At 71.1% G+C, this 56,636-nt stretch carries 51 protein-coding genes (1 of these 51 cut by a window edge); 22 read left to right on the top strand and 29 right to left on the bottom strand.

The window, feature by feature from the left end; translation table 11 throughout:
- Both ACIBAG_RS02085 and ACIBAG_RS02080 read left to right on the top strand, forming a co-directional pair.
- A protein-coding gene (locus ACIBAG_RS02085) for a SpoIIE family protein phosphatase (RefSeq protein ID WP_399099908.1) crosses the window boundary here: on the top strand, positions 1-814 show its final stretch. 1,268 nt of this gene lie to the left of the window's left edge; the window shows 814 of its 2,082 coding nt (coding positions 1,269-2,082); its start codon lies beyond the left edge, outside the window; its stop codon occupies positions 812-814.
- A gap of 45 nt (positions 815-859) precedes the next feature.
- A complete protein-coding gene (locus tag ACIBAG_RS02080) occupies positions 860-1,723 on the top strand; it encodes an Fpg/Nei family DNA glycosylase (protein WP_399099906.1) in 864 nt (287 codons plus the stop codon).
- A 27-nt stretch (positions 1,724-1,750) separates the two neighbouring features.
- On the opposite strand, the gene ACIBAG_RS02075 is transcribed toward ACIBAG_RS02080, so the two are convergent.
- From ACIBAG_RS02075 to ACIBAG_RS02065, 3 genes are all read right to left on the bottom strand, one after another.
- The gene (locus ACIBAG_RS02075) at positions 1,751-2,404 is read right to left on the bottom strand and encodes a zf-HC2 domain-containing protein (RefSeq protein WP_399099904.1); all 654 of its coding nucleotides are present in this window, start codon (positions 2,402-2,404) and stop codon (positions 1,751-1,753) included.
- A gap of 151 nt (positions 2,405-2,555) precedes the next feature.
- Positions 2,556-3,071, bottom strand: a complete 516-nt coding sequence (locus tag ACIBAG_RS02070) for a hypothetical protein (protein WP_399099902.1) — start codon at positions 3,069-3,071, stop codon at positions 2,556-2,558.
- Positions 3,072-3,219: 148 nt separating this feature from the next.
- Entirely contained in the window at positions 3,220-3,768 is a 549-nt protein-coding gene (locus tag ACIBAG_RS02065; RefSeq protein ID WP_399099900.1) for a sigma-70 family RNA polymerase sigma factor, read from the bottom strand.
- Between the two features lie 211 nt (positions 3,769-3,979).
- Between ACIBAG_RS02065 and ACIBAG_RS02060 the strand changes: the two genes are divergently transcribed.
- Positions 3,980-5,122 (top strand): CapA family protein, encoded by a 1,143-nt coding sequence (locus tag ACIBAG_RS02060; protein ID WP_399099898.1) that lies wholly within the window; start codon positions 3,980-3,982, stop codon positions 5,120-5,122.
- Between the two features lies 1 nt (position 5,123).
- Here ACIBAG_RS02060 and ACIBAG_RS02055 read toward each other — a convergent pair whose 3' ends face one another.
- Positions 5,124-5,603, bottom strand: a complete 480-nt coding sequence (locus tag ACIBAG_RS02055) for a MarR family winged helix-turn-helix transcriptional regulator (RefSeq protein WP_399099896.1) — start codon at positions 5,601-5,603, stop codon at positions 5,124-5,126.
- Between the two features lie 57 nt (positions 5,604-5,660).
- Between ACIBAG_RS02055 and ACIBAG_RS02050 the strand changes: the two genes are divergently transcribed.
- Positions 5,661-6,476, top strand: a complete 816-nt coding sequence (locus tag ACIBAG_RS02050; RefSeq protein WP_399099894.1) for an alpha/beta fold hydrolase — start codon at positions 5,661-5,663, stop codon at positions 6,474-6,476.
- Positions 6,477-6,488: 12 nt separating this feature from the next.
- On the opposite strand, the gene ACIBAG_RS02045 is transcribed toward ACIBAG_RS02050, so the two are convergent.
- Positions 6,489-6,920, bottom strand: coding sequence for a pyridoxamine 5'-phosphate oxidase family protein (locus ACIBAG_RS02045; RefSeq protein WP_399099891.1), 432 nt, complete (start codon positions 6,918-6,920; stop codon positions 6,489-6,491).
- A gap of 68 nt (positions 6,921-6,988) precedes the next feature.
- Positions 6,989-7,450 (bottom strand): universal stress protein, encoded by a 462-nt coding sequence (locus tag ACIBAG_RS02040; protein ID WP_399099889.1) that lies wholly within the window; start codon positions 7,448-7,450, stop codon positions 6,989-6,991.
- Positions 7,451-7,538: 88 nt separating this feature from the next.
- On the opposite strand from ACIBAG_RS02040, the gene lysX reads away from it, so the two are divergent.
- A complete protein-coding gene (lysX, locus tag ACIBAG_RS02035) occupies positions 7,539-10,817 on the top strand; it encodes a bifunctional lysylphosphatidylglycerol synthetase/lysine--tRNA ligase LysX (protein WP_399099886.1) in 3,279 nt (1,092 codons plus the stop codon).
- A gap of 102 nt (positions 10,818-10,919) precedes the next feature.
- Complete coding sequence (locus ACIBAG_RS02030; protein WP_399099884.1) at positions 10,920-11,756, top strand: polysaccharide deacetylase family protein; 837 nt, start codon at positions 10,920-10,922, stop codon at positions 11,754-11,756.
- A gap of 57 nt (positions 11,757-11,813) precedes the next feature.
- On the opposite strand, the gene ACIBAG_RS02025 is transcribed toward ACIBAG_RS02030, so the two are convergent.
- Positions 11,814-12,476 (bottom strand): class F sortase, encoded by a 663-nt coding sequence (locus tag ACIBAG_RS02025; protein WP_399099881.1) that lies wholly within the window; start codon positions 12,474-12,476, stop codon positions 11,814-11,816.
- 332 nt (positions 12,477-12,808) lie between these two features.
- On the opposite strand from ACIBAG_RS02025, the gene ACIBAG_RS02020 reads away from it, so the two are divergent.
- Positions 12,809-13,306 carry a hypothetical protein gene (locus ACIBAG_RS02020; protein ID WP_399099879.1) on the top strand — a complete coding sequence of 166 codons (498 nt, stop codon included), beginning with the start codon at positions 12,809-12,811 and terminating at the stop codon, positions 13,304-13,306.
- 140 nt (positions 13,307-13,446) lie between these two features.
- On the opposite strand, the gene ACIBAG_RS02015 is transcribed toward ACIBAG_RS02020, so the two are convergent.
- The 3 genes from ACIBAG_RS02015 to ACIBAG_RS02005 all read right to left on the bottom strand — a co-directional run bounded on the left by ACIBAG_RS02015 (position 13,447) and on the right by ACIBAG_RS02005 (position 15,111).
- Positions 13,447-13,950 (bottom strand): hypothetical protein, encoded by a 504-nt coding sequence (locus tag ACIBAG_RS02015; protein WP_399099876.1) that lies wholly within the window; start codon positions 13,948-13,950, stop codon positions 13,447-13,449.
- A gap of 252 nt (positions 13,951-14,202) precedes the next feature.
- Positions 14,203-14,967, bottom strand: coding sequence for a hypothetical protein (locus tag ACIBAG_RS02010; protein ID WP_399099874.1), 765 nt, complete (start codon positions 14,965-14,967; stop codon positions 14,203-14,205).
- Between the two features lie 15 nt (positions 14,968-14,982).
- Positions 14,983-15,111: a hypothetical protein gene (locus ACIBAG_RS02005; protein ID WP_399099872.1), complete on the bottom strand. Its 129-nt coding sequence runs from the start codon at positions 15,109-15,111 to the stop codon at positions 14,983-14,985.
- Between the two features lie 4 nt (positions 15,112-15,115).
- Between ACIBAG_RS02005 and ACIBAG_RS02000 the strand changes: the two genes are divergently transcribed.
- From ACIBAG_RS02000 to ACIBAG_RS01975, 6 genes are all read left to right on the top strand, one after another.
- Positions 15,116-15,466 carry a hypothetical protein gene (locus tag ACIBAG_RS02000; RefSeq protein ID WP_399099870.1) on the top strand — a complete coding sequence of 117 codons (351 nt, stop codon included), beginning with the start codon at positions 15,116-15,118 and terminating at the stop codon, positions 15,464-15,466.
- 436 nt (positions 15,467-15,902) lie between these two features.
- Entirely contained in the window at positions 15,903-16,889 is a 987-nt protein-coding gene (locus ACIBAG_RS01995; protein WP_399099868.1) for an SCO0930 family lipoprotein, read from the top strand.
- A 374-nt stretch (positions 16,890-17,263) separates the two neighbouring features.
- Positions 17,264-18,076: an SAM-dependent methyltransferase gene (locus ACIBAG_RS01990; protein WP_399099866.1), complete on the top strand. Its 813-nt coding sequence runs from the start codon at positions 17,264-17,266 to the stop codon at positions 18,074-18,076.
- Positions 18,073-20,208 carry a putative bifunctional diguanylate cyclase/phosphodiesterase gene (locus ACIBAG_RS01985; RefSeq protein ID WP_399099864.1) on the top strand — a complete coding sequence of 712 codons (2,136 nt, stop codon included), beginning with the start codon at positions 18,073-18,075 and terminating at the stop codon, positions 20,206-20,208. Before ACIBAG_RS01990 ends, ACIBAG_RS01985 begins: the two co-directional genes overlap by 4 nt.
- A 361-nt stretch (positions 20,209-20,569) precedes the next feature.
- A complete protein-coding gene (locus ACIBAG_RS01980) occupies positions 20,570-20,956 on the top strand; it encodes a hypothetical protein (RefSeq protein WP_399099862.1) in 387 nt (128 codons plus the stop codon).
- Between the two features lie 88 nt (positions 20,957-21,044).
- The gene (locus tag ACIBAG_RS01975; protein WP_399100549.1) at positions 21,045-25,205 is read left to right on the top strand and encodes a PQQ-binding-like beta-propeller repeat protein; all 4,161 of its coding nucleotides are present in this window, start codon (positions 21,045-21,047) and stop codon (positions 25,203-25,205) included.
- 65 nt (positions 25,206-25,270) lie between these two features.
- Here ACIBAG_RS01975 and ACIBAG_RS01970 read toward each other — a convergent pair whose 3' ends face one another.
- The gene (locus ACIBAG_RS01970; protein ID WP_399099860.1) at positions 25,271-26,155 is read right to left on the bottom strand and encodes a LysR family transcriptional regulator; all 885 of its coding nucleotides are present in this window, start codon (positions 26,153-26,155) and stop codon (positions 25,271-25,273) included.
- Between the two features lie 131 nt (positions 26,156-26,286).
- Here ACIBAG_RS01970 and ACIBAG_RS01965 point away from each other — a divergent pair, with 131 nt between their 5' ends.
- From ACIBAG_RS01965 to ACIBAG_RS01945, 5 genes are all read left to right on the top strand, one after another.
- Positions 26,287-26,958: a succinate dehydrogenase gene (locus ACIBAG_RS01965; RefSeq protein WP_399100547.1), complete on the top strand. Its 672-nt coding sequence runs from the start codon at positions 26,287-26,289 to the stop codon at positions 26,956-26,958.
- 1 nt (position 26,959) lies between these two features.
- Positions 26,960-28,912, top strand: coding sequence for a fumarate reductase/succinate dehydrogenase flavoprotein subunit (locus ACIBAG_RS01960; RefSeq protein ID WP_399099857.1), 1,953 nt, complete (start codon positions 26,960-26,962; stop codon positions 28,910-28,912).
- The gene (locus ACIBAG_RS01955) at positions 28,909-29,655 is read left to right on the top strand and encodes a succinate dehydrogenase/fumarate reductase iron-sulfur subunit (protein ID WP_399099855.1); all 747 of its coding nucleotides are present in this window, start codon (positions 28,909-28,911) and stop codon (positions 29,653-29,655) included. The genes ACIBAG_RS01960 and ACIBAG_RS01955 overlap by 4 nt, the downstream gene beginning before the upstream one ends.
- 303 nt (positions 29,656-29,958) lie before the next feature.
- The gene (locus ACIBAG_RS01950) at positions 29,959-30,729 is read left to right on the top strand and encodes a GNAT family N-acetyltransferase (protein ID WP_399099853.1); all 771 of its coding nucleotides are present in this window, start codon (positions 29,959-29,961) and stop codon (positions 30,727-30,729) included.
- Positions 30,730-30,743: 14 nt separating this feature from the next.
- The gene (locus tag ACIBAG_RS01945) at positions 30,744-31,739 is read left to right on the top strand and encodes a lysophospholipid acyltransferase family protein (protein ID WP_399099851.1); all 996 of its coding nucleotides are present in this window, start codon (positions 30,744-30,746) and stop codon (positions 31,737-31,739) included.
- A 311-nt stretch (positions 31,740-32,050) separates the two neighbouring features.
- Here ACIBAG_RS01945 and ACIBAG_RS01940 read toward each other — a convergent pair whose 3' ends face one another.
- Positions 32,051-34,405 (bottom strand): ATP-binding cassette domain-containing protein, encoded by a 2,355-nt coding sequence (locus ACIBAG_RS01940; protein WP_399099848.1) that lies wholly within the window; start codon positions 34,403-34,405, stop codon positions 32,051-32,053.
- A gap of 171 nt (positions 34,406-34,576) precedes the next feature.
- Between ACIBAG_RS01940 and ACIBAG_RS01935 the strand changes: the two genes are divergently transcribed.
- Entirely contained in the window at positions 34,577-35,893 is a 1,317-nt protein-coding gene (locus tag ACIBAG_RS01935; protein ID WP_399099846.1) for a phytase, read from the top strand.
- A 25-nt stretch (positions 35,894-35,918) separates the two neighbouring features.
- On the opposite strand, the gene ACIBAG_RS01930 is transcribed toward ACIBAG_RS01935, so the two are convergent.
- From ACIBAG_RS01930 to ACIBAG_RS01885, 10 genes are all read right to left on the bottom strand, one after another.
- Complete coding sequence (locus ACIBAG_RS01930; protein WP_399099844.1) at positions 35,919-36,917, bottom strand: LLM class flavin-dependent oxidoreductase; 999 nt, start codon at positions 36,915-36,917, stop codon at positions 35,919-35,921.
- Between the two features lie 34 nt (positions 36,918-36,951).
- The gene (locus ACIBAG_RS01925; protein WP_399099842.1) at positions 36,952-38,337 is read right to left on the bottom strand and encodes an FAD-binding oxidoreductase; all 1,386 of its coding nucleotides are present in this window, start codon (positions 38,335-38,337) and stop codon (positions 36,952-36,954) included.
- Between the two features lie 132 nt (positions 38,338-38,469).
- Positions 38,470-40,143: a LuxR C-terminal-related transcriptional regulator gene (locus tag ACIBAG_RS01920; protein WP_399099840.1), complete on the bottom strand. Its 1,674-nt coding sequence runs from the start codon at positions 40,141-40,143 to the stop codon at positions 38,470-38,472.
- Positions 40,144-40,215: 72 nt separating this feature from the next.
- On the bottom strand, positions 40,216-41,397 hold the full coding sequence (locus tag ACIBAG_RS01915; protein WP_399099838.1) for a GTP-binding protein: 1,182 nt from the start codon (positions 41,395-41,397) through the stop codon (positions 40,216-40,218).
- A 5-nt stretch (positions 41,398-41,402) separates the two neighbouring features.
- Positions 41,403-41,573 carry a 50S ribosomal protein L32 gene (gene rpmF, locus ACIBAG_RS01910; protein ID WP_003996023.1) on the bottom strand — a complete coding sequence of 57 codons (171 nt, stop codon included), beginning with the start codon at positions 41,571-41,573 and terminating at the stop codon, positions 41,403-41,405.
- A 93-nt stretch (positions 41,574-41,666) separates the two neighbouring features.
- On the bottom strand, positions 41,667-42,074 hold the full coding sequence (locus ACIBAG_RS01905; RefSeq protein ID WP_399099834.1) for a (2Fe-2S) ferredoxin domain-containing protein: 408 nt from the start codon (positions 42,072-42,074) through the stop codon (positions 41,667-41,669).
- A gap of 14 nt (positions 42,075-42,088) precedes the next feature.
- Complete coding sequence (locus tag ACIBAG_RS01900; RefSeq protein ID WP_399099832.1) at positions 42,089-43,684, bottom strand: cation acetate symporter; 1,596 nt, start codon at positions 43,682-43,684, stop codon at positions 42,089-42,091.
- Between the two features lie 2 nt (positions 43,685-43,686).
- Positions 43,687-43,974 (bottom strand): DUF485 domain-containing protein, encoded by a 288-nt coding sequence (locus ACIBAG_RS01895; protein WP_399099830.1) that lies wholly within the window; start codon positions 43,972-43,974, stop codon positions 43,687-43,689.
- 360 nt (positions 43,975-44,334) lie between these two features.
- Entirely contained in the window at positions 44,335-45,369 is a 1,035-nt protein-coding gene (locus ACIBAG_RS01890; RefSeq protein WP_399099828.1) for a right-handed parallel beta-helix repeat-containing protein, read from the bottom strand.
- A 446-nt stretch (positions 45,370-45,815) separates the two neighbouring features.
- Positions 45,816-46,316 (bottom strand): hypothetical protein, encoded by a 501-nt coding sequence (locus tag ACIBAG_RS01885; RefSeq protein ID WP_399099826.1) that lies wholly within the window; start codon positions 46,314-46,316, stop codon positions 45,816-45,818.
- Between the two features lie 17 nt (positions 46,317-46,333).
- Here ACIBAG_RS01885 and ACIBAG_RS01880 point away from each other — a divergent pair, with 17 nt between their 5' ends.
- Positions 46,334-46,825, top strand: a complete 492-nt coding sequence (locus tag ACIBAG_RS01880; protein ID WP_399099824.1) for a hypothetical protein — start codon at positions 46,334-46,336, stop codon at positions 46,823-46,825.
- A 24-nt stretch (positions 46,826-46,849) separates the two neighbouring features.
- On the opposite strand, the gene ACIBAG_RS01875 is transcribed toward ACIBAG_RS01880, so the two are convergent.
- From ACIBAG_RS01875 to egtA, 5 genes are all read right to left on the bottom strand, one after another.
- Entirely contained in the window at positions 46,850-47,065 is a 216-nt protein-coding gene (locus ACIBAG_RS01875; protein WP_399099822.1) for a dodecin, read from the bottom strand.
- A gap of 90 nt (positions 47,066-47,155) precedes the next feature.
- Positions 47,156-48,118: an L-histidine N(alpha)-methyltransferase gene (egtD, locus tag ACIBAG_RS01870; protein ID WP_399099820.1), complete on the bottom strand. Its 963-nt coding sequence runs from the start codon at positions 48,116-48,118 to the stop codon at positions 47,156-47,158.
- Complete coding sequence (gene egtC, locus ACIBAG_RS01865) at positions 48,115-48,915, bottom strand: ergothioneine biosynthesis protein EgtC (RefSeq protein ID WP_399099818.1); 801 nt, start codon at positions 48,913-48,915, stop codon at positions 48,115-48,117. The genes egtD and egtC overlap by 4 nt, the downstream gene beginning before the upstream one ends.
- Positions 48,915-50,234 (bottom strand): ergothioneine biosynthesis protein EgtB, encoded by a 1,320-nt coding sequence (gene egtB / locus ACIBAG_RS01860; RefSeq protein WP_399099816.1) that lies wholly within the window; start codon positions 50,232-50,234, stop codon positions 48,915-48,917. Before egtB ends, egtC begins: the two co-directional genes overlap by 1 nt.
- Positions 50,231-51,571 (bottom strand): ergothioneine biosynthesis glutamate--cysteine ligase EgtA, encoded by a 1,341-nt coding sequence (gene egtA / locus ACIBAG_RS01855; protein ID WP_399099814.1) that lies wholly within the window; start codon positions 51,569-51,571, stop codon positions 50,231-50,233. The genes egtB and egtA overlap by 4 nt, the downstream gene beginning before the upstream one ends.
- A gap of 300 nt (positions 51,572-51,871) precedes the next feature.
- Between egtA and ACIBAG_RS01850 the strand changes: the two genes are divergently transcribed.
- The gene (locus ACIBAG_RS01850) at positions 51,872-52,696 is read left to right on the top strand and encodes a TIGR02452 family protein (RefSeq protein WP_399099812.1); all 825 of its coding nucleotides are present in this window, start codon (positions 51,872-51,874) and stop codon (positions 52,694-52,696) included.
- On the opposite strand, the gene ACIBAG_RS01845 is transcribed toward ACIBAG_RS01850, so the two are convergent.
- Positions 52,681-53,151 (bottom strand): type II toxin-antitoxin system PemK/MazF family toxin, encoded by a 471-nt coding sequence (locus tag ACIBAG_RS01845; protein ID WP_399099810.1) that lies wholly within the window; start codon positions 53,149-53,151, stop codon positions 52,681-52,683. The genes ACIBAG_RS01850 and ACIBAG_RS01845 overlap by 16 nt on opposite strands.
- Positions 53,152-53,386: 235 nt before the next feature.
- Complete coding sequence (locus ACIBAG_RS01840) at positions 53,387-54,811, bottom strand: amidase (RefSeq protein ID WP_399099808.1); 1,425 nt, start codon at positions 54,809-54,811, stop codon at positions 53,387-53,389.
- Between the two features lie 248 nt (positions 54,812-55,059).
- Between ACIBAG_RS01840 and ACIBAG_RS01835 the strand changes: the two genes are divergently transcribed.
- Complete coding sequence (locus ACIBAG_RS01835) at positions 55,060-56,448, top strand: glycoside hydrolase family 43 protein (protein WP_399099806.1); 1,389 nt, start codon at positions 55,060-55,062, stop codon at positions 56,446-56,448.
- Positions 56,449-56,636: the final 188 nt, after the last annotated feature.

Here is a 56,636-nt window from a genome sequence, read left to right as displayed (position 1 = left end):
CTTCGCGACCTGCCTGTACGCGGAGGCCGACCTGTCCACCGGGGTCGTCCAGGTGGTCCGCGCCGGCCACATCGACCCGCTGATCCGGGAACCCGGCGGCGCCTGCCGACGCGTCCCGGTCGAGGGCGGGCTGCCGCTCGGCCTGTCCGCGGAGTTCGGGCGGCTCGAATACCCGGTCGGCACCATCGAGCTGGACTCCGACCACACCCTGCTGCTGTGCACCGACGGCCTGGTCGAACAGCCCGGCGCCGATCTGGACGACGGCATGCACACCCTGACCGCGCTCATCGCCACCGGTCCGAACGACGTCCGGGATCTCGCGGACCGCCTCATCGACGTGGCCGAGGAACGCGGCGGCGACGACGACGTGGCCCTGCTCCTGCTCCGCCGCCGCGTCCTCGACGCCCCGCAGTCCGGCGGCCGCCTCCAGCAGCACGTCGCCCCCGGCGACCCCGAGGCCCTCACCGCGGCCCGGCACATGATCCGCGCCGCCGTGCGCGCCTGGGGCGCCGGCGACCGGGCCGACGAGATCGAACTGGTCGCCGACGAGCTGATCACCAACGCCCTGATGCACACCGAGGGCTCCGCCATCGTGACCCTGCGGGTCCTCACCGGCTCCGAGCGCCGGCTGCGCGTCGAGGTCGAGGACTCCTCCAGCGCCCTGCCGCGCCGCCGGGAGGCAGGGGAGTCCGGTGTCTCCGGCCGCGGCCTGCTCCTCGTCGACCTGCTCACGGACGTGTGGGGCGTGGAGGCGCGGGGCGGCGGCAAGGCGGTGTGGTGCGAGTTCCTGGCGCCGGAGCGGCCCGGCGGGTGAGCGGATCCACCGGGCACTGTCGGTGCCGGGTGGCACTCTGGAGCTATGCCGGAACTCCCCGAGGTCGAAGCGCTCAAGGACTTCCTGACCGAGAACCTGGTCGGCCACGAGATCGTCCGCGTGCTGCCCGTCGCGATCAGCGTCCTCAAGACGTACGACCCACCGGTCACCGCCGTCGAGGGCCATGCAGTCACCGCCGTGCACCGCTACGGCAAATTCCTCGACCTCGTCACCGCGGACGGCCCGCACCTGGTGACCCATCTGGCCCGGGCGGGCTGGCTCCACTGGAAGGACCAGTTGCCGAGCGGCATGCCCCGCCCCGGCAAGGGCCCGCTCGCCCTGCGCGTGGCCCTGGAGACCGGCGCGGGCTTCGACCTGACGGAGGCCGGCACCCAAAAGCGCCTCGCGGTCTATCTCGTCCAGGACCCCCAGCAGGTCCCCGGCGTGGCCCGGCTGGGCCCGGACCCGCTCGCCGCCGACTTCGACGAGGCGCGTTTCGCGGCCCTGCTGAAGGACGAGCGCCGCCAGATCAAGGGTGCCCTGCGCGACCAGAGCCTCATCGCCGGGGTCGGCAACGCCTACAGCGACGAGATCCTGCACGCGGCGAGGATGTCCCCGTTCAAGCTGGCGTCGTCCCTCACCCCTGAGGAGACGGCGAGACTGTACGAGGCCCTGCGGACGACCCTCACCGAGGCGGTCGAGCGCTCGCGCGGGGTCGCGGCCGGGCGCCTGAAGGCTGAGAAGAAGAGCGGCCTGCGCGTCCACGGCCGCACCGGCGAACCCTGCCCGGTGTGCGGCGACACCGTCCGCGAGGTCTCCTTCAGCGACTCCTCGCTCCAGTACTGCCCGACCTGTCAGACGGGCGGGAAGCCGCTGGCGGACCGGAGGATGTCGAGGCTGCTGAAATAGGCCGGAACCGGACAGCCGAGCAGGGGGCTACCGGGGCTCGAGCGTCACCAGGTGCTCGCCCTCCGCCGTCCGTACCTCGTAGCGGACGATCTCGTCCGTGTGCATCGCCGAGGCTCCCGTCATCGTGTTCTCACGGGCGTCATGGTCGGCGGCGTGCCAACTGGTCACGGTCTCCTCCGAGCCGTCCCGGCCGATGGCGATCAGATGGCAGGAGCGCGACCCCGCGCCGTCCTTCACCTTCAGCTCCACCTGGCTGCCGTAGACCTCGTCCTCGGTCGTAACCTGAGCCCACACACCCGACCGCGCGTCGGTCGCCTGGACGACCTGTACGGGCGTGTCGCCGCCGCCCGCCATCACCGCGACCCCGGGCCCGGCGAGGGCGATCACGACCGAGGCCGCCACGGCGTACAGCGTGCGCCGGCGCAGCGCGCGACGGCGGGCCGCCACGGCTTCGAGCAGCCGGTTCAGCAGCTGCGGTCCCGGCTTGGCCAGGGGGTGCACGAACCGGGGTGTGGACCGCCGGTACAGCATCAACTGGCGGGTGACAGGCCCGAACTCGGTCACGTGTGCCGCGCAGCGCGGGCACTCCATGAGGTGGTCCTCGAAGCGGAACGCCTCCGCCTCGTTCAGCACGCCGAGCGCGTACGCGGCGACGTCGCGATGCCTCTCCAGGGACCTCATGCCGAATCCTCGTGCCGTTGGGTGTGGGGTGTGTTACTCCTTGCGCCCACTGGTACGCACCAGGCAGTCGAATCACTCAAGGCCTACACCGAATCGCAACCAAGGGATTCGGAGCGGCCGGGGCCGAGGATTGGTCCGAGGAGAAAAGAACTTAAAAAAGATGGATGGCGAGGTGCCCGAGCGGCAGCCCGAGCTGCCAGGCCGGTGTCCACACCTTCGGTCCCTCGTCCTCGCCGACCAGCGCGCCGCCGCCCGGCACCGCGTTCAGATCGGGCGCGAGCAGCTCGGTCTCCTGCAGCCAGCGCCAGGCCGCCTCGGCCAGCTCCAGGTCGGGCGCGGGCCCGCCGGAATCCACCGCCTCGGCCGCGAGGCCCGCCATGCGCTCGCGCACCCAGTCCTGCCACGGCTGGTCGTAGGCCGTCAGCGACAGCCAGGTCTCCAGCTGGGTGACGACCCGGATGCCGGACAGCTCCCCGTCGGTGTCGGAGAGGAAGATGGTCAGCGCCAGGGCATCGCGCCCGGCGCGGAACTCGAAGGACGTCGGCGGCATGAGATCGCCGGTCCGCAGCAGCTCGTCGGCGATGTACTCGGCGTACAACCACGCCATGGGGACGGTCAGTTCACCGCCGCCGGTGCCGTCCGTGCTCTCCTGACCTCTGTGCAGCATCCCTTCCTGCCTTCCTCCGGTGAGTGCGTCGCCCGACCCGGGGCCCTCGGGCCCTGGGGCCCAATCCGGAACACGGATGAGGACAGCCGATTACTCAACCGGTGTCTTCAGCAAGGCGCTTTACGGAGGTTTGACTCAGCCATTGGTTTCACCGCAGGTCGGCCGCGTATCCCGGAAGCACCCTGCGCAGGGCGCGCAGCGCGTAGTAAGCGCGGGACTTCACGGTACCGGGCGGAATCCCGAGGGTTTCCGCGGCTTCCGCAACACTCGCACCTTGGAAGTACACGAGCACCAGGACTTCACGGTGCTCCGGAGTGAGTGTCTTCACAGCCTCGCGCACATCGAGCACTTCCGCGGCCCGTTCGGCGTGGTCGGACATCACTCGGGCGTTCTCCAGGATCGCGTCGCCGACCTCCGGCGGCCGCGCCTGGCGGGCCCGGCGCGCGTCGATCGCCAGGCGCCGCCCGACGGTCATCAGCCAGGGCCGTACGGATTCGAAGTCGTCCGCGCGCAGCGCCTCGGGATGCTGCCAGGCGCGCACCAGCGTTTCCTGCACGAGGTCCTCGGCGCGCTGCCGGTCGCCGTCGCAGAGCCGGAGCAGCAGCGCGAAGAGGGGCCGGCCGTGCTCGCGCTGCAGCGCGGCGAGCTCGTGCTCGGCGGTCGTCGTCCCGTTGGAGAGGGTGGTTCCGGCCGTCATGGCCGTATGGCATCGCAGGCGGCCGCTGTGGGACAGGCCACACACACGGATCTGCGGCGGACGGTCGATCGCGTCGGCGAACGGTACGACGAACGGTCCCTTCCGCCTATTCGGGACAGGCCGGACGGGCTAACGGAAGCGGCCGAATTGTTTACGGTCAGGCCCGGTTTCATACGTATTGGTTGGTAATACGACCACTCGGGGTGAGTTGATGATTGCACGCAGTCGACTTGTGGCCCTGGCTCTGACGGCCGTTCTTGCCGCTGGCGCCGCATGCCAGGCCGACAATCGCAAGGCGGGGCAGCCGGGCGCCTCCGCCGGCCCGCGCGGCTTCACGCTCGTCGCCTCCGGCGACATCCTCCCGCACACCTCGGTCATCGACCGTGCGCGTTTCGACGCCGGTGGGTCCGGATACGACTTCCGCCCGATGCTCGCCGGTGTCCAACCCGTGGTCTCCCGCGCCGATCTGGCGCTGTGCCACATGGAGACCGTTTACGGCGAGCGAGGCCAGTACAGCGGATATCCCACGTTCAAGTCGCCCCCGGAGGTGGCCCGTGGTGTGGCCGCCACCGGCTACGACGGCTGCTCCACCGCCTCCAACCAGAGCCTCGACGACGGCGCCGCCGGCATCCTGCGCACCCTCAACGCCCTGGACGAGGCGCGCGTACGGCATGCGGGAACGGCGCGCACCGAGGGCGAGGCGCGCTCGGTGACGATCCTGCGCGCGGGCGCGGCCAAGGTCGCCCACCTCGCCTACACCTACGGCGTCAACGGTTTCCCGCTGCCACCGGGGCAGCCATGGGCGGTCAATCTGATCGACAAGGCCAAGATCATTGCGGACGCCCGTGCCGCCCGGAAAGCGGGCGCCGACGTGGTCGTCGTATCGCTGCACTGGGGCACCGAGTGGCAGGACGAGCCCGACAACACGCAGCTGACCCTCGCCCGTGAGCTGACGGCCGCGAGCAGCGGCGACCGCCCCGACATCGACCTGATCCTCGGCACCCATGCCCATGTCCCGCAGGCCTACGAGAAGGTCAACGGCACCTGGGTGGTCTACGGCATGGGCGACCAGGTGGCGGGCGCGATGTACAACGAGCAGGGTGTCCAGGACCCGCGCGGCAACCAGTCCACCCTCGCCCGCTTCACCTTCGCGCCGCCCGACGAGTCCGGCCGGCGCTGGGAGGTGAAGAAGGCCGAGTTCATTCCGCAGTTGTTCGACATCGACGCCGGGCGGGTGATCAACATCAACCGGGCGCTGGCCCAGGGCGCCGAGCTGCGCGGGGTGCGCGACCGGATCCGGGAGGTCGTACTCAGCCGGGGGGCGGCGGAGGACGGGCTCGTCATGGGGGAGTAGGTCAGTCCACGTCGTGGTCGAAGGTCTTCAGCATCTGCTTCAGTACGCGCACGCACGCCCGGAGCTCGGCGTCCGTCAGATCGCCCCCGACCTGCCGGTTCAGGGCGTGCTCGCGCGCGAGGATCGCGGTGATGACGGCCTCGCCCCCATCCGTGATCCGGATCAGCGAGGACCGCTGGTGCGCCGGATTGGGGATGGCCTCCACCCAGTCCCTGGCCATCGCGTCGTTGACCATGCGCTGCACGAACTGCCGGGTCAGCGTCATCACCCGGCCCATCTGAGGCACCGTCATCGGCCCGTACCGGTGCAGCAGTCCCAGGACGGAGCGCACGCCGACGGAGACCCCCTCGATCTCCTCGCCCTGCTCGAGTTTGCGCAGGCCGCGTCGGTAGAGCGCGCCGATCAGGTCGAAGACCTCGCTGATCCGGTGGCCGAGATCGTCGGGGGGCAGCGGTGCGTCGATGTCGTTCGCCTCGTTCACCCCGCCATCATGACACCTTGGTTGCCAAAATCTTTGGAAGATGACACCTTGGTTGTCATGACAGTTGCTTTCGAACTGAGCTCCTTCACGTCCGCCGACGGCGACCTCGCCTACCTCGACACCGGCTCCGGGGACCTCGTGGTCCTCCTCCACCCCGGATACGTCGACCACCGCGCCTTCGAGGACCAGATATCGGCGCTCGCCGCCCACCACCGCGTGATCGCCCCGGACGTACGGGGCCACGGCTCCTCCGCCAACGCGAGCAGGCCCTTCCGCTGGGCCGACGACCTGGCCGCCCTGCTGCGCCACCTCGACGCGGGACCCGCGGTGCTCGTCGGCGTGTCGATGGGCGGGGTGATCGCCACCGACACCGTGCTGGAGCACCCGGAGCTCGTCCGCGCGGTGGTCACGTGCGGCGCCGCGACCGGCGACTTCATGTACACGGACCCCTGGACGAAGGAGATCCAGGCCGAGTACGCGCGCACGCTGGCGGCCGGTGACATCGAGGGCTGGCTGAGGGCCTTTCTGCGGGTGGTGCCCGGCGAACACCGGACCGCCGACGACGTCGACCAGGACATCCTGCGCCGGCTGCGGGAGATGGCCCTGAACACGATCGGGAAGCACACTCCGGACGAGAAGGACCGGATGGTGCGTGTGACCGACTCCTGGTCACGCCTGCCGACGATCGACGTCCCTGTTCTCGCCCTCAACGGCACCCTGGAACCGGCCGAGATGCTCGACGCGGCTGAGCGGCTCGTCCGCTCCGTCCCCCACGGCCGCTCCGCGACCATCGACGGCGTCGGCCACTACCTGAACATGGAGAAGCCGGCGGCCTTCAACGAGATCTTGCTGGACTTCCTGCGCACCCTCTGACGCCCCGTCCGCTCAGCGCGCGACCGCGTAACTCAGGTCCTGCGCGCGGAGCGACGCCGGCTCCAGCCGCAGCCACACGGTGCCGCGCTCCGCCGGGTCGTCGTGCAGATAGTGCACGAACCTCGGGTCCCAACGGCTCTCGTCCGCCCCCAGATAGCGGACGAGCTTGCGCCGGCCCCGAGGGACGTCGAACGGGACGACGTCGGCCCGGCCCCGCGCGATCACCTGGCGCACCAGTCCCGTTGCCGGATCGCACTCGTCGACGACGAGAGCCACCGCCGGGTCGTCCCGAACCCGGTGCAGAAGCCGGGCCCACGGCCCGGTCAGGATCCAGAAGGCGCCGTCCTCCCAGAGGAACCAGACCGGGCGCACCGTCGGCCCGTTCGTCGCGATGCGCGCGGTCAGCGGCCGCTGGAGGAAGGCGTCGACGTCGAATGCGGTCATCGCAACATCGTCGATCGCCGTGGGCCTGCCGTACACCGACCGGCGACCTAGGACTCCCGTAGGCCGGACTAAGGAACCACCGTCACCGGCCACCGCCCCGCCTTCACCAGCCGCACCGCGACGGAGCCGACGATCCGGTGCCCGGCCTGTTCCGAGGCGCCCACCACCACGGCGTCCGCCTTCAGGTCGTCCGCCGCCTTGACCAGCCCGTTGTAGGGATCGCCGGGGAAGGTGTGGAACTCCCAGCGCACGTCGAATATCCCCTTGACCCGCTCGGTCGCGTCCCGGATCTGGGCGATCAGGTCCTCGGCGATCTCGTCGGTCGTCTCCGCGACCGGCACCCCGAGGGCCGCTCCGGCCGCCATCACCGGCTGCACGTAGACGACGGCGAGCAGGGCGTTCTGCCGCCGGGCCAGCCCACCGGCGTAGGCCGCCGCGCGCAGCGAGGAGTCGGAGCCGTCCACCCCGACCACGATGACCTTGGGCCCGTCCGTGCCCCGTTCGAACCGGTGTGCGTGCTGTTCCGTCACGACACGGAGGCTATCGGAAGCCGCAGGTCGCGCCGTCGGGCAGTTCGCTCGACGGGCGAGGAGGCCGAGCGCTTCCTACAGTCGGAACATGAGTGCCACCGTGGAGGCCGCCCCGGCGAAGGACACCACGGGCCGGACGCGGCCGCCCGGGAACCGCTTTCTCAGCAGGGTGCCGCAGGGTTTCGCGACTTTCTTCGGCGCCCTCGGACTGCTCTGCGTCCTGCTGGCCTTCATCCCGCCGCTGCGCACGGCGCTCCGCCCGGTCGTGCAGGCCCTGGACCAGATCATCGTCCCGGTCAGTGCCAACCTCGCCTACGCGGTCTTCCTCTTCCTGCTCGCCGCAGCCACGGCCGCCCGCAAGAAGATCGCCTGGTGGCTGGTCGTCGTCTATCTGGGCCTGCTCGTCCTGACCGACATCCTCGGCACGGTCGTCGGCGACTACTCCGACTCCGTTCCGTCCCTGGTCGTGTGCGGCCTCGCCCTGGCCCTGCTCGTCGTCGCCCGCAACGAGTTCTACGCCGCCTCCCGCCGCGCCGCCGTGCGAAGAGCCCTCGGTGTCCTGGTCGTCGGCCTCGCCGCGGGGATCCTGGTCGGCTGGGGGCTGGTCGAGCTGTTCCCCGGCACACTGCCGCACGGCCAGCGACTGGCGTGGGCCGCCGACCGGGTCTGCGGCGGACTGGTCTCCGGGGCCTCCTACGACGGACGGCCGCCGCGCCCCCTGTACTTCCTGCTCGGCCTGTTCGGCGCGCTCGCCCTCCTCAACGCCGCCGCCACGCTGTTCCGTTCGCAGCGCCTGGAAGCCGCCCTGCACGACGACGAGGAGGCCCGCATCCGCGCCCTGATCAAGGCGTACGGCGACCAGGACTCCCTCGGCTACTTCGCCACCCGGCGCGACAAGGCCGTCGTCTTCTCACCCAGCGGCAAGGCCGCCGTCACCTACCGCGTGGAGGCCGGCGTGTGCCTGGCCAGCGGGGACCCGGTCGGCGACCGGGAGGCCTGGCCGCACGCCATCGCCGGCTGGCTGGACCTGGCCCGCCGCTACGCCTGGGCGCCCGCCGCGATGGGCGCCTCCGAGGACGGTGCCCGGGCCTACGCGCGCGCCGGACTCGGCGCCCTCCAGCTCGGCGACGAGGCGATCGTGTCCGTACCGGACTTCGACCTCGACGGCCGTGACATGCGGGTCACCCGGCAGGCCGTGCAGCGCGTGCGGCGCACCGGCGCCCACTGCCGTATCCGCCGGCACTCCGCCCTCGGTGAGGCGGAGATGGAGGAGGTGATCAGGAAGGCCGACGCCTGGCGCGACACCGAGACCGAGCGCGGCTTCTCCATGGCCCTCGACCGCCTCGGCGACCCGGCCGACGGCGACTGTCTCCTCGTGGAGGCCCTCGGCGGGGACGGCGAGCTGCTCGCCGTGCTCTCCTTCGTGCCGTGGGGCAGGGAGGGCATCTCCCTGGACCTGATGCGCCGTGACCGGGGCGCTCCCAACGGCGTGATGGAGTTCATGGTCGCCGACCTGTGCGCGGCGGCGCCCAAGATGGGCATCCGCCGGATCTCGCTGAACTTCGCCGTGTTCCGCTCCGTCTTCGAGGAGGGAGCCCGCATCGGTGCGGGCCCCGTGCTGCGGCTGTGGCGGCGCCTGCTGCTGTTCTTCTCCAAGTGGTGGCAGCTGGAGGCCCTCTACCGCTCCAACGCCAAGTACCGCCCGCAGTGGTTCCCCCGCTTCATCTGCTATGGCGAGGCCGCCTCCCTCGCCCGCATCGGCCTCGCCTCCGGCATCGCCGAGGGCTTCGTCTCCGTACCGTCCATGCGCAAGCTCCGCAGAAAGGGGCACCCGAGGAACGGACCGCGCCCGGCGACCACCGAAGGACTGCCCTCGCTGGCGGCACTCGGCCTCGAAGGAGGGGACGAGGCCGGGGCGGCCGGGCCGGATGCGGGCCTGTCCGAGCAGGTCCGCATCCGGCACCACACCCTCGACCGGCTGCGCGCCGAGGGCACCGACCCCTACCCGGTGGGCATCCCGGCCCGCACCCACGCCCTCGCCGACGTCCGCGAGGGCGAGCAGGTCACCGTCGCCGGCCGGATCATGCTCGTCCGCGACTTCGGCGGCATCGTCTTCGCCGTACTGCGCGACTGGTCCGGCGACCACCAACTCGCCCTCACCCGCAAGGACTCCGGCGCCGCCCTCGACCGCTTCACCGCCGACACCGACATCGGCGACCTCATCACCGCCACCGGCGCGGCCGGCGTCAGCGACAAGGGCGAGCCGACCGTCTTCGTCACCTCCTGGCAGCTGACGGCCAAGTGCCTGCGCCCCCTGCCCGACAAGCGCCGCGGTCTCGCCGACCCCGAGACCAAGGTCCGCATGCGCTACCTCGACCTGGTCGCCAGCCCCGCCGCCCGCGACGTGGTCCGGGCCCGCTCCACCGCCGTACAGGCCCTGCGCCAGGGCCTGCTGGAGCGCGGCTACCTGGAGGTCGAGACGCCGGTCCTGCAGCAGATCCACGGCGGCGCCAACGCCCGCCCCTTCACCACCCACATCAACGCCTACGACCTCGACCTGTACCTGCGCATCGCCCCCGAGCTGTATCTGAAGCGGCTCTGCGTGGGCGGCATGGAGAAGGTCTTCGAGCTCGGCCGCACCTTCCGCAACGAGGGCGTCGACCACAAGCACAACCCCGAGTTCACGATGCTGGAGGCCTACCAGGCGTACGCCGACTACGACGTGATGCTCGACCTCGTCCGCGAGCTGATCCAGGGGGCCGCGACCGCCGCCTTCGGCTCACCGGTCGCCCATAGGGACGGCCAGGAGTACGACATCTCGGGGAAGTGGCCGGTCAAGACCGTGTACGGCGCGATCTCCGAGGCGCTGGGGGAGGAGATCGCCCCCGACACCGAACTGCTCCGGCTGCACCGCCACTGCGACCGCGCGGGCGTGCCGTACACGGCCGACGACGGCCACGGCGACGTCGTCCTGGAGATGTACGAGCGCCTCGTCGAGGAGAAGACCCAGCTGCCCACCTTCTACAAGGACTTCCCCACCGACGTCTCCCCGCTCACCCGCCAGCACCGCGCGGACCCCCGGCTCGCCGAGCGCTGGGACCTGGTCGCCTTCGGCACCGAACTCGGCACCGCCTACTCCGAGCTCACCGATCCCGTCGAACAGCGCCGCCGACTCACCGCCCAGTCCCTGCTCGCCGCCGGCGGGGACCCCGAGGCGATGGAACTCGACGAGGACTTCCTCGACGCCCTGGAGTACGCCATGCCGCCCACCGGCGGCCTCGGCATCGGCGTCGACCGGCTGGTCATGTTCCTCACCGGCCTGACGATCCGCGAGACCCTGCCGTTCCCCCTGGTACGCCGACGCTGACAGGGCGTCATACGCAACCGCTGCTGATCCGGTCGGGGGTTTTCCTGCCGCCGTACCGGTGTCGCGTGGTGCGTCGGTCCCGCGCCGGGCGACTGATCATTCATGACGAAGGATCAGTCGCTCACACGTCCGCTCACGCGCCGCCGCGCCCTGCTCGCCGGTGCCGCCGCCGTCGGCGCCGCCGGCACCGGGGTGTTCGCGACGGTCGCGGGCGAGGAGCCGGTCCGGCCCGCCGCCCCGGCCGCGGGCCCGCAGGCGCACCGCGCGCTCAAGCCCTCCGCCTACCGGCTCGAGCCCCTCACGGGGTACGGCCCGCCCCGCGCGGCGGCCCGCCCGACCCTGGTGCGGCGCAAGCCGTTCCTGCGGGTGTCCGGGCGGGGCCGCACCATGGTGCTGACGTTCGACGACGGACCCGACGCCCGCTACACCCCGTACATCCTGGACACCCTGCGCGAGTACGACGTGCGCGCCATGTTCTTCGTGTGCGGCGAGATGGTCGCTGACAACAGGGACCTCCTGGCGCGGATGGCCGACGAGGGCCATGTCGTCGGCAACCACACCTGGTCCCATCCGCTCCTCACCCGCCTCAGCCGCGCCCGGATCCGCGCCGAGATGGAACGCACCAGCGACATCGTCGAGGAGTCGTACGGCGAACGCCCCCTCTGGTTCCGCGCGCCCTACGGCGCCTGGAACCGCGCCGCCTTCCAACTCGGCGCCGAGCTGGGCATGGAGCCGCTGGCCTGGACCGTCGACACCCTCGACTGGATGAGCCCGGGCACCCGCACGATCGTCGACCGGGTCGAGGACGGCGCCGCCCCCGGAGTCGTGGTCCTCTCGCACGACGCCGGCGGCGACCGCTCCCAGAGCGTCCTGGCCCTGCGCGCCTATCTGCCGCGGCTGCTGGACTCCGGGTATTTCGTCACCGTCCCAGAACGGTAGTACACCGGACGGCTGCGAAAGCCCCCCCTAGGCTTTCGCCCGCCCGGCGAGAAACGCTCAGTGGACCTCGACCAGGCTGGCGAAAGCGACGACGTTCCCGTCATATCCGTTCTGCTTCGAGAAACCGCCGCCGCAGGTGATGACCCGCAATTCAGCGTTCCCCTTCGAGGCGTAGACCCGGTCGCCGGGGAAGTTGTTCTTCTCGAAGACCTCGACGCCGTAGATCTCGAACACGGCCGTCTTTCCGTCCTGCCGGGAGACCTCGACGCGACTCCCGGGCTTGAGTGCCCCGAGGCTGTAGAACACGGCGGGGCCCTCATTGTTGTCGACATGGCCGACGACCACCGCCGTGCCCTTCTCACCGGGAGACACCGACCCGGTGAACCAGCCCGCCAGATTGGGGTCCTCCGGCGGCGGGGCGCCGACCCAGCCGTCCGCGTCCAGGCCGACCGGGATCATCGGCGCGTCGACCTGGATCGAGGGAATCCGGACCCGGTCGGGCAGGGCGTACGGGAGCGGCTGCGCCACACCGGCGAAGAGGCCGCTGGTCACGTGGCTGTCCGCGGCGGCCGCCGACGCGGGCTGCGGGGGCCCCACGTCGAACTCCCCCGAGCCGTTGCGAATGAGCGCGAGACCGGTCAGCAGAACAAGCGCTATCACACCCCAAGGAGCGTGCTTCTTGCGCCGCTCCTCCTCTTCGGCATGCTCGTTCCCGTACATTCGCCTTCCCCTCTCGACGCGGCCGTCGCCCCGCCAATCGCGCATACGAGAACGCTAAGTCCCGCACGGGGAACCGGCGACGGGGTGGGATGCGAACGGGTGGCCCCGCGTCAATCGGTGCGCCATCCGAGTTGCCGCCGGCCGGAAAATTCTGACGGTCCGTGACCTGCGGCAATTCCGATAGCGGGGTGGTCCGTCGGCGTGTCCTCTCACCAGGACGGACCATCGCCGAAATGCGCCCTCCGTCACGGCATCTGAGGGTCTTTCTGGGAGGCGCTTTCTCGCCGATTCGACCGGGGACGGTTCCCGGGGCGTCTTCCGCGGAGGATCACATGCGTACTACTCGTGCCCTGGTGGCCGCTGCCACCGCGGTCGCCGCCCTCGGCATCGCCGCCCCGGCGGCCGTCGCCCGGGACGGCATGCCCATCGGACCGAGCAACATCGTCGCCATGCCCAGTGTCATCCCGCGCGGCGGGCAGTTGACCATCACCGTCGACGGCTGCCCGAGCGGCGGCACCGCGACCTCGGACGCGTTCAGGCCGACCCGGCTCACCCCCGTGGGCGGCAGCACGGCGAAGGGCCACGCGACCATCGACCGGCACGCGAGGCCGGGCGCGCACAGCATCACGGTCCTCTGCGTCGGCGCCGGCAGGCCCCTGACCAACCCGAACGCCTACACCGTGATCGGCGGCGTCCGCGGCGGCCTCGGCGGCAGCACCTCCACGGGCGCGACGCCCACCGACATGGCCATCGGAGGTGGGCTCATCGCCGTGGCCGTCGTCGGGGGCGGGGTGTTCTGGATGCGGAGGCGGGCGGAGAAGCGGATCTGACCGTTGCCCGTAAGAGAGAGCCGCACGTTCAGCAGCACTTCGCCCCGGCCCCCCTGCGGGGAATCCGGGGCGAAGTCACGTCTGTGCGGACGGAGGTGTCGCCTGTGCGGACGGTGGTGTCGCCTGTGCGGACGGTGGTGTCAGGAGCCGTCCTCGTCGTCGCGGCGCCGCGAGAGGTGGTACGCCGTCCCGAGCGAGCCCGCGATCAGTGTGGCGCCCATGCCGATCTCCTTCAGATTCAGGTCGGCCAGGCTGCCGCCCCCGCCCGCGTCCACGCCCTTGCGCCAGTGCGGGGCAGCGGACGCCCGGCCGCCGGCGATGGTGAGGTCGACGTCCTGCCAAAAGGTGCCGCAGTGGAACGACACCTCGTACACGGCACCCGGCTCGGCGTCCCGGTCCACCACGGCCTTGGCCCAGGTCCGTCCCCGGGGGATGATGATCGTGTCGAACACCCCCGACGAGACGCTGACGCTCTGCTCGCAGCCGACCGCGTGCAGCGCGACCCGTCCACCGGGGGCGACGGTGGACGGCAGGACGGCGACCCGGAAGACCGCGCTGTCCGCGCGGGCCTGGGCGACGGGTGCGGTGACGACGAGGGCGCTGACGCCCAGCAGTGCGGCCGAAGCGGCGCGTATCGCGCGCATGGTGTTCCCTCCGGGTCCCCGAGGAGCAGCCGCGAACCCATGTCCGCTCGCGCCGGAAATGCACCTCGGTGATCGGAACGCTAGGAAGGCATGCCCACCCGCGCGATCGCAGTCGTACGAATGGGGCAACCGTGTGGGCCGCCCAGGGGACGAAGTTGCCACGACCGGGGGACGGGAGCGGCGTGACGGCAACCAGTGCGGTGCCCGCACCGACTTCACACGCCCCCCGGCGACCTGACAGATGAGGGCCCGTCAGCCCTTGGCCTGCGGGAACAGGTCCAGGAACGGCTCCGCGGATGCCGTGACGCCCCGGCTGTAGGGCGCGTCGAAGTCCCAGATGAGGAAGAGCAGGAAGGCGATCAGTGCGGAGAACAGCCCGGCGAGGACCAGCTCGCGGGGCGTGCGCCGGATCTGCAGGGCGAAGATCATCCCGATGGTGACGACGCCGCCGGCGATGAGCCCGAACCACACCACGCCCGGCATGGTCTCCCCGGTCGAGTTCGCGCGGGCGTTGCGTGCCTGGTCGGCGGCGGTCACCTGGTCGAGGAGCGGCTGGTAGGCCTGTGCCTCGAAGTCCGTCCTCGGCTTGTAGTCGGTGACGTCCTCGCGGATGCGCTGGAAGAGCTCGGCGCCGCGGTCGGTCATCCGGGCGTCGTCGGCCATCGACTTCCACTCGGTGGTGACGACGTGTCCGACATAGGTGTTGACGTCGTCACGAATGCGGTCACGGATGTCGGCGGGATAGACCCGGACCCGCTCCGACACCTCGTGCAGTGCCACGGCCTCCGCCTGGACGTGGTCCTGGGCGGCGCTGCGGCCCTCCCACACACCGGCGATGGCCAGGCCCAGCACGATGGCGTACACCACACCGATCCACATCGTCATGTACTCGATGACGTCGGGGGTCTCGGAGGGATCCTCGTCCTCGGGGGCCGTGCGGTGCCGTACGAAGGTGATGATGACGACCACGGAGCAGGCGGCCAGCATCGCGAGGGTGAGAACAAGCCATTCCGGCAAGGGAAGCCTCCAGGTTCAGCGCGGGCGCAGCGCGGCGACGGCGGCGATCGCGGGCGCGGCGATGAGCAGGACGAAGGTCAGGGGCGACGGCGCGTCGTGGGCCGCCCGCCGGTGCGCGGTGGCGCGGTAGGGCGGGTAGCGCACGGGCGTGGCGGAGGGAGTCGGGGTGGGTCTGGCCGACGGCTTCGGTTTCGGCGTCGGGGTGGGGGTCGGAGTCGGCGTGGGGGTCGGCCTCGGGCGCGGTGGCGCGGGCTGGGGAGCCGGTGCGGCCGGGGGTGGTGGCGGTGGGGCCGGTGGTGGTTCGGGCTTCTGGCTGGGCGTGGTTTTCGGCGGTGGCGTCGGAGTGGGGTCCGGTGTGGGCGTCGGTGTCGGCATGGGGGTGGGGGTCGGCGTAGGTGTCGGTGTGGGCGTCGGCGTCGGGCACTGCGTGGGTGTCGGCCAGGTGAGGGTCCCGACGACCGCCACCGCCTCCGCGCCGTCGGGGCCCGTGCTCGCGTAGGCGCAGACGTCGGCCACGGCCACGCCGGCCGGTGCCGCCACCAGGAGCCAGGTCAGCGTCACCACCGTCAACACCCTTGTCCTCAGGGTGGATTGGGTCGGTTCGAGTCCATACACGACGAAGATCTTCAGCCCCGTGCACGTTCCCACGCGCCGGACTGCCACCGGATTGCCTCGAAAGGGCGACGTACGGCCCTCGAAAGGTTTGGCCACGTGGCACATGAGTGACCGCCGGGACGTACATGCGTGCGACGCGAGGGGTGGGTGGGATCACCGGTGAAGCGGGTGGTCTCACAGCTGTGACGGGGGCGCTGTCACAGCTTCCGGAAAGAAATTTGTGCGCCGGTTGAACACGAACGTGGCTTCCGTGCGTACCCCATGTCGTGCGGCGGCGCAGCAGGGCGCTGCAACACCCTTGTGATTATGGGGAGTTGACGATGAAGACCTCGTGGCGGAGCGCCTCGCTCGTGGTGAGCGCCGTGGCAGTGCTGGCGCTGACGACGGCATGCGGCTCGGAAACCGCCCCGCCGGCGAGCAGCCAGAACGTGGGTGCCACGGCCGCGGCGGGCGATTACGGAACCGCCGGTACCGGCCTCGGGAACGGAACCGGCTACGACGCCGGCGCCGCCGGGCAGGAGAGCGCGGCCACGCCGACCGCCTCCGCCGGCGAGCTGTCCGTCTCCACCAACCAGGAACTCGGCGAGGTGCTGACCGACAGCGCCGGGCTGACGCTCTACCGCTTCGACAAGGATGTCGCCGAGCCGCCCAAGTCGAACTGCGACGGCGACTGCGCGGCGAAGTGGCCGCCGGTCCCCGCGGACGACGCCAAGGCCGGCGCCGGTATCGACGAGTCGCTGCTCGGCTCGGTCACCCGCTCCGACGGCACCAAGCAGCTGACGGTCGACGGCTGGCCGGCCTACCGCTTCGCCAAGGACACCCAGGCCGGTGACGTCAACGGCCAGGGCGTCGGCGGCACTTGGTACGCGCTCGCCCCCACCGGCAAGAAGGCCCAGGGCGGTGGCGCCGAGGCCGCCGACCTGCCCGGACTGTCCACGCGCAACGACCCCAAGCTCGGCGAGATCGTCATCGACAAGAACGGCCACACGGTCTACCGCTTCATGAAGGACACGCCCTGGCCGATGAAGACGGCGTGCACCGGCGAGTGCCTGGAGAAGTGGCCGGTCATCGCGCCGGTCGACGCCGAGGACACCGAGGGCATCGACCTGAAGGGGTCCGGGCCCAGGGGACAGGGTTACGTCGTCTTCGACCGGCCCGACGGCATCAAGCAGCAGACCATCGACTGCATCCCGATCTACACCTTCGCGGGCGACAAGAAGCCCGGCGACACCAACGGTCAGGGCGTCGGCGGCACCTGGTTCGCCATTCGCCCGGACGGCAAGCCGGTCGGCGCGTCGGAGAAGTAGAGATCACACCTCCCCAGGGTTGATCGCCTCACCCAGCCGAGTACGCACCACGGAAGGGAGGGACGAGAACACGAGAGTGCCGGACGAACGGACGGCGCGCCCGACCCACCGGTCCGCCCCCTGTGGCTCCACGCCGCAGGGGGCGGAACCGGTTTGCCGTCATTCACCGGTATTCTTCGGCCTCTTTCACCATGGTTCGGGACTCTGTGGAAAGCTTCGGATGCTTCTCGTGGAGGGTTGCGGGGCATCAATTCGGCACGTGCCGCTGGCAGTGACCGGGAACGGATGGTCAATTTCCGTTTCCGCTAGCTCCTTTGGCAGGCGATCAGTAGCCTCAGCTCGAACACCGGATCGCCTACGCCTTGGAGAGATAGATGGAGCGTCCCGCCTGGGCCCCACGGGGCATCGACATCTCGGTGCCCAGTGTCTCGCGGATCTACGACTACTACCTGGGCGGTTCGCACAACTTCGAGGTAGACCGGGAAGCGGCCCGCAAGGCCATGGAGTTCATGCCGGGGCTGCCCAAGATCATGCAGGCCAACCGGGCGTTCATGCGCCGTGCGGTGCGCTTCGCGGTCGACGAGGGCGTCACCCAGTTCCTGGACATCGGCTCCGGCATCCCGACGTTCGGCAACGTCCACGAGGTGGCCCGGGCGGCCAGCCCCGAGGCGCGCGTGGTGTACGTCGACCACGACCCGGTCGCCGTCGCGCACAGCCAGGCCGTACTCGAGGGCGACGACCGCGCGGACATCGTCGCCGCGGACCTGCGCAAGCCGCAGGAGATCCTGACCAGTTCACCGGTCGAGCGCCTCATCGACCTGAACCGGCCGGTCGCCCTGCTTCTCGTTGCCATACTGCACTTCGTGGAGGACGAGGACGACCCGTACGCGTCGGTGGCCGAGCTGGGCGACGCGCTCGCGCCCGGCAGCATGCTGGTGCTCACGCATGCCTCGTACGAGGGAATCCCGCTGCCCGAGGAGCGGGCCAAGGGCACGGTCGACGTGTACAAGGACATTCGCAACCCGCTGATCATGCGCTCGCGCGACCAGATCGCGCGGTTCTTCGAGGGGTACGACATGGTGGAACCCGGACTGGTGCCGATGCCGCACTGGCGGCCCGACACCGCACCGGAGGACGAGGATCCGTTTGCCTTCTCCGGTTTCGCCGGCGTGGGGCGTACGGCGTGAGCGCGGGGCCGGACGGGCCGGAGGACAGACTGCGCCGGTTCGCGACGATCTGGAGCCGGGCGGTCTTCCCGGTGACCTCGACGTCGTCGACCCGGCCGGAGTTCGAGGCACAACTGCTGCCCCTGGCCCGGCGGTTGAGCGACGCGCTCAGGGCCAGGACGTTCGACGCGAACGAGGGCCGGGCGGTCGGCGCCGCGCTGGTCACCGCGCACTGCACCGACCCCGAGGCGCTCAGCCGCTCGCTGGACTGCGTCGAGGCCTACCTCGTGCTCTACTGCGGCACCGACGGCGACCAGGAGGACCAGCGGGCCCGCTCCTCGCGGCTGCAGCACGCCATGGCCGCCGGGTTCGCCCAGGCGCTGCGCGAGCGGACGCTGGCCGAGCAGGAGGCGATCTCCGCGGCCGCCCTCAAGGCGCAGGGCGTCGTGGCCCAGGCACTGCACGCCACCGAGGCCCGCTTCCGCGCGGTCTTCGAGGGCGCGGCCATAGGAATCGGCATCGCCGACCTGGAGGGCAACGTCCTGCAGGTCAACGGCGCGCTGCTGCGGATGTTCGGCGTCTCCGAGCAGACCATGCAGGGCCGCAACGTCATGGAGTGGACCCACCCCGAGGACGCGCCGCAGACGTGGAAGCTCTACGACGAACTCGTGCGCGGCGAGCGCGAGCACTACCACGTCGAGAAGGCGTTCTACCGGCCTGACGGAACGGTCCTGTGGACCAACCTCACCGTCTCCCTGCTGCGCGATGCCGACGGCAACCCGCAGTACCAGCTGGCCCTGATGGAGGACACCACCGAGCGGCGCCTGCTCAACCTCCGGCTGCGCTACGAGGCCACCCACGACGCCCTCACGGGCCTGCCCAACCGCACGTTCTTCTTCGAACGCCTGGAGAAGGCACTGGGTGCCGGCGAAGGACAGCGGTTCGGCCTGTGCTACCTCGACCTGGACGGCTTCAAGACCGTCAACGACAGCCTCGGCCACGCGGCCGGCGACCGGCTGCTCGTCGAGGTCGCCGACCGGCTCCAGTCCTGTGCCACCGCGCCCGGCGAGATGGTCGCGCGGCTCGGCGGCGACGAGTTCGTGGCGCTGACCACCGGCCCCGACACCGAGCGCGAGGTCGACGAGCTCGCCGCCCGCATCATGAACGCGCTGATCGCCCCGATCAGCGTCGACGGCCGGGAGCTGACCGTGCGCGGCAGCATCGGCATCGTCGAGGGCCCGGCCGGCGAACGCAGCCCGGCGGAGGTGCTGCGCAGCGCCGACATCACCATGTACCGGGCCAAGTCGGCGGGCGGCAACCGCTTCGAGCTGGCCGATCCGGAGGCCGACGCCCGCGCCATCACCCGGCACGGGCTGACCACGGCGCTGCCGACGGCCCTGGAGCGGGGCGAGTTCTTCATCGAGTACCAGCCGCTGGTCCACCTGGGCGACGGCAGCGTGCGCGGCGCGGAGGCGCTGGTGCGCTGGCTGCACCCGCAGCACGGCGTCCTCGGCCCGGACCGGTTCATCCCGCTCGCCGAGCACACGGGGCTCATCGTGCCGCTGGGCCGCTGGGTCCTCGAGCAGTCGGTGCGTCAGGCACGCGAGTGGCGAGAACGGCACGACGACGCGGGCCCGCTCCGCATCAACGTCAATCTCTCGCCGTGCCAGCTCACCCACCCCGGACTCGTCCAGGACACGGTGGACATCCTGGAGCGCACGGGCGTCGAGCCGGACTCCCTCTGCCTGGAGGTCACCGAGTCGGCCCTCATCGGCGCCGACGACGACCTGCTGAAACCCCTGCGCCGCCTCGCCGAGATGGGTGTCGACATCGCCCTGGACGACTTCGGCACCGGCTACTCCAACCTCGCCAACCTGCGCCGCCTGCCGGTCAGCATCCTCAAGCTGGACCGCTCCTTCACCCAGAGCATGCAGCAGTTCCCGGCCGACCCCGTCGACCTCAAGATCGTCGAGGGCATCGTGTCCCTGGCCCACAGCCTGAGCCTCGCGGTGACGGTGGAGGGCGTCGAGACCGGCGCCCAGGCAGAGCAACTGCGCATCCTGGGCTGCGACACGGCCCAGGGCTGGTACTACGCCCGCCCGGGGCCGCCGGACCGGCTGCACGAGCTGGCGCTGGTGGACGCGACGGGGTGAGCGGCGATCGTCGTGCCTGGCCGAGGACGGGCACCGGCCCCCCTGCGCGCAGGGAGCGCGGGCATGGACGTCACAGGCGGGGATCCCGCTGGACGCCGTACGCATCGCGGCCGCCACGCGCCGGTCCCGGACCTCGGCCTCCCGCCACTGACAGGCAGGCTCGCCCCCCGCGAAGCCCGGGACAAGGGTGGCTGCGCGCGGTCGGCCGGGGTCGGCGGTGAGCGCCGCGGGGGGGGGGCGGGGAGGGGAATGCATGTGCGTCCTGTAGGCCCTGAGGATGAACCGATCGCGAAGCGCATCCGGTGACAGCACGGGCGGCGGAAAGTGGGACCACCCGCCTTCGCATGCCCAGGAGCAGCAGATGATCGTGCTCGTATCGACATCCGACCCCCAGGGCGCCGACGAACTGCGTGATCTGCGCGCCGAATTGATCAGTGAGGCGGCGTGGCGCGGCAGGGTCGAACTGGTGGAGCAGCCGCCGGCCCCCGGCAGACTCGGGCCTGTGCTCGACGCGCTCCAGCTTGCGTTGGAGCCAGGAAACATCGCGCCTTTGCTGGCTGCCCTGGCCGCTTGGCTGCGATACCGGACAAGCGATGTGGAGTTGACCGTGCGCCGCACCGATGACGGTTCCACGGTCACCGTCTCGGGCAGGCGGGTGAGGCAGCTGGACGTCGTGGCACTGACGGCCCAAGTAGAGGAAATGACCGAGCGCCTGACCGACTCCGACCGGCACAACGTCGGTGGTTGAGCCCTCTCTGCTCGCCCTGTCGTCGCCGGGAACTCGGGTCCTCCTTGTGGGAACGGGTCGGCATGAGGGCAGTCCGCAGTTGCCCGATGTGCCGGCAGCCGCAACGTCGGTGCTGGACCTGGCACGCTGTCTCATCAACAGGTGCGGTGTGAGGCAGGAAGGGCTGTCCACGCTTGTCGATCCGCCGAGTCCGAAGGTGCTCGGCGACGCCGTCTGGCGCGCGGCGGAGGAAGCCGAAGACGTCTTCTTCTTCCATTACGTGGGCCACGGAGTGTGTTCGCCGGGTGGGGAACTCCATCTGGCGACACAGGCCACAAGAGATCTCCGCCAGGGACGCGCCGCCGACCAAGCCCTCGCCTTCTCGGAGATCAACGACGCTCTGGCGGCGAAGTGCAGGGCACGAACGATCGTCGTTGTTCTTGACTGCTGCTTCTCGGGCCGTGCACGTCCCCTTCCGTCGGGCGATTCGCTCCTTCTCACCTCTGCCACTCGTACGTCCTTCGCGCTTGCCCCGGACAGCCGTCGAACTCTGTTCACCGGCGAGTTCATCCGTCTGCTCGATGAAGGGGATGCCCATGGACCGCCACGACTGACGTTGGGCCGTGTCACGGACGTCCTGGATCGCCGGCTGACGCAGGCCCATCAGCCACCGATCGTGAGATACGAAGGCGGAGCCGGACGCCTGGTGCTGGCCATGAACCATGGGTACGTACCACCCGGGCCCCGGCCGATGCGGGCGCAGGACGCCACAGTGGAGGAGACAAGCCCGTATCTGGGACTGCACGCCTACGGCCGAACCGATGCCGACTGGTTCTTCGGCCGTGACGAGCTTGCCGAGAAGCTGCTGCGGAGCGCCTGCGCACAGCTCTCCCGGTTGAGCCCGCTCATCGTGACCGGAGCCTCCGGCGTGGGCAAGTCCTCTCTCCTGCAGGCCGGGCTGCTGCCCCGCATCGCCAGAGTCGGACTCGGCGTCGATCGCTCTGCCGGCTGGCCCCACGTCGTGTTCACGCCGGGAGACGACCCCTTGAGCGCCCTGGCCGAGAGCCTCGCTCGGTACTCCTCCGAGGAGGCTGAAACGACACGCTCGCTCCTTGTGGGGGACCGGCCCGAGGAGGCCCTGGACGGGCTGTCGGAACGGCACGCGGTCGTGGTGGTGGATCAGTTCGAAGAGCTGTTTGCCCTGGGCAGTGCCGAAGGCATGCGCGGCGCGTTCCTTCGTACGCTGGCCGCGCTCGCAGGTTCGGGCCGAGCCTTGGTGGTGATCGCCGTACGGTCCGACTTCTACGGGATCTGCACCGACCATCCCTGGTTGGCGAGCGGTGCAACCGAGTTCGTGCGCCCGATGACGTATGACCAGCTCCGATCATTGATCACCAGGCCCGCCGAGACTGCCGGACTGGTCGTGGAGCCGGAACTCACCGAGGTGGTCCTGAGCGACCTGAACGCCCATGCCTCCTCCCGGCGTCGCAGCGCGGTGCTCCCGCTGCTGTCGCATGCGCTGCTTTCGACCTGGCAGAGGCACTCGGGGCGGCGCCTGACCGTGGCCGATTACCTGGCAACGGGCAGAGTCGACGGGGCGATCGCCGCCACCGCCGAGGACGTCTTCGCTCGTCTGGACGCCGCCGGGCAAGGTGAGGCGCGGCGCATCCTCGTGGAACTGGTCAACGTCGCAGACGACATACCGGAGGACACGCGGCGTGTCGTCGACAGAACGGCGCTCGCTCTCGACGGGCCCGCCGTAGCCGCCCTCGACGCGCTGGTACGCGCCCGACTGGTCACCGTCGGCCGGGAGACCTCCAGTGACCGGGACACCGTCCAGATCTCCCACGAGGCCCTGCTGGAAGCATGGCCGCGCCTTGCCTCCTGGATCGAGGAGGACCGCCATGACTTGCTCGTCCGGCAGCGTCTTCAACGGAATGCAGGCGAATGGGCGGCCAGCGCCCCGCGCGACGACTCACTGCTGTATGAGGGCAGTCGCCTGGACGAGGTCGAGAATCTTGCCGAGCGCGTACGGCTCACCCACCAGGAAGAGGCGTTCCTGGCCGCGGCTCGTCGAAGGACACGACGGCGTACACGTCGGCTGCTTCAGGTCATTGCCGCACTGAGCGCCCTGCTCCTGCTCTCGGGTGCCCTGACGGTCTATGCCTTCCGGCAACGCTCAGCCGCCGTCGCCGAACGCCGCCTTGCGACCGGTCAGAAGCTCGCCGTCCAGGCCGAAGCAATTGACCACCAGCCGCTTTCCCTGCTGCTGAGTCTCGAAAGTCTGCGGCTGGCCCCATCGGATCAGGCCCGTGCGGTCCTGCTCCGCGGCATCCTCGACCCGCAGCGCAACACAGTCGAGCTGATCGGGCACAACGCCCCTGTGCATGCGGTCGCCTTCAGCCCGGACGGCAAGACCCTCGTCTCGGCCGGCGATGACCACACCATCCGACGCTGGAGCATGACCACGTCCGCCCCGCTCGGCCCACCGATCGAAGGTCATACCGATCCCATCGAGGCGTTGGCCGTAAGCCCGAACGGGCGTGTGATCGTTTCGGGCGGTGACGACACCACCGTCCGGCGCTGGGACGTCAACACGGGCAAGCCGATCGGACAACCACTGCGACGGCATACCGACAACGTGAAATCCGTGGCGATCAGCCCGGACGGCCGCATGATCATCTCAGCCGGCATGGACCGGACCATCCAACGCTGGAACGCCGCCACCGGGGCCCCGATCGGTCGCTCCCTCGTCGGCCACACCGACAGTGTGTGGTCCGTGGCCTTCGGCCAGGATGGAAAGACCATCTTCTCCGGCAGCTACGACGGGACACTGCTCCGCTGGGACGCCCGCACGGGCAAGCCGATCGGCCCACCTTTGCGAGGACACGTCGGACCGGTGGTGGATGTGGCCGTGAACACCCACCGGTCACTCCTCGTCTCCGCCGGACAGGACGGTACAGTCCGCCGCTGGGATCCCGTCACGGGAGCACCCCTCGGGAAGCCGCTCACCGGTCACAAGCTTCGCGTCGAGGCTGTCGCGGTCGCCCCGGATGGGAAGACGATCATCTCTGCCGGTCGTGACCGCACCGTCCGTTTCTGGAGCGCGGCCACGGGCAAGCCGCAGGGAAGGCCCATGGTCGGCCATCGCGATCAAGTGCGCTCCATCGCCGTCACCAAAGACGGCGCAGCCATCGCGACGGCCGGCCGCGACTATGCGGTGAGGCTGTGGGAGAAGACGCCGGGGCCTCCCGTCGGCCCTGCCCTTCGTGGAGTGGGAGACCAGTTCGTGAGGATCGCACTCGCCCCGGACGGGCGGACGATCGTCTCCGGACACAGTGACGGCTCGATGCGCCGTTGGGACGCCACCAGCGGATCTCCGATCGGCCAGCCCCTCAAGGGCCACCGCAAACAGGTCAGAAGCATCGTCTTCAGCCCCGACGGCCGGACCATCTTCTCCGCCGGCCAGGACGCCGTGGTTCGCCGCTGGGATGCCGCAACCGGTAAGCCCGTCGGGAAGCCTCTCACCGGTCACGACGAAGAGATCGACATGATCGCCTTGAGCCCGGACGGAACGATGCTCGCGTCAGCCGGCTGGGACGACACCGTGCGCCGCTGGGACGCCACCACGGGAGCCCCTGTCGGAAGACCTCTAACCGGCCATGTCGGCGACGTCGTCGACGTCCGGTTCAGTCTCGACGGCAAGACCGTCATCTCCGGTGGCCGTGACGGTGTCCGCCGCTGGAACGCGGTCACCGGGGATCCGGTCGGGGGCCTCCTCGCCACCGACAAGCCGGTCGAAGCACTGGATCTGAGTCCGAACGGAAAGATGATCGCGTCGGTCGACGGAAACACACTTCGCCGGTGGGACCTCACCACCGGTGCTGCCATCGGACAGCCCTTGACCAGCCGTGAGCACGCCCTGGTGCGCATCGCCTTCACATCCGATGGCAAGACCATCGTCACAGCATCGAGAAACGGCAACCTGCAGCGGTGGGACGCTGCCACCGGTGCGCTGAGTGGCGATGCCCTGTCCGACTATTTCGACAGCGTCGGCAGGATCGCGCTCGTCTCGGACGCCGAAACGATCGCGGCAGCCGGCCTGGACCAGAGCATCCGAGTCTTCCCCAGCAGCGTCGGTGAGTGGATCCGCCATGCCTGCAGACTGGCGAGGCGAAACCTCACCCGACACGAGTGGGACAAGTACCTCGGCCCGCACACGCGATATGAGCGCAGCTGCCCCGACCTCCCCGAAGGACAGGGCAATTAGGCAACGGACATGCGAGGCCGGGCAGGCCGTGGGCACAGATGCCTGCCCCACGCCTGTCCGTCCGCTCACCGCTCCAGCAGCATCCGCTGCAACTCCCGCGCCGCCCGCGGCGGAGCCACGTCGCTGCGGTGGGCCAGGGCGATCGTCCGGTGCAGCCCGGGCCGGGCCAGTGGCGTGACGCGCAGTCCGCGCCCCGATCGTGCCGCCACCATCCTCGGTACGACGGCGACCCCCAGCCCGGCCCGCACGAACCCCAGCACCGCGTCCATCTCACCGCCCTCGACCGCGAAGTCCGGTTCGAAGCCCTCGGCACGGCACGCGGCGACGGTGAGTTCCCGCAGGTCGTAGCCGTGCCGGAACATCACCAGGCGTTCGCCCTCCAGGTCGGCGATGCGTACGGTGCGCCGACCGCCGCCCGGGCGGGGTGCCTCGGGCGAGGAGACGACCACCAGGTCCTCGCGCAGCAGCTCCACGGTGGTGAGTGCGGGGGAGGGGGTCGGCAGGGGCAGCACGACCAGGGCCAGATCGAGGGCACCGCGGGCCAGTTCCCGGACCAGGTCGTGCGAGCCGCTCTCCTCGATCAGCAGTTGGATTCCGGGATAGCGGTCGTGGAAGGCGCGCAGCACATCCGGGAGCAGGCCCGTGCACAGGCTCGGCGTAGCGCCCAACCGGACCCGGCCGCGGCGTAGCTGCACGAGCTCCTGCACCTCATGCCGGGCGGTGTCCGCGTCGGCCAGGATGCGGCGGGCCAGCGGCAGCAGGGCCTCCCCGGCGTCCGTCAGCGTGATGTTGCCGCGGGCCCGCAGGAACAGGTCCGCCCCCAGCTCCCGCTCCAGCGCCTTGATCTGCTGCGACAGCGAGGGCTGCGCGACATGCACCAGGTCGGCGGCCCGGGTGAAGTGCCGGGTCTCGGCGACCGCCACGAAGTACTGGAGCTGCTGGAACTGCACCCGGCCATCATAGGCCTCTCATAGGGATCGCCTATCGAAACGAGCCGGACCATGTCTTGGACCGATGGGGTCGAACGGCCCTAGCGTCTTGAGTCATGGCTCTGGCAACGCGGACGGACCGACGGCCGTCCATGGCACGCACGGTGTGGGACTCCACCGTCGGCAAGAAGACCGTGATGGCGGTCAGCGGGCTGATCATGCTGCTGTACCTGGTCGCCCACATGATCGGCAACCTGAAGATCTACTTCGGCGCGGGCGAGTTCAACGCGTACGGCCACTGGCTGCGCACGGTCGGCGAGCCGTTCATGCACTACGAGTGGACGCTCTGGCTGATCCGCGTCGTGCTGGTCGTCGCCGTCGTCGCGCACGCCACCTCGGCGTACCAGCTCAGCCGCCGCGACATCAAGGCGCGCCCCAGCAAGTACGTGCACAAGAAGCGGCGGGCCTCCTACGCCACCCGCACCATGCGCTGGGGCGGCATCATCCTCGGCCTGTTCATCGTCTGGCACATCCTCGACCTGACGACCGGCACCGTGCACTCAGGCGGCTTCCAGGAGGGCCACCCGTACCAGAACGTCGTGGACACCTTCTCCACCTGGTACGGCAACGTCGTCTACATCGTCGCGATGCTCGCGCTCGGCCTGCACATCCGGCACGGCTTCTGGAGCGCCGCCCAGACCCTCGGCGCCAGCAGCCGCACCCGCGACCGGGCCCTGAAGACCGTCGCCAACGTCCTCGCGCTGCTGCTCACGGCCGGCTTCATCGCGGTACCCGTGGGCGTCATGACCGGAGTGGTGAGCTGACATGACCGCTGAATACACCGACTACGCGACCGGTGACCCCGTCGTCGACACCAAGGCCCCGTCCGGGCCCGTCAACGAGCGCTGGGACAAACGCCGCTTCGAGGCCAAACTCGTCAACCCCGCCAACCGGCGCAAACACACGGTGATCGTGGTGGGCACGGGCCTGGCCGGCGGCTCCGCGGGCGCCACTCTCGCCGAACAGGGCTACCACGTCGTCCAGTTCTGCTACCAGGACTCCCCACGCCGCGCCCACTCCATCGCCGCGCAGGGCGGCATCAACGCGGCCAAGAACTACCGCAACGACGGTGACTCCATCCACCGGTTGTTCTACGACACCGTCAAGGGCGGCGACTTCCGGGCGCGGGAGTCCAACGTGCACCGGCTCGCCCAGATCTCGGTGGAGATCATCGACCAGTGCGTGGCGCAGGGCGTGCCGTTCGCCAGGGAGTACGGCGGTCTGCTGGACACCCGCTCCTTCGGCGGCGTCCAGGTCTCGCGTACGTTCTACGCCCGCGGCCAGACGGGACAGCAACTGCTGCTCGGCGCCTACCAGGCGCTCAGCCGGCAGATCGCCGCGGGGAACGTCGAGATGCACCCGCGCACCGAGATGCTCGACCTGATCGTCGTCGACGGGCGGGCACGCGGCATCGTGGCCCGGGACCTCATCACCGGTCGTATCGACACGTACTTCGCGGACGCCGTCGTACTCGCCAGCGGCGGCTACGGCAACGTCTTCTACCTGTCGACGAACGCCATGAACTCCAACGCCACCGCCGTCTGGCGGGCCCACCGGCGCGGCGCCTACTTCGCCAACCCCTGCTTCACCCAGATCCACCCCACCTGCATTCCGCGCACCGGCGACCACCAGTCCAAGCTGACGCTGATGAGCGAGTCGCTGCGCAACGACGGCCGGATCTGGGTGCCGAAGGCCAGGGGCGACGACCGCCCCGCGAACAAGATCCCCGAGGACGAGCGCGACTACTACCTGGAGCGCATCTACCCGTCCTTCGGCAACCTCGTGCCCCGCGACATCGCCTCCCGCGCCGCCAAGAACGTCTGCGACGAGGGCAGGGGAGTGGGCCCCGGCGGACAGGGCGTGTACCTCGACTTCGCGGACGCCATCAAACGCATGGGCCGGGCGGCCGTCGAGGCCAAGTACGGCAACCTCTTCGACATGTACCAGCGGATCACCGACGAGGATCCGTACGAGGTGCCGATGCGGATCTACCCGGCCGTGCACTACACGATGGGCGGCCTGTGGGTCGACTACGACCTCCAGACCACCATCCCCGGCCTGTTCGCGATCGGCGAGGCCAACTTCTCCGACCACGGGGCGAACCGGCTCGGCGCGAGCGCCCTGATGCAGGGCCTGGCGGACGGCTACTTCGTCCTCCCGGCCACCATCAACGACTACCTCGCCCGCAACCCGCACCACGAGAAGGTCACCGACGAGCACCCCGTGGTCCAGGAGGTGCTGGCCGAGACCCAGGACCGGCTGGGCCTGTTGCTGGCTGTGGACGGTGACCGCACCCCGGACTCCTTCCACCGTGAAGTCGGCGAGCTGATGTGGGAGTTCTGCGGAATGGCGCGCACCGACGCCGGGCTGCGCAAGGCACTGGAGCGAATCCCGCAGATCCGCGAGGAGTTCTGGCGGCGGATCAAGGTCCCGGGCACCGGCGAGGAGTTCAACCAGTCGCTGGAGAAGGCCAACCGCGTCGTCGACTACCTGGAGCTCGCCGAGCTCATGTGCCTCGACGCGCTGCACCGCGCCGAGTCCTGCGGCGGCCACTTCCGCGAGGAGTCGCAGACGCCGGACGGCGAGGCGGCCCGCAAGGACGACGGGTTCGCCTACGTGGCGGCCTGGGAGTTCACCGACACCGGCGCCGCTCCCGTGCTGCACAAGGAAGACCTGGTCTTCGAGTACGTCCACCCCACCCAGCGGAGCTACGCATGAAGCTCACCCTGCGCGTCTGGCGGCAGAAGAACGCCGACGCCGAAGGCGCCATGTCCACCTACGAGGTGGACGGGATCTCCTCCGACATGTCCTTCCTGGAGATGCTCGACACCCTCAACGAGGAGCTCATCCTCAAGGGCGAGGACCCGGTCGCCTTCGACCACGACTGCCGCGAGGGCATCTGCGGCGCCTGCTCTCTCGTGATCAACGGCGATGCGCACGGGCCTGAGCGGACGACCACCTGCCAGCTGCACATGCGGTCCTTCCAGGACGGCGACACGATCGACATCGAGCCGTGGCGGGCGTCGGCGTTCCCGGTGATCAAGGACCTGGTGGTGGACCGCTCCGCCTTCGACCGGATCATCCAGGCCGGCGGTTACATCACCGCGCCGACGGGTGCCGCGCCCGAGGCACACGCGACGCCGGTGCCGAAGCCGGACGCCGACCTCGCCTTCGAGCACGCCGAGTGCATCGGGTGCGGCGCGTGTGTGGCGGCCTGTCCCAACGGGGCGGCGATGCTGTTCACTTCCGCCAAGATCAACCACCTGAACGTGCTGCCGCAGGGGGCGCCCGAGCGTGAGACCCGGGTGCTGGACATGGTGGCGCAGATGGACGAGGAGGGCTTCGGCGGCTGCACGCTCACGGGCGAGTGCGCCACCGCCTGCCCCAAGGGCATCCCGCTGATGTCGATCACCAGCATGAACAAGGAGTGGCTGCGAGCCACGCGGAAGGTGAAGCGGTAGTTCTCGCCGCACAACAGACGTTCGCCGGCACGTGCGGACGGGCGGGGCCGGGAGTGGTGCTCCCCGGCCCCGTCTCGCCTTTTTTCGCTCGCCAGGTGAACAGCACCGGACCGCTCGGCTGACCGGTCGGGCACTGGAATGTGGACGACCGGTACGAGTTCACGCCGTTCAACATCCGCACATCCGCTCTCCTGGCACAGGTCACGCGTACGCCAACCGGCATAGGAAGAACAGGGGCGGCACCACGCACCGCTCGCAACTGCCCGCCGCTCGCCGTCCCCGGCCCGTGACCAGGAGTAAGCCATGACCGGCGTACTGACCGTCGACCGTCCCCCGCAGCCCACGGCACCCACCAGGTACACCGTCGGCCTCGCCCGCAACGAGGAGGACGTGCGCGCCGCCCAGCGGCTGCGGCACGACGTCTTCGCCGGCGAGATGGGCGCCCTGCTGGCCACCCCTCAGCCGGGCCTGGACATCGACGCCTTCGACGCGTACTGCGACCACCTGCTCGTCCGCGAAGAGGTCTCCGGCCAGGTCGTCGGCACCTACCGGCTGCTCCCGCCGGAGCGGGCCGCGGTCGCCGGCCGACTGTACTCGGAGGGCGAGTTCGACCTCACCAGGATCGACTCCCTGCGCCCGAACCTGGTCGAGGTGGGCCGCTCCTGCGTCCACCCCGACCACCGCGACGGCGCGGTCATCAGCCTCATCTGGGCCGGCATCGCCCGCTACATGGTCGACCACGGCCACGAGTGGCTGGCCGGCTGCTGCTCCATCCCGCTCGCCGACGGCGGCACGCTCGCGGCCGCGACCTGGGACCGGGTGCAGGCCAAGCACCTGGCCCCGGAGGAGTACCGGGTACGGCCGCTGCACCCCTGGCAGCCGTCCGCCCCCGTCCCCGCCACGCGCATCGAGCTGCCCGCCCTGCTGCGCGGCTACATCCGCCTGGGCGCCTGGGTCTGCGGCGAGCCCGCGCACGACCCGGAGTTCGGGGTCGCCGACATGTACGTGCTGCTGTCGATGCGCCGGGTCAACCCGCGCTATCTGCGGCACTTCCTCTCGCTCGTCCCGGCGTGACGGACGGGGCGGCCATGAGCACCTCCTCCCTCGGTGCCGTGGGTGTCTCCACGGCGACCGCTCCCAGCGCCGGGGCGACCGGCGCACCGGCCGCGCGTGCCCACGCCGTCGAGGTGGCGACCCTGTGGCGGCCCAGCGCGCCCTGCACCCCGCGGACGTGCGTGGACGCGACGGGACCGGCCAGGGCCGTGCCCCTGGCCGCCCTGCGGCTCGTGGCGGTCCTGTTCCTGCTGATCGCCGGGTTCGTAGCCAGCCCGCTGGGCGGCCGCATACCCTCGCGGCTGATACGGCGCTGGTGCCGCTGGGTCGTGCGGGCCTCGGGGGTCCGGGTGCGGATCGACGGCGGCGCCGCGCCCGACGGCGGGCTGCTGCTCGTCGCCAACCACGTCTCCTGGCTGGACATCCCGCTGCTCGCCGCCGTGCGCCCGGCCCGGATGCTCGCCAAGTCGGAGATCCGGGACTGGCCGGTGGCGGGCTGGCTGACCGCCCGCAGCGGCGCCCTGTTCATCGACCGGGACCGGATCCGCGCACTGCCCGACACGGTCGCCCGGATCGCCGAGGCGCTGCGGGCTGGCGAGGCGGTCACCGTCTTCCCCGAGGGCAGCACCTGGTGCGGTCGCGCCCAGGGCTACTTCCGCCGGGCCGCCTTCCAGGCCGCCCTCGACGCGGAGGTGCCCGTGCAGCCGGTGCGTCTGCACTACCGGCTGGCGGGAGGCGCGCCCAGCACGGCGGCCGCCTTCGTCGGGGACGACTCGCTGCTCACCTCGGTGTGGCGGGTGACGAGGTCCCGCGACCTGGTCGCCGAGGCGGAGGTGCGCGAGCCGATGGCACCGGGCAGCCGCCCCGACCGCCGCTCGCTGGCCCGCGCGGCCGAGGAGTTCGTCCTGGTCGGGACGCACCGGGCCGAGGATGCCGGCCCGCGGAACACCGTGCCCTTCCCGGCCGGCGGTGGCAGCCGGGCGACCGAACAGGCGTCGGCGGCACCGGCGCGCGAGGCTCTGACGGCCTGACGCGGGTATCAGGCCCTCGCGGGCGGACATGGGCGCGGGACCTCACGGTGCGGCCCGGGTGACGGGTGACGGGTGACGGATGCCTGGGCACGATCCGGCGCGGGGTCGCACGGCGTGACGCGCGCTGGAGCTCGGGGCATGACGCGCCCTTGCGGCTCTCGCAGAGTGACATGCGCGCGGGAGCTCACGGCGTGACCCGCTCGCGGGAGGTGCCCGGGCGTGATCCGGGCGCGGGGTCGCGGAGCGTGCGCGCCCTGAGCCTCAGGGCGTGACGCGCGCGAGGCCCCGTGGCATGCCCCGAGCGTGCGCCCTCACCCCATGACCCGGGCGAGATACGGCGCTGTGGCGCTGCCCCCCGCCCGTGCCACCTCAGCGGGCGGACCCGCCGCCACGATCCGCCCGCCCGCGTCGCCGCCGCCCGGGCCCAGGTCGATCACCCAGTCCGCGCCCGCGACGACGGACATGTCGTGCTCGACGACCACGACCGTGTGCCCGGCGTCGACGAGCCCGTGCAACTGGCGCATCAGCACCTCGACATCGGCCGGGTGGAGTCCGGTCGTCGGCTCGTCGAGGAGGTAGAGCGTGTGGCCGCGACGGCCGCGCTGCAACTCGCTCGCCAGCTTGATCCGCTGGGCCTCGCCGCCGGACAGCTCGGTGGCGGGCTGCCCGAGACGCAGATACCCGAGGCCCACGTCGAGCAGCGTGCCGAGGCTGCGGGCCACGGCCGGGGTGTCCGCGAAGAACTCCGCCGCCGCCTCGACCGTGAGGTCCAGGACCTGCGCGATGTTCCGCCCCCGGTACACCACTTCGAGCGTCTCGGGGTTGTAGCGTGCCCCGCCGCAGTCCGGGCAGGGCGCGTACGTACTCGGCAGGAACAGCAGCTCGACACTGACGAACCCCTCGCCCTGACACGTATCGCACCGCCCTCCCCCAGAGGGGGTACCCCCAGCGACATTGAAGGAGAACCGCCCGGCACCGTAAGCACGCGCCCGCGCCTCGTCGGTTGCCGCGAACACCTTGCGCACCACGTCGAAGAGGCCGGTGTAGGTGGCCAGATTGGAGCGCGGGGTACGCCCGATCGGCTTCTGGTCGACCGACACCAGCCGCCCTACCCCCGCCAGTTCCTCGGCGATCTCCCCGATGAGCGTGGACTTGCCCGATCCCGAGACCCCCGTGACGGCGGTGAACACGCCGAGCGGGAACTCGGCGGTCACCCCGCGCAGGTTGTGCCGGGTGACCGGGCCGACCTTCAACCTGCCGCGCGGGGCGCGCACTTGGCGCAGGGCGGCAGGGGAGTCGTCGAACAGGAAGCGGGCCGTCGCCGAATCCGCGACGGCCGCCAGCTCGGCCACCGGCCCGCTGTGCAGCACCCGCCCGCCGTGCTCACCGGCGCGCGGCCCCACGTCCACCAGCCAGTCGGCGCCCCGCACGACATCGAGATGGTGCTCGACCACGAACACCGTGTTCCCGGCCGCCTTCAGCCGCGCCAGCACCCTGAGCAGCGCCTCCGTGTCCGCCGGGTGCAGTCCGGCAGACGGCTCGTCGAGGACGTACACCACACCGAACAGCCCGGACCTGAGCTGGGTCGCGAGTCGCAGGCGCTGGAGTTCGCCGGCCGAGAGCGTGGGGGTGGCCCGGTCGAGGCTGAGATAGCCGAGGCCGAGCTCGACGACGGGCCCGATCCGGGTCCTGAGGTCCTCGGTGAGGACCCGGGCCGTCTCCGACGAAGCCGCCCCGTCCAGCGTGGCCGCCAGCTCGGTGAGCGCAAGCCCGGCCAGCTCGGCGATCGTGCACCCCGCGAAGGTCACCGCCAGCGCCTCGGGCCGCAGCCTGCTGCCCCCGCACGCCGGGCAGGGCGCGGAGACGAGGAACCGCTCCGCCCTGGCCCTGAGGGTCGGGCTCTTGGAGTCGGAGAAGGTCTTCATGACGTACCGCCGGGCGCTCATGTAGGTGCCCTGGTACGGCCGTTGGATGCGGTCCGCGTCGCGCACCGGGTGGACGGTGACGACCGGCTGCTCGTCGGTGAACAGGATCCACTCCCGCTCCTCGGCGGGCAGGTCGCGCCAGCGCCGGTCCACGTCGTGGCCGAGCGCGTCGAGGATGTCGCGCAGGTTCTTGCCCTGCCAGGCGCCCGGCCACGCGGCGATCGCGCCCTCGCGGATGGACAGCGCGGGGTCGGGGACCAGCGACTCCTCGGTCGTACGGTGCACTCGGCCGAGTCCGTGGCACTCCGGGCACGCCCCGGCCGCCGTGTTCGGCGAAAAGGCGTCCGAGTCGAGCCGCTCGGCGCCCGGCGGATATTCACCGGCGCGGGAGTACAGCATCCGCAGGGAATGGGAGAGGTTGGTGACCGTGCCGACCGAGGAGCGGGACGTCGGTGCCGAGCGCCGCTGCTGGAGGGACACGGCCGGCGGAAGCCCGGTGATCTCGGCGACCTTCGGCGCGCCGACCTGGTGGATCAGCCTGCGCGCGTACGGCGCGACCGACTCGAAGTAGCGGCGCTGCGCCTCGGCGTAGACGGTGCCGAAGGCGAGCGACGACTTCCCCGACCCCGACACGCCGGTGAACACGGTCAGCACATCCCGCGGAATGTCGACGTCCACGCCCTTGAGGTTGTGCTCGCGGGCGCCGCGTACACGGACGTACGGGTCGTGTGGGGAGTGCATTCGGCAGGTGCTCCGGGCGGGGCGGGTGGAGGGTCGTGGGCAAACCCCGCGATTGTATGCGAACCAGACGCGGCGCCCGCAGGAGCCATCCGAAGTTCACGGCGCCGTCGGCTCACCCACACCGGCCACCCATAGCGTCTCGCCAGTCTCTCTTCCAACCGAGGAGTATGCGTGAGCGCTTCCGCTCTGAGCACTCTCACCACCGCGCTGCTGATGGTCACGGGCGCCTCCGTCCCGCAGCCGGTCTCCGTCTCCGCACGCGTGGAGACCCCCGCCGTGTACGACGACGAGGCGGGCGGCAACGCCGACGCCGACGACCCGGCCGTCTGGGTCGACCCCGACAACCCGGGCCGCAGCCTCGTGATCGGCACCCTCAAGGAGGCCGGCCTCGACGTCTACGGCCTCGACGGGAAACGCCTCCAGCACATCGCCGCCCCCGCCGCGCCGGGCGAGGACGCCGCGCCGGGCCGCTTCAACAACGTCGACGTCGTCTACGGCTTCGAACTGGACGGCGAGAAGACCGACTTGGCCCTGGTCAGCGACCGCGGCCGGGACCGGGTCCGGGCCTACGCGATCGACCCGGCCGCCGTGGCGGCGGGCCGGCCCCCGCTGAAGGACGTCACCGCGGCGGACGCCGCGCCGGTCTTCTCCGCGAGCGAGGCCGAGGTCGACGACCAGCGCACCGCCTACGGTCTGGCCGCCTTCAGCGACGACGACAAGGCGTACGTCGTGGTGTCGCGCCGCTCGGAGACCCGCGTACGGCTGCTGCAGCTGGAGGACCGGAACGGCCGCGTCGGCTATCGGACCGAGGACACCCTCGACCTGCCGGGCTCCTTCACCCTGCCGAACGGCGACAGCTGGACCCCGTGCGCCGACCCCGGTGACCACGCGCAGGTCGAGGGCATGGTCGTCGACCAGGAGGAGCACGTCCTGTACGCGGCCCAGGAGGATGTCGGGCTGTGGCGGGTCGAGCTCGACGACGAGGAGTTCGAGCGGCCCGAGCTGATCGACCGGGTGCGCGAGTACGGTACGCCGTGGACGTACGACGCGGAGGAAGAGGAGTGCGTCCTCGACACCGCGGGCGACCCCGGTTACGGCGGTGAGCACCTGAGCGCCGACGCCGAGGGTGCCGCGATTTACCACACCGGCGACGGCAAGGGCTACCTGCTCGCCTCCAGCCAGGGCGACAACACCTTCGCCGTGTACGAGCGCCAGGGCGGCAACGCCTACCTCGGCTCCTTCGCCGTCACCGACGGCGTCGCCACCGACGGCGTGCAGCACTCGGACGGAACCGCCGTCGTCAACGTGCCGCTGGGCCGCTCCTTCCCCAAGGGCCTGCTGGTCACCCACGACGGCGAGGCCACGCCCGCGGACGGCGACCGGGAGGGCACCGACTTCAAGTTCACGGGCTGGGAGTCGGTGGCCGGCGCGTTCCCGAAGCCGCTGACGATCGACACCACCTCGTTCGACCCGCGCGACACGGACTGATCCGACGGCCGGAGGCCCGCCCGGGTCATGCGTTCACGATCCGGGCGAGCCTGCGGTACGAGTCCACCAGCGCCTCGCGGTCGTACGTACTGGTCGTGACCAGCACTTCCTGCGCCCCCGTCTCCTTCAGCACCGTCTCCAGCTCGTGCGCGACCTGATCCTCCGTGCCCGCGATGTGCCCGGCCAGTCCGCCCTCGTAGAAGCCGCGCTCCTTGCCGGTCATCGTGAGCGACTCCACACGCTCGGCGGGCGGCAGCGGCGGGAAGGTGCCGTGCGTGCGCGAGTACGCCATCGACCAGGCCTCCGGCACGAGCAGACGCCGGGCCTCCTCGGGCGTGGCGGCCACCGCGACCGTGCCGGAGATCACGACGTACGGCTCACCCGCCCACGGGGAGGGCCGGAAGTGCTCGCGGTAGTGGTCGATCCCGCGCCGCATCTTCTCCCTGTTCCTGAGGTCGCCGATGACCATCGGCAGCCCCGCGCGGGCAGCGATGTCCGCGCCCTCGCCCATGGCCAGCACGAACGGCGGCACGGTCAGGCCCTCGGCGGGACGCGCGTGCACCCCGGTGGGCGAGGTGCCGCGGAACCAGCCGAGCAGCTCCTGGATCTGCGCCGCGAAGTCCTCCGCGTCACCCTTGTCCCGCCCGAGCGCCTTGCGCACGCCGTCCGTGAAGCCGACGGACCGCCCGAGCCCCATGTCGACACGGCCGGGGAAGAGCGACTCCAGCACCCCGAACTGCTCCGCCACGACCAGCGGTTGGTGGTTGGGCAGCATGACGCCGCCGGTGCCGACCCGGATGGTGCGGGTCGCGGAGGCGACGGCGGCGGCCAGCACCGTCGGGGCGGAACCGGCGACGCCGGGTACGCCATGGTGCTCCGAGACCCAGATGCGGTGGTAGCCCAGCTCCTCCAGCTCCCGCGCCAGCGTCACGGTGTCGCGCAGTGCCTCGGCGTTCGTATGGCCTTCCCGGGTGCGGGAGCGGTCGAGGACGGAGAAGCGGGTCGCCGCGATCACGGAGCTCATACGGGGTTCAACACCGTCACCGCCGCAGGATTCCTCAGGGCGCGATGTTGTGGTTCAGACGGAACAGGTTGCCCGGGTCGTAGCGCCGTTTCAGGGCGGTCAGGCGCGCGTGGTTGCCGCGGTAGTTGGCCCGGACGCGGTACTGGTCGTCGCCGTCGATGAAGTTGACGTAGCCGCCGTCCATGGAGTGCGGTTCGAGCGCCCGGTGGAAGCCGCGCACCCAGCCCTTCTGGGCCTCGCAGTCCGCGCGCGTGGTGAACGTCCCGCTGAGGGCGATCGAGTAGTCGGCGTCCCGGTAGGAGAAGGCGGTCTCCTCGGGTCCGACGCGGCGGAAGGCGCCGTCGAGGGGATAGACGACCGTCACGCTCTGGATGGAGGGCGTGGTGGCGCCCTGTTCCACGAGGGCGTCGATCGCGCCGTCCGGCAGGCCCTGGGTGAACGTGCCCTTCCAGTAGTGGTAGAGCCCGGCGGGCACCAGGTCGTCGAACAGGGTGTTGATCACCGGGTAGGGCATGCGCTCCACGTGCCGGCCCAGCACCGGTCCGAGCGCGGCGACCCGGTCCCGGACCCGGCCGTCCTCGTCCTGAGGCCCGGTCCAGCAGGCGATCACGCCGCACAGCGGCCGGCCGTGCCAGCGCTCGGGCAGGAAGGGCACCGGCGGACCGAGTCCGACGACGAGCAGCGCGCCGAGGTCGTGGTCCGCCTCCGCGACGAGCTCCCGGTAGCGGCGGATCACATCGCCGTCGAGCGGGAAGAAGGTCGGTCCGCCCAGGACGTCCGCGACGGGGTGCAGCCGGTAGGCGAAGGACGTGACGACCCCGAAGTTCCCGCCGCCTCCGCGCATCGCCCACATCAGGTCGCTGTTCTGCTCGTCCGTGCAGGTCAGGAAGGCTCCGTCGGCCGTCACCAGGTCCGCCGAGACCAGGTTGTCGCACGCCAGGCCGCAGCGACGGGTCAGATATCCCATGCCGCCCCCCGTCGTCAGGCCGCCCACGCCGGTGGTGGAGACGACTCCTCCAGTGGTGGCCAGCCCGAAGGCGTGCGTGGCGTGGTTGACGTCCGCCCAGGTGCAGCCGCCCTCCACCCAGGCCGTCCGCGTGTCGGGGTCGACGCGGATGCCGCGCAGCAGAGCGAGGTCGAGCACGACACCGCCGTCGCACGTCCCGTAGCCCGGGACGCTGTGGCCGCCGCCGCGCACCGCAAGCGGCAGGCCCTGGTCGCGGGCGAAGTCCACGGTGGCGATGACGTCGCCCGCGTCGACGGCCCGCACGATGATCGCGGGCCGCCTGTCGTGCATCGCGTTGTAGACCTTGCGGGCCTCGTCGTAGTCCGGGTCGCCGGGCTCGACGATGTCGCCGCGCACGGCTCCGCGCAGCCGCTCCAGCAGCCGGTGGTCGAAGGTCGGTGTGTAGGTGGTCATGGCCGCCACCTTCTTTCCACTCCTGGGGCGGGAAGGGGTACACCACTGGTCTACGCACCGAGCGGGGGCGTGGGCATCGCCGGAACCGCCCAATCCGCTGGACCGGGTGTGGGTGGAACGGCCCATGCGCCCTCAGGTGAGGCCGTGCGTGTACGCGTACGCCGTCGCCGCCGCCCGCGAGGACACGTCGAGCTTGGCGAAGATGTTGTTCAGGTGCCGGGCGACGGTGTGCTCGCTGATCACCAGTTCCGTGGCGATGGCCCGGTTCGTGCGGCCCGCCGCGACCAGCCGCAGCACCTGGATCTCGCGCTCGGTGAGCCCGCCGGGCTGCCGTCGGCGCACATCGGCGAGCAGAGCGGCGGCCCGGCGCCTGTCGGGTACGGCTCCGAGCTGCCGGAAGACCTGCTCCGCCGCCCGCAGCTCCATGCGGGCACCGTCCTCGTCCCCGGCGGCCCGGTCGGCGGCCGCCAGGATCATCCGCACCTGGGCTGCCTCGTACGGCACCCGGAGTTCCAGCCACAGTGTCAGCGCCCGGTGCAGCAAGGGCAGTGCGCGATCGAGGCCACGGGCCGAGAAGGCCACCGCGCCGGCTGCCGCGGCCGCGCTCGCGTGCAGGATCGTCGTCTCCGAGCCGCACTGCCGCTGCCAGTCCAGGGCCATGGACCGAAGCTCCTGCGCGGCCGTGCGGGCCTCGGCCGTCCGTCCCAGCGCCAGCGAGACCTCCACCTGGGCCGCGAGCAGCCCGCACCGCTCGAGACCATCGGCTTCGGACCCGCCCGCCAGCGCGAGCCGCAGCGCGCCCGCCGAGGCGTCGGCCTTTCCCTGGGCCAGCCGCAGCAGGGCGAGCCCGGGCTGCGGATCGCGGCCGAGCTCATGGGTGCGGTCGTACGACTCCTCGGCCGCCGCGAGATCGCCGCGCCGCCGCTGGATCTGGCCGACCAGGTAGACCGCCTCGGCGGCCATCCGCCGCTCGTAGGGCAGCAGTTCCGCGCAGGTGCGCTCGGCCTCGGTCAGCGCCTCGGCCCAGCTGCCCCGCAGCTCCAGCACCTGGACCCGGTGCACCCGGCACAGCCCGCGGTAGTTGTTCTCCTCCGGCATGGACGCGCACCACCGCATGGCCGCGTCGGTCCATTCGGCGGCGCGTTCGAGATCGATGCACGCCATGGCCTGCTGGAGGCCGAGGCAGTAGGTCCAGCCGGTGAAGAAGGAGCTGAGCTCACCCGCCATGGCCGAGCACATGGCGTCATCCAGCAGATCGAGTCCGTCGCGCAGGCGCCCCTGGGCCACCAGCACACCCACCTGCGCCTGCACACTCATGGCCAGCAGATCCGGGCTGCCGCAGCGCCGTGCGATCCCCGCCATGCGCCGGGCCGAGGCCATCGCCTCGTCGAACGCACCCCGCTCCTGAGCGGCCTCGGCATCGACCCAGGCGAGGTAACACTGCTCGACGCACTCCGGCTCGCTCCGCAGCTGCGCCCGCGCCCGGCGCAGCCAGCCGGCCGCCACGGCGGTGCGTCCGGCGAGCTGGTGCTCGTAGAAGAGCAGCCAGGCCATGAGCGCGGCCTGCCGGGCCGCGCCCGTCGCGACATACCCGGAGTAGGCCCGCATCCGCTGGACGACCGACTCGTCGATCCGGCTCGTCCACCAGGCGGCGTCGGCGAACGCGGCGCAGTCGTCGGGGGTGAGACGGGCCGGATCCACGCCGCCCAGCAGCCGGTACGCCTCGGCCCACGCCTCACGGGCGGCGGCGTCCCTGGCCCGCCGCAGGGTGTCCGCGGCCGCCCTGTCGATCGTCCGCTCGGTCACCCGCGGCTCCCTTCTCGCGCTCTGCGAGCAGGACCGGCCCCTCACCAGGATAGGCACCGGGTGTCGGGGGAGTCAGTGAGCGGACACCTGGAGCTCGGCCGTGTGCTCGTGTTCGCAGGCGTCGTCGACACCGTAGGTGTCCCAGGCCGGGAACGGGTCGCCGGACGGCACGCCCTCACCGTCGGCCATGAGGCAGTCGGCCAGAGCCGCCCGCAGTGCCTCCTCGCGCAGCTGCGTGCCGATGAAGACCAGCTCCTGCGCGTACGGTGCGTCGGTGTCCCGCGCGGCGCTGGGCTCGAAGCGGGCGACGGAGCCGGCCTGCGACCACAGACCCGTCACGCGCGGGCGGCTGGCGAGGGTGAAGAACCCCTTGGACCGCAGCACCTTCCCGTAGGCGCCGCTGTCGAGCCGCTCGGTGACGAAGGTCCACAGCCGCCCGGGATGGAAGGGCGCCGCGGAGCGGAACACCGTGGAGGAGATCCCGTACTCCTCGGTCTCCGGCACGTGGTCGCCGTTGAGCTCCCGCACCCAGCCCGGCGCCTGCTGGGCGCGCTCCAGGTCGAACAGCCGCGTGCCGAGTACCTCCTGGAGCGGCACCTGTCCGCGTACCGCGTCGACGAGCCGCGCGGCGGGGTTGAGCCGGCGCAGTGCCGCCCGCAGCCGGTCCGCCGTCACGTCGTCCACCAGGTCCAGCTTGTTGAGCACGATGACGTCCGCGAACTCGACCTGGTCGACGAGGAGATCGCTGACGGTGCGCTCGTCCTCCTCGTACTGGTCGAGGCCGCGCTCGGCGAGTTCGTCGCCGCTGTCCAGCTCGGACAGGAAGTTGGCGGCGTCGACGACCGTGACCATGGTGTCCAGGAGGGCGAGGTCGCCGAGGGTGGCGCCGTCGTCGCGGGCGAAGGCGAAGGTGGCCGCGACCGGCATGGGTTCGGAGATGCCGGAGGACTCGATGAGGAGATGGTCGAAGCGGCCCTCGCGGGCGAGCCGGTCGACCTCCTCCAGCAGGTCGTCGCGCAGGGTGCAGCAGATGCACCCGTTGGTCATCTCCACCAGGCGCTCCTCGGTCCGCGACAGCGCGGCCTCGCCGCCCCGCACCAGCGCGGCGTCGATGTTGACCTCGCTCATGTCGTTGACGATGACCGCCACACGCAGTCCCTCGCGGTTGGCGAGGACATGGTTGAGCAGAGTCGTCTTGCCCGCCCCGAGGAAGCCGGACAGGACGGTGACGGGCAGACGGCTGTCGTACGGCATCCCGGTCAGCCCTCGGGGCGCAGCAGACCGCGCTCGTACGCCTTGACCAGGTGCTGCGGCACGAGGTGGCTGACGCCGTCGATGGTGACGGGCACGAGCTGGGGCGTGCTCGCCTTCCACTGCGCGCGGCGGTGGCGGGTGTTGCTGCGGGACATCTTCCGCTTGGGGACAGCCATGACGGACCTCCTCGGTGGGTGAACACCGAGGACGCTACCTGAAAATGGATCCCATTAACAATTGGCCGGGAGTTGCCGGGGGTCGGTCCGGGGTCAGCGACGTGACCGCACCCGGGCGTCCCGTGGTGGCCGGATGAACTGCAGCTCCAGCGTGACGGGCGGCTCCGCGAGGCCCGGTCCGCCGGCGGCCGCCCACCGCACGACGTCCTCCGTGCTGTCGTCGTCCATGGCGAAGCCCACCCAGGCGGGCCGCCCGCCGGCCCGGCGCCCCGCGGCCGACGGCTGGACGACGATCACGTTGGCCTGGTCGCAGGGGCCGAGGCAGTCGGTCGTACGGACCTGGAAGCCGTGCTCGGCTCCCGCGGCGCGCAGTCGCTCCAGCTGCCAGGCGTGATCGGTGCCGGGGTGCTTGCCGGGATCGCCGCAGCAGCAGCCCCGGCAGACGACGAGCGTGCAGGGGCGCTCGCGGGCGGCGCCGATCAGAAGCGTTCGGTTAGGCATGCCAGAAGCATCCCCTACTCCTTCGCACCCACCAGCATCCGCACCTCGAAGTCCGCGTAGGCGGCGTCCTCCTGACGTTCCTGACGACTGCTCAGCACGCTGCCGAGCCAGCCCAGCAGGAAGCCCGCCGGGATGGAGACGATGCCGGGGTTCTGCAACGGGAACCAGGCGAAGTCCGAGTCCGGGTAGAACGAACCCGGCGCGGAGGAGACGACGGGGGAGAACAGGACCAGCAGGACCGAGCAGATCAGCCCGCCCCAGAGGCTGAGCAGCGCTCCTTCGCCGGTGAAGCGGCGCCAGAACAGCGTGTACACGATCGTCGGCAGGATCGCGGACGCCGCGATGGCGAAGGCGAGGAAGGCGAGCGTCGCGGTGTTGGCGCCCCAGGAGATGAGGGCGAGCATCATCGCGAGGATGCCGATGACGGCCGCGGACAGCCGGGCCACCATCAGTTCCTCGGTCTCGCTCGCGCGGCCCCTGCGGATCACCTCTCCGTACAGGTCGTGGGCGAGGGACGACGCGGCGGCGAGGGTGAGGCCGGCCGCGACGGCGAGCAGCGTCACGAAGGCGAGGCAGGACAGCAGGGCCGTGAGGATGCCGCCGCCGAGGGCGTTGGCCAGCAGCAGGACGGCCGAGTCGCCCTTGTGGTCCGTCTCCGCGATGGTCTCCCGGCCGACGACGGCGGTGGCGCCGAGGCCCAGGACACCGGCCGCCAGACATACCAGGCCGACCAGGCCCACCGCCCACACGACCGAGGAGCGCAGGACGTCCACCTTGCGCGGGGCGAGCAGCCGCATCAGTACGTGGGGGAGGGCGGCGAGGCCGAGGACGATCGCCAGTTCCAGGCTGAGGAAGTCGAGTTTGCTGGTGGTGCTGACGCCGTAGCGCAGTCCGGGTTCGAGGAACTGTGTGCCGGTGCCGCTGTTGTTCGCGGCCGCGGACAACAGGGCGCCCGGGTTCCAGTCGTAGTGGTGGAGCACCATGACCGCGGTGATCGTCACGCCCGCCACCAGCATCACGGCCTTGATGATCTGGATGACCGTGGCACCGGGAGCGCCGCCGATGGCGGCGTACACGATGACGATGGTGCCGATCACCACCACGCACAGCGTTCGGGTCCCGGCGCTCGGTTCGCCGGTGAACTGCGTCAACAGGGCCATGCTGCCGACGAGTTGGGCCACCAGGTACAGGGTCGTGATGGCCAGGGTGCACACGGCCAGCGCGAGCCGCGCCGGGCGTTGCAGCCTGGTCAGGCGCAGGGCCAGTGTGTCGCCCAGTGTGAACCTGCCCGCGCGGCGCAGGGGTTCGGCGACCAGCAGCAGCACCATCATCCAGGCGACGACCGTGCCGCCCAGGTACAGCAGGCCGTCGTATCCCGTGAGGGCGACCAGGCCGGTACTGCCCAGCAGGGTCGCGGCCGAGAGGTAGTCGCCGCACATGGCGAGGCCGTTGCGCAGCGGGGACATCGTGCGGTTGCCGAGGTAGAACTCGCTGATCTCGTCGCGCTGAGGGGCCGTCAGCAGCGCCATGAACAGAGTGACCACGACCACCGACAGGAACAGCACGAACGTCAGTTGCAGGCTGAACCGGTCGACGATGCCTTCGGACATGGTCACCACGTGCGGTACCCCCTGGGGGCGGGCGGGGCGGATGGGGCGGTCGGCCGTGCCGTGTGCCGGTCCAGGCGGGTGGCGAGGCCGCGGGCGAGCGGGTCGACCCGGGTGCGCATGTGGCGGACGTAGCACCAGGCGGTCACGCCCATCACCACGAACTGGCCGAGGCCCAGGGCGAGGCCGAGGGTGAGGTGACCGAGCAGGCGCTGGTTCATCAGGCCCGGGACGGAATGCGACAGAAGTACGTACAGCAGGAATCCGCCGACCGACAGGAGCGTCGCACGCACTCCGAACCTGCGCTGGGCCCTGCGCAGTAAGTGAAATTCCGGGCTTTCGGATATATGCGGAGGTGGTGCGGGTTCATTATTCGGGGGACTGTTTGTGAAAGAATTGTCGTGCCAAGGTGAAAACTCGGGCACAGGCGCACCTTCTTTGCTGCGGCATGCCGGATGTACGGGGAACGCGGGCTTTGTTGGTGGGGGAAGGGGTGAGCGGCGGCGAAGCCTGGAAGCCGGAGTATGGCAGCGGGGTCTTTGAGGAATCAACTGCAGCTCTGAAGAAGCGCCTTCCGGGAATTAGTCCGGACCATTTCTTCCGGCCGGACTGTCTCAAACTTGATCCCGTCCGGCGTGGCCCGGCCGAACGGCTCAGAACCGGGCGCCGACAGCCGCGCCGCTCCGGGGCACGAGGAAGTTCGGGGCCGGCGGCAGCGCGCCGTCGGCGGAGCGGGGGCCCGTGATCGCGCCCGGGTCGGTGCTGAGCACCGAGGAGGCGTCCCAAGTCCCGCACGGGTTCCACGAGTTCTCGTCGGCCACCGTCCCAGAACCGATGGCCGCCGCGCGTGCGTCGGCGACGGACAGATTGGCGGTGAGGATGGCGGTACCGGCCGTGACGTCGGCGTCGAAGCCGGTGCCGGCGTTGGCCCAGGTGCTGTTGCGGGTCAGGGCCAGGGCGCCGGGATTGCCGTTGTCCGTGACGCCGTGCGCCGCGTTCCTGAATGCGATCGAGTTGTGGAGGGTGTGACCGACCGCCGGGGCCGGGCTGCCGCCGCCCATCTTGAAGCCGTTTCCGTCGCCCGCGAAGTCCGGGAAGTTCCAGCGGTTGTGGCCGTTGCCGTACGCGACAGTGTTCTCGATCAGAATGGGCGAGGTGAACTTCCAGGCGTCGAACCCGTCGTCGACGTTGTTCCACAACCGGGCGCCGCGCACCACGTTGCCGGTTCCGCTGCCCTCCTTGATGGCCAGGCCGTCGGCGCTCTCACCATTCTTCCGGAGGTCGCGGTTGCCGTAACTGTCCAGGTTCAGGATCTGGTTGCCGCTGGAAGATCCCTGGAGCTGGAAGCCGGACTCGTAATTGTCGTGCGTGGACAGCCCGGAGAAGACGTTGTGGTCGCAGCTGTCGCAATAGACGCCGTACGGGTCATTGACCAGCTCCAGGCCAAGGATCCGCCAGTACGAGGCCTCCATGTGGATCGCCCCGCGCTCGGCCCGCGCAATGCTGCCGCCGACCGGAGTGTGACTGGCGGGCAACCGCTCGCCGTCGACGACCACGCGCTCGCCCTGGTAGGCGCCGAGCGTGATGGGCCGGGCGGAGGTGCCGGAGGTCGTGATGGTGATGTTGTCGGTGAGAGCGTAGGTGCCGCCGCGTACGGCGATGACGTCGCCGGGTTGCGCCAGGTCCACGGCACGCTGGACGGTCCGCAGCGATCGGCCCAGGGTGCCCCCGGCGCCGAGTCGCTCCCGTCGGTCGCCACGACCGGCGTCGTCGCGCCGTATGCCTCCTCAGCCGGGCCCCACACCGCCGGCAGGGCCGCACTCACCGCCGCCGCCGTCCAGATCGCCGCACCGCGCCTGCCGCTCGCCGTGTCGCCCATGGGGCCTCCCGCCTCCGTCTCCGTCCGCGTGCCGTGTCGCACAGGAGTGGCCGCCCGGGACGCGGAGGTTGCCGGGGTGCGTGGCCCTGTCCGCCGAGTTGGGCGACGAGGCCAGGTGCGGCGACGTCGATGGGACGCGCGAAGGCTTCCGCGGCTGCTCGCGGGCGATCGCCGGATCCGTGCCCGGCCAGAGGCGAGTGAGCATGAGCCGCGCGGCGCGGGCCTGGTGGGCGTACCGGCCGGCCGGCCGTGCGGTCAGCGGACAGGGCGCGTCGGCGGTCGGCACCCGGTGGACGTGCGTGGCGTCCGACAGGCGAGGACGGACCCGGGTGTGGCGAGCCGAATGCCGGCATTGGGCACGAAGTGCGGCAGGAGCCAGGTGTCCGTGGTGAAGGGGCCGATGCCGAACCGGTCACCGGGGTCGAACTCATGGAGCCGGTACGCCCCGGCGAGCATGCTCGGTTTGTCGAGGGCGAGAACGGCGTCGACCGCGTCGACGGTGCTGTGCTGGAAGAGGCGCGGCAGCGTGGCGTATCCGGAGTCGACCAGCAGGCGGAAACCGGCGTACTCGATGAGGTGGCCGCTGCATGCCTGGGCCGTTGTCGGCCACGCACCGCAGCCGCCGAGAACCGAATCAGTCGCATGACACGCGACCCTGGCGCCCTGCCTGGCAGCGATCAGGCGAATTTCCGGGCCTAGGTCGTGTCCGCAAAGTCCCGTCGTCCGCCCGCGGGGCAGGCGGGACTTTGCGGACACGGCCTAGGGTGAGCGGTGTGACCGACAGCAGCAAACTCCCGCTCGCCGTGTTCGACCTGGACAACACACTCGCCGACACGGCACACCGGCAGCACTTCCTGGAGCGCAAACCCCGCGACTGGGACGGATTCTTCGCGGCCGCCCCGCAGGACCCGCCCATCCCGCAGGGCATCACGCTGGCGCTGGAGTGCGCCGAGGAGTGCGAGGTGCGTTATCTGACCGGGCGGCCCGAGCGCTGCCGGCCGGACACGCTGGACTGGCTCGCGGCGCACGGGCTGCCCGAAGGGCGGGTGTACATGCGGCGCAACGACGACCGCAGGCCCGCCCGGCGTACCAAGCTGGAGATCCTGCGCCGCCTCGCCCGCACCCGGGAGATCCGGGTTCTGGTGGACGACGACGAGCTGGTCTGCGAGGACGCCGAACGGGCCGGCTTCACGGTCGTACGCGCGCGCTGGACCGCCCCGTCCGCCGCGCTGAAGGTGGCGCAGGAGCGGGAGGGGCGGACCTGAGGGCGAGCTGCCGAACGGCCGGTGCTACTCGGTTTCCTCCAGGCGGAAGCCGACCTTCATGGTCACCTGCCAGTGCGCGATCTCCCCGTTGTCGAGCTGGCCGCGCACCTCGACCACCTCGAACCAGTCCAGGTTGCGCAGGGTCTGCGAGGCCCGAGATATGCCGTTGCGGATGGCCTGGTCCACGCCCTCGGGCGAGGTGCCGACGATGTCCGTGACCCGATAGGTGTGGTTCGTCATGGGGTGCTCCTCTCCCGTGACTCCGCCGTGGCGGATCTGTCACGCGTCATTTCACCGTGCCCCAAGGTGGGGCATCGCGCGAGCCGTCCGTCACCGTGCCACGCTCAGTGACAGGGCGAAGCGGCCCTCACCGTCCGTCCACCAGTGCGCCAGTTCCAGCCCGGCCGCGGACAGTTCCGCGCCCACGCCCTCCTTGCGGAACTTGGCCGACACCTCCGTACGCATCTCCTCGCCCGCGGCGAAGTCCACGGCCAGATCGAGCGCGGGGACCTTCACCGTCTGTGCCGTACGGGAGCGCAGCCGCATCTCGATCCACTCGTTGCGCGCGTCCCAGAGCGCCACGTGATCGAAGGCCCCGGAATCGAAGTCGGCGCCCAACTCGCGGTTGATCACGCTCATGACGTTCTTGTTGAAGGCCGCCGTCACCCCGGCCGCGTCGTCGTACGCCTCGACCAGGACCTTCTCGTCCTTCACCAGGTCGGTCCCGAGCAGCAGCGCGTCACCGGGCGCGAGCAGAGCGCGCACCGAGGCGAGGAACGCCGCGCGCTCGGCCGGCAGCAGATTGCCGATCGTGCCGCCGAGGAACGCCACCAGCCGGGGGCCCGGGGTCTCCGGCAGGGCCAGCCCGCCCGTGAAGTCGGCGATCAGGGCATGCACGTCCAGCCCCGGCCGGTCCTCGATGAGCGCGTGCCCGGCCTGCGTCAGCGCGCTCTCGCTGACGTCGACCGGGACGTACGTGTGCAGCCCGGTCAGCGCGTCGATGACGTACCGCGTCTTCTCCGAGGAGCCGGAGCCCAGCTCCACCAGGGTGCGGGCGCCGGTCGCCGCGGCGATCTCGGCGGCCCGGTCGACGAGGATCTCGCGCTCGGCGCGCGTCGGGTAGTACTCGGGCAACTCGGTGATCTGCTCGAAGAGTTCGCTGCCCTGCGCGTCGTAGAACCACTTCGGCGGCAGCGTCTTGGGCGTGCTCGTCAGGCCCTTCAGGACGTCGGCGCGCAGTGCGGCGTCGGTGGCGTCCTCGGGCAGGGTGCGGGTGAGAAGGAACGGACTCACGTGCTGGGCTCCTCCGGTGCGGGTGCAGGTGCGGGTGCCAGGGCGTCGCTCGGGTCCTTGAGCGGGGTGAGCAGCACGTCGGTGCCGCTCGCGGCCAGAAGGGTGCGGTCGGGGACCTCCTGCCAGTGCGGGTCGTCGTCGTAGGGCTCGGAGGCCACGACGGTGCCGCCGCCGGGCCTGGTCAGATACCAGAGGGTGTCGCCCCAGGCGGTCGCGGTGATCGACTCGCCGTTGGTGAGCAGCAGGTTGAGCCGGGAGCCCGGGGCCGCCTCGGCGACCTCCACGACCGTGTCGGCCAGTGCCTGCCCGTCGTCGTCACCGCCGCGCAGCCGCGCCAGGACCAGCGCCCAGACGAGCGCCGAGTCGTTGCGGGCCTCCAGCGACAGCAGGTCCACGGCGGGCAGACTCGGGACCAGCGGCGCGAGCGAGTCGGGCCAGCCCTTCACGGCGCCGTTGTGGCTGAACAGCCAGGGACCCGCGGCGAACGGCGCCGCCGCTGCCTCCGCGTCGGCGCCCGCCAGCGTCGCGTCCCGTACGGCGGCGAGCAGCGCGGTGCTCCGTACGACCCGGGCCAGATCGGCGAAGGACAGATCCGCCCAGACGGGCCCGGCCCTGCGGTACCGCGCCGGCACCGGGTCCCCCTCGGCGTACCAACCGACCCCGAAACCGTCGGCGTTGACGGTCCCGTACCGCTGCCGCCGAGGCGCCCACGACTGGCGGTACAGGCCGTGCGGGGGCTCCACGAGGAGTCGGCCGAGCGGCTCCTCGGGGCCCAGGTAGGCCAGGTGACGGCACATCAGACTTCTCCCGCGGAGCGGGCCGTGCGGAACCCGGAGAAGATCTGCCGCCGTATCGGATAGTCCCAGTTGCGGAAGGTGCCCCGGCAGGCCACGGCGTCCACGGCGAAGGAACCGCCGCGCAGCACCTTGTACTCGGGGCCGAAGAACACCTCCGAGTACTCCTTGTACGGGAACGCCTGGAAACCCGGGTACGGCAGGAAGTCGCTCGCCGTCCACTCCCACACGTCACCGATCAACTGCCGTACTCCCAGCGGCGATTCACCCTCCGGGTAGCTGCCGGCCGGCGCCGGGCGCAGATGGCGCTGGCCGAGGTTGGCATGCTCGGGAGCGGGATCGGCGTCACCCCACGGGTAGCGCGTGGAGCGGTCCCCGGCCGGGTCGTACCGGGCCGCCTTCTCCCACTCGGCCTCGGTAGGCAGCCGCCGCCCGGCCCAGCGGGCGTAGGCGTCGGCCTCGTACCAGCACACATGCAGCACGGGCTCCTGCGGCGGTACGACCTCGGTGACGCCGAACCGGCGGCGCAGCCACTGCTTGCCGTCCCGGCGCCAGAACAGTGGGGCGTGGATGGAGTGGGCGCGGATGTGCGCCCAGCCCTCCGGCGTCCACCAGCGGTCGTCGTCGTAGCCACCGTCGTCGATGAACGCCTGGTAGGCGGCGTTCGTCACCGGCGTCGTGTCGATGGAGAACGGCGGCACCTCGCGCACGTGCGCCGGGCGTTCGTTGTCCAGCGCCCACGGCTCGGTGGAGGTCCCCATGGTGAACGGGCCGCCGGGGACCAGCACTTCGGACGGACCCGTGAACAGAGGCACCGGCTCCGGGTCGGGGGCGGTCAGGGCCTGCGGGCCCCTGCGGAGCTGATGGGTGATCAGCATCGTCTCGTCGTGCTGCTGCTCGTGCTGCGCGATCATCCCGAAGGCGAACCCCGCCTCGGTCAGCCGTGTCCCGTGGAAGGCCGTGCTCTCGAGGATGTCCAGCACCCGGCCGCGTACCTCGGCCGCGTAGTGCCGGGCCTCCGCCGGCGGCAGCAGGGGCAGCGAGGGACGCTCCGCGCGCGGATGCTCGAAGGCGTCGTACAGGCCGTCGATCTCGGGCCGCATCGCCTCCCGCCCGGCGACGGCACGGAGCAGCCACTGCTCCTCCTGGTTGCCGATGTGCGCGAGGTCCCACACCAGCGGGGACATCAGCGGCGAGTGCTGGGCGGTCAGGTCGGGGTCCTCGACACAGCTGGTCAGCAGGGTGGTGCGGGCACGGGCGGTGGTCAGGGTGGTCAGTGCCCGCTCGCGGAGCGTGTCGGCGTCGAGGGCGGGGTCGGTCATGTGCGGATGTCCTTCCCGTGCAGGATGGGGGTCCCCCCGCTCGAGCGAAGCCGAGAACGGCGGAGGTCCGTGCCGTAGAGCTCGTCCAGCAGGTCGTCGGCGGGGCAACGGCCCCTGGCGACATAACGGTCGTGGTACGCCGCCACGGCCTGCGTGACCTCGGTCGTGGCCCCCAGCCGGGGCAGCGCCTCCAGGGCCGCCGAGAAGCACTCCATGGCCACCTCGTGCAGCTCCGGGTCGGCGAGCCCGGATCTGGCCGCGTCGAGCCACAGCGGGTTGTGCGGCGCGGGCAGCCCGAGGGCGCGCTCGGCCAGCGGCTTCACCGTGCGGTAGGCGGTCTCGGCGGCCTCCGGGTCGTCGAAGAGCGCGGCGGTCACGGCAAGCGGCACGATCCAGCCGTCCTCGCCCGGCTGGGCGTCCATCATCCGCAGTTCCAGATGGCCACGCGGTCTGACCGGCGGGAACAGCGTCGTGAGGTGGTAGTCGAGGTCCTCGTGCGTCGGCGGTCGGGGCGCCTGCGACCTGGCCCAGTCCCGGAACGTCAGCCCGTCCGGGACGTCCCACGGGCCGCTCTCCCGCCGTACGCACATCACCGGCGCGTCCAGCACGTGCCGCGCCCAGGCGGCCCGCGGATCACCGTCCAGCGGGGGAGCACCCGCGCGGCCCGCGCCGATCTCCATCCACAGCAGCTGCCGCGTGGAGAGCCAGCCGGTGGGCTCGCGCCCGGCCAGCGGGGAGTTGGCGAACACGGCGACCAGCACCGCCCCCAGCTGGTGCGCCAGCCACCAGCGCCGCCCGTGCCCGAGCGGGCCGGGCTCCTCGTAGCCGGCGTCCAGGCAGACCTGCACGGAGGCCGAGGTGCACATCATGGCGCGGCCGGCCGGGCCCGCCCGGTCCAGGTACGCCTCCATGGCGTCGTAGCGCGGCTGGCGCAGGAACCGGCGGGGCGAGTGCCAGGGGTCGTTGCCGATGCCGACGAGGCCCAGATCGTGCTCGCGCAGGGCCGCGCGGGTGGCGTCGAGGTCGGCGGAGACGGTACCGATGCACTCCATCAGCGAGGCGGCGGGCGGCGAGCTCAGCTCCAGCTGGCCGCCGGGTTCGACGGTGAGCGCCGACCTCAGGGGCACGGTCCGCAGTGCGGCGTAGGCCGCTTCGAGTCGTTCGGGTGTCACGGGGAGCCGCGGGCTGCGCAGCTCGTGGACGAGCCATTCCACTTCGACCCCGAGGGTGCGGGGCGGGCCGGTCTTGAAGCAGATGCCCCGGACCAGGGCCTCCACCTCGGCTTCGGTGACCGCGGAGCGGGGTTGCTCCGTACAGTCACTTACCGAATCGGACATGTCGGGATCCTCCTGAGAGTCCACGATGCCACCGGCCCTCGGATCCTGCGGGCCGGGTCGGCACACTCGTCCCACCCAAGACCCTCGCGTCGCATCGCACAAGGGTGCGTACCGGCACGTTCCGGGTCGGTAATCTGCGCACGCCGCGCGTTTCCAAGGGCTTTTCCGGTCGTTCGCGCAGGCCGTCGCGGACCGCGAAATTCCATTGCACCGCATGACCAGCATCGCCCAGGATCGGTGCGTGAGCACGACGGGGGAGAGCGCGCGGAGCACGCTCATGGCGCACACGGGGGTGGCGCCATGAGCGCGCGTCTGCGCGGCATCGCACAGGAGACGGAACGGATCGTCGCGGAGGGCGCGTACCGTGCGCCGGACGGCCACGAGGTGTCCCTCGCGGCGGCGATCGGGGCGGCACGGGCCGCGACCCGGATGCACGGACCGGATCCGGTGCCGGTTCCGGAGCTCTCCGCGGCTGAGACGTTCTTCGAGGTCACGGGCGAGAGCAGCCTGGAAGCAGCCGGCCGCCTCGGCGGCACGACGGCCGTACTGAACTTCGCCTCGGCCCGCAACCCCGGCGGCGGTTACCTCAACGGCGCCCAGGCCCAGGAGGAGGCCCTGTGCCGCGCCTCGGCGCTGTACACCTGCCTTCTGGAAGCCCGCGAGTTCTACGACCACCACCGCGCACACCGCGACCCGTTCTACACGGACCGTGTCATCCATTCACCGGGCGTACCCGTCTTCCGCGACGACCGCGGCCGTCTGCTGGACGAGCCGTACACAGCCGGCTTCCTGACCGCCGCAGCGCCCAACGCGGGTGTCGTACGGCGTACGGCACCGGAACGCACGGCCGAGCTGCAAGGCGCGCTCGCGACACGCGCCGAGCGGGTGCTGGAGACGGCCGCGGCGCACGGGTACCGGCGGCTGGTGCTGGGCGCGTGGGGCTGCGGGGTGTTCCAGAACGACCCGGCGCAGGTGGCCGGGGCGTTCCGGGCACTGCTCGGGCCCGGCGGGCGGTTCGCCGGGGCCTTCGAACACGTGGTGTTCGGGATCCTGGACCGCACGCCGGACAGCCCGGTTCGAGCCGCTTTCGTCCGGGCGTTTCCGGAGCGTCAGGTCCAGCCGTAGCGTTCGTGCAGCCGGTGCCTGACCAGGTTGAACCGCCCGCGGTCCAGGGCGCAGGCCTCCCTCCGCATACCTTCCTCGTGCAGGCGGAGGATGCGGTCCACGTCGACCCAGGAGTCACGCCCCGAGCGGTCCCACGGTCCGCTGCCGATGGCGACCCACTCGCGGACACCTCTTCTCCCGCCCGCCCGCCCTGCGTCGTGCCGCTTGCTGGACAACTGCACGGCGAGAAAGGTCCCGGCGGCCTCCCGGGCCACCACCAGCACGGGCCGGTCCTTGCCCCGCCCGTCGTTCTCCTCGAAGGGGACCCAGGTCCAGACGATCTCCCCGGGGTCGGGGTCGCCGTCGTGCGCGGGGGAGTACTCGGTGCGCACCCTGCCGACCGCGCGGGGGTCGGCTTCGGTGGTGGCGGTGGGGCCTTGGCGGCCCGGAACGTTCTCATCGGTAAGCGTGCTCACGGGGGCACCTTAGGGGCTGCCCCCGTGAGTTGCGTGTGAAGGGTCACCGGATACGAGTGAAGGTCACTTCTCGTCCACCGGCACCTTCTGGGCGAGCCCGTTGAGGGACGACATGTCCGCCATACCGTCGGCGCCGTTGAGCAGCACCATGTTGTCGGCGCTGCCGAAGGCCGACGCGCCGGCCTGGACGATCTGCGGCCAGTTCTCGGCGAGTTGCTGGCTACCGGAGTTGGCGTCAGACGACGGCCGTGGGTGCCGTCTCGTCCTGCTGCGGCGGCCACAGCTCGTGCCAGCGCAGCTCCGCCTCCAACTGCGCGGCCAGCGAGATCAGCAGGGGCTCGCTGTTCGCCGGTCCCAGCAACTGGGCGCCGACGGGGAGGCCGCCCACGAATCCGGCGGGCACGTTGACGCCGGGCCAGCCCAGCACGTTCCAGGGCCAGGCGTAGGGACAGGCGGCGATCATCGCGCGGTCGGTGGCGAAACCGCCGAGGCCGAGCAGCGCGCCGATCCGGGGCGGGGGAGCGGCGGTCGTGGGCGCGAGGACGACGTCGTACGACTCGTAGAACGCGCCGATACGACGGTGCAGCACGGCCTCCGCGCGCCGGGCCGCCCGCAGCGGGGCCCCGCCGAGCAGTCGGCCGAGCCGGGCGGCGCTGCGGGTGCGCGGGTCGAGCAGCGCGGGGGAGGGCACCTCGCTCGCCCACTCGGCGATACCGGCCGTCGCGCGGGGGACGAAGGTCAGCCCGATCTGCCCGTACGGCGGATCGGCCTCCTCGACGACGTGCCCCAACGCGCTCAGTTTCCCGGCGAGTTGAACGACCCGGTCCCGCACCTCGGGCCGCAGTCGGGCGGGCAGAGCGGTGAACGGCGGCTTGAGGGAGAGCGCGATGCGCAGTCGGCCGGGTTCGCGGCCGGCCGCCTCGAAGGCGTCGACGGCGGGCGGCCGGTGCGGATCGAGGTCGTGGTTGCCGGCGGCCGCGTCCAGCAGGAGAGCCGCGTCGGCCACCGTGCGGGCGAGGGTGCCGTTGACGGTGATGCCCTGGAACGACTCGCCGCGCGGCCAGGTGGAGATGCGCCCGCGCTGCGGCTTGATGCCGATCAGATGGGTCCAGGACGCGGGGATCCGCACCGAGCCGGCGCCGTCCGAGCCGAGCGCGGCGGGTACGAGCCCGGCGGCGACGGCGGCGGCCGAACCACCGGACGAGCCGCCGGGAGTGTGCTCCGGGTTCCACGGGTTGCGCGTGGCGCCGAAGGCGGGCCCCTCCGTGAACGGCCACTGCCCCAGCTCGCAGGTGTTGGTCTTGCCGACGATCACGGCCCCGGCCGCCCGCAGCCGCCGTACGGCCTCGCCGTCCTCGGCGACGGGCGGGAACTCCCCGCCGCACCCGAAGGCGGTCGGCTCGCCCGCCACGTTCATGTCGTCCTTGACCGCGACCGGAACGCCCAGCAGAGGCCGGCGCCCGCCGGCGGCCAGCTCCTTGTCCGCGGCCTCGGCCTCGGCGAGGGCGGCTTCCGTACGGATCACCCGGAAGGCGTTGAGCGACTCCTGGGTCGCCTCGATGCGCGCCAGCGCCTGAGCGACCAGCGCCCGCGACGTCACCTCCCCGTCGGCCAGTGCGCGGGCGGACTCGGCGAGGCCTACGGCACGGTCGGGCGTCATACGGGCACCTCCGGGACGACGTTGTCTACCGAACGGTAACCTCCAGGGGCCCGTGGTGGAACGGTTTCGCCGGGCGCGGCCCGCGGTTCACCACAGGTTTCACTCGGGTCCCGCTTTCTCCTGCTGAAACCATTGACGCACGGGAACCACACCCCTACCTTCTGATCGAATTTCCGAACCGCGTTCGATATTCCGAACCATCGCGTCGAACCCGTTCGGAATCCCTTGAGCCGTAGGGAGAGCCGTACGTGACCAGACGTCCCCACATCCCGTCCCGCCGCGCCCTGTTGCGCGCGATGGCAGCCGTGCCCGCCTCGGCGCTGATCCTGGGCGAGGCCCCCGGCCTGCTCGGAACGGCACTGGCGGCCGCGCCGCCGAGCGGGTCGGCCACCCGGTACACGATCGTGCCGTTCCTGAACAGCAACGACGGGACCGTGAACGTCTACCAGTCGGACGACGCCACCGACTTCCGCCTGGCCCGGGCCTCCGCCTACACGCCGCCGAGCAACCGCATCCGCGACGCGAGCATCTTCAAGCACACCAACGGCTACTACTACATCACCTACACGACCCACACCTGGCAGGCCACCAGCACCACCATCGGCTTCGCCCGCAGCACCGACAGGGTCAACTGGACATTCCTGTACGACTACACGGTCCCGATCGCGAACCTCTCCCGGGCCTGGGCGCCGGAGTGGTTCGTGGACAGCGACGGCAGCGTCAACGTGATCGTGTCCTGCTCGACCACCAACGACGAGTGGATCTTCACGCCGTACCTGCTGAAGGCGACGAACTCCGCGCTGACGGCGTGGACTTCACCGGTGGCGCTGTCCGGCATCGGCGCGAACCACATCGACACCTTCATCGTGAAGATCGGCTCGACCTACCACGCCTTCACGAAGAACGAGACGACGAAGTACATCGAGTACGCGACGGCGTCCAGCCTGACCGGCCCCTACACGATCTCCCGTACGGGCGACTGGGCGGGCTGGGGCAGCTACCGCGAGGGACCCGCTCTGGTCCAGCTCGACAACGGCGCCTGGCGCCTGTTCTTCGACGGCTACGGCGACGGCACCTACTACTACAGCGACAGCTACGACACCTTCGCCACCTGGTCCGCGCCGGTCGCCCTGCCCGCCGTGTCGGGCACGGTCCGCCACTTCACGGTGATCAAGGAAACGGTCTCGGGCGGCCCGACCCTGGCCAGGAACGTCACCCGTTCCTTCCAGTCGGCCAACTACTCCACCCGCTACTGGCAGTCGCAGTCCTCACTGCTGAACCTCCCGGTGGTGAGCAGCTCCAGCACGACCGCCGAGAAGCAGGCCTCGACGTTCACCGTGGTGGCCGGCCTCGCGGACGCGAACGGCTACTCCTTCCGCGACGCGTCCGGCCGGTATCTGCGCCACTGGGACTTCCGGGCCCGCTTCGACACGAACGACGGGACGTCGACGTTCGCCAAGGACGCCACGTTCGTCGCCCGCACCGGCACGACGAGCGGCTCGATCCGCTTCGAGTCGTACAACTACCCCGGGTACTACCTGCGGCACTACGGCTACCAGCTACGGGTGGAACGGTCGGACGGGACAGAGCTGTTCCGGCAGGACAGTTCGTTCGTGCCGGTGGGGGCCTGGGCCTGAGCTGCACTCTCGCTGACCTGACCACCAGCGGACAACACCGCCGTACACCGACGCGGTGGTCCCCTTGCGGCAGGTCGCGTCGGACCGAGATGTGCGGAATTGCGGGTGGGGGGGGGGGGGGGGGGGGGGGGGGGGGGGCGGGGGGGGGGGGGGCCGGGGGGGGGGGGGGGGGTGGTTGCGGGGGGGGG

Origin of the sequence: Streptomyces sp. NPDC051243, assembly GCF_044455405.1 — a bacterium.
GTDB lineage: Bacteria > Actinomycetota > Actinomycetes > Streptomycetales > Streptomycetaceae > Streptomyces.
Note: the sequence above shows the minus strand (reverse complement) of the source record. Positions and strands in the feature narration are given on the sequence as shown.

What these genes read in the sequence shown, in the direction of transcription:
- ACIBAG_RS02080 (WP_399099906.1), top strand. Translation starts at nt 860, where the DNA reads ATGCCGGAACTCCCCGAGGTCGAAGCGCTCAAGGACTTCCTGACCGAG.
- ACIBAG_RS02075 (WP_399099904.1), bottom strand. Translation starts at nt 2,404, where the DNA reads ATGAGGTCCCTGGAGAGGCATCGCGACGTCGCCGCGTACGCGCTCGGC.
- ACIBAG_RS02070 (WP_399099902.1), bottom strand. Translation starts at nt 3,071, where the DNA reads ATGCTGCACAGAGGTCAGGAGAGCACGGACGGCACCGGCGGCGGTGAA.
- ACIBAG_RS02065 (WP_399099900.1), bottom strand. Translation starts at nt 3,768, where the DNA reads ATGACGGCCGGAACCACCCTCTCCAACGGGACGACGACCGCCGAGCAC.
- ACIBAG_RS02060 (WP_399099898.1), top strand. Translation starts at nt 3,980, where the DNA reads ATGATTGCACGCAGTCGACTTGTGGCCCTGGCTCTGACGGCCGTTCTT.
- ACIBAG_RS02050 (WP_399099894.1), top strand. Translation starts at nt 5,661, where the DNA reads ATGACAGTTGCTTTCGAACTGAGCTCCTTCACGTCCGCCGACGGCGAC.
- ACIBAG_RS02045 (WP_399099891.1), bottom strand. Translation starts at nt 6,920, where the DNA reads ATGACCGCATTCGACGTCGACGCCTTCCTCCAGCGGCCGCTGACCGCG.
- lysX (WP_399099886.1), top strand. Translation starts at nt 7,539, where the DNA reads ATGAGTGCCACCGTGGAGGCCGCCCCGGCGAAGGACACCACGGGCCGG.
- ACIBAG_RS02030 (WP_399099884.1), top strand. Translation starts at nt 10,920, where the DNA reads ATGACGAAGGATCAGTCGCTCACACGTCCGCTCACGCGCCGCCGCGCC.
- ACIBAG_RS02025 (WP_399099881.1), bottom strand. Translation starts at nt 12,476, where the DNA reads ATGTACGGGAACGAGCATGCCGAAGAGGAGGAGCGGCGCAAGAAGCAC.
- ACIBAG_RS02020 (WP_399099879.1), top strand. Translation starts at nt 12,809, where the DNA reads ATGCGTACTACTCGTGCCCTGGTGGCCGCTGCCACCGCGGTCGCCGCC.
- ACIBAG_RS02015 (WP_399099876.1), bottom strand. Translation starts at nt 13,950, where the DNA reads ATGCGCGCGATACGCGCCGCTTCGGCCGCACTGCTGGGCGTCAGCGCC.
- ACIBAG_RS01995 (WP_399099868.1), top strand. Translation starts at nt 15,903, where the DNA reads ATGAAGACCTCGTGGCGGAGCGCCTCGCTCGTGGTGAGCGCCGTGGCA.
- ACIBAG_RS01990 (WP_399099866.1), top strand. Translation starts at nt 17,264, where the DNA reads ATGGAGCGTCCCGCCTGGGCCCCACGGGGCATCGACATCTCGGTGCCC.
- ACIBAG_RS01980 (WP_399099862.1), top strand. Translation starts at nt 20,570, where the DNA reads ATGATCGTGCTCGTATCGACATCCGACCCCCAGGGCGCCGACGAACTG.
- ACIBAG_RS01965 (WP_399100547.1), top strand. Translation starts at nt 26,287, where the DNA reads ATGGCACGCACGGTGTGGGACTCCACCGTCGGCAAGAAGACCGTGATG.
- ACIBAG_RS01960 (WP_399099857.1), top strand. Translation starts at nt 26,960, where the DNA reads ATGACCGCTGAATACACCGACTACGCGACCGGTGACCCCGTCGTCGAC.
- ACIBAG_RS01955 (WP_399099855.1), top strand. Translation starts at nt 28,909, where the DNA reads ATGAAGCTCACCCTGCGCGTCTGGCGGCAGAAGAACGCCGACGCCGAA.
- ACIBAG_RS01950 (WP_399099853.1), top strand. Translation starts at nt 29,959, where the DNA reads ATGACCGGCGTACTGACCGTCGACCGTCCCCCGCAGCCCACGGCACCC.
- ACIBAG_RS01945 (WP_399099851.1), top strand. Translation starts at nt 30,744, where the DNA reads ATGAGCACCTCCTCCCTCGGTGCCGTGGGTGTCTCCACGGCGACCGCT.
- ACIBAG_RS01940 (WP_399099848.1), bottom strand. Translation starts at nt 34,405, where the DNA reads ATGCACTCCCCACACGACCCGTACGTCCGTGTACGCGGCGCCCGCGAG.
- ACIBAG_RS01930 (WP_399099844.1), bottom strand. Translation starts at nt 36,917, where the DNA reads ATGAGCTCCGTGATCGCGGCGACCCGCTTCTCCGTCCTCGACCGCTCC.
- ACIBAG_RS01925 (WP_399099842.1), bottom strand. Translation starts at nt 38,337, where the DNA reads ATGACCACCTACACACCGACCTTCGACCACCGGCTGCTGGAGCGGCTG.
- ACIBAG_RS01915 (WP_399099838.1), bottom strand. Translation starts at nt 41,397, where the DNA reads ATGCCGTACGACAGCCGTCTGCCCGTCACCGTCCTGTCCGGCTTCCTC.
- rpmF (WP_003996023.1), bottom strand. Translation starts at nt 41,573, where the DNA reads ATGGCTGTCCCCAAGCGGAAGATGTCCCGCAGCAACACCCGCCACCGC.
- ACIBAG_RS01905 (WP_399099834.1), bottom strand. Translation starts at nt 42,074, where the DNA reads ATGCCTAACCGAACGCTTCTGATCGGCGCCGCCCGCGAGCGCCCCTGC.
- ACIBAG_RS01900 (WP_399099832.1), bottom strand. Translation starts at nt 43,684, where the DNA reads ATGTCCGAAGGCATCGTCGACCGGTTCAGCCTGCAACTGACGTTCGTG.
- ACIBAG_RS01875 (WP_399099822.1), bottom strand. Translation starts at nt 47,065, where the DNA reads ATGACGAACCACACCTATCGGGTCACGGACATCGTCGGCACCTCGCCC.
- egtC (WP_399099818.1), bottom strand. Translation starts at nt 48,915, where the DNA reads ATGTGCCGTCACCTGGCCTACCTGGGCCCCGAGGAGCCGCTCGGCCGA.
- egtB (WP_399099816.1), bottom strand. Translation starts at nt 50,234, where the DNA reads ATGACCGACCCCGCCCTCGACGCCGACACGCTCCGCGAGCGGGCACTG.
- egtA (WP_399099814.1), bottom strand. Translation starts at nt 51,571, where the DNA reads ATGTCCGATTCGGTAAGTGACTGTACGGAGCAACCCCGCTCCGCGGTC.
- ACIBAG_RS01850 (WP_399099812.1), top strand. Translation starts at nt 51,872, where the DNA reads ATGAGCGCGCGTCTGCGCGGCATCGCACAGGAGACGGAACGGATCGTC.
- ACIBAG_RS01840 (WP_399099808.1), bottom strand. Translation starts at nt 54,811, where the DNA reads ATGACGCCCGACCGTGCCGTAGGCCTCGCCGAGTCCGCCCGCGCACTG.